Here is a 57,671-nt window from a genome sequence, read left to right on the forward strand (position 1 = left end):
TTCAGCGGCCTGCGACGTTCAGCCGAGATGAAGTCATCCAGGAACGATTTGTTGATCTGCTTGCTCAGACCTACCGGAGCAATGAGTGACAGAGAAGCGACCCGACCGGGTTGCCGAACAGCAAGAGATGAAGCGACAGCGCCGCCGAACGAGTGAGCAACGATATGCATCTTGCCAGGCGCGGCTGATTCGAGCGCACGCTCTACCGCATTGACCAGATCGTCGAAGACTTTGTCGCCCTGAATCGGGGTGGACGCGCCGTGACCTGGAAGATCCACTGCAACCACACGGTGCCCTTGAGCGAACGCTTCCTGGTTGAACAGCCAAGTGGAAAGGTCACCACCGAAACCGTGCACCAGGACAACAGTGTCATCGCCATCAGCACCCATGGTCAGCACATTCACAACTCGACCGTCACCGACATCCACGGCCTTAACGCTCGGTGCGTTCAAGTCTTCTTCTGCAGCGGCATCATTGGCATCAGCAAACGATGCAATGAATGCTTCGATTTCATCATCGCTCACCGATGCATCAGCGATCACGCCGACCAGAGCGCCAACCGGTGCAGTGACACCTACCTGAACGACGATTCGACGCAGAATGCCGCTGGCAGCTGACTCCACCGCATTGGTGGTTTTAGTCGACTCGACTTCAATGATTTCCTGACCCCGGGTAACCTCGTCGCCTTCGGCTACCAGCCATTCAGCGACAAGACCCTCAGTCATTGTCATGCCCCATTTGGGGATTGTGACTGCTTCAATCGACATACTGCTTACCTCTCAACAATCGACTTGACCGCTTTGATGACCGCATCGGCATTCGGTACATATGCGTCCTCAAGGTTGGGCGCATATGGAACCGGGGTGTGCGGGGCGGTAACCATCTTGATCGGTGCGCGAAGCGAGTCGAAACACTTGTCGGCCAGCATTGCCGAAATATCTGCAGCCATACCACAACGCGGGTTTGCTTCATCCACGATGACGACACGACCGATTTCGTCGGCGAAGTCCATCAGTGTTTCTTCATCGAGCGGCGAAGTGGTTCGCGGATCGATAATGCACGCAGAAATACCTTCAGACTGGAGCTTGCGCGCAGCCTCTTCTGCGATATGAACCATACGACCGATGGCCACGATCATCACGTCCTTACCGTCGCGCACCACACGGGCTTCACCAAATGGCACGGTGTAAGCGCCATCGGGGACTTCACCCATGGTGTCGTACAGCATTTTGTTCTCCAGGAAGATGACAGGGTCATCATCCCGAATGGCTTGAAGCAGCAGCCCCTTGGCGTCATAAGGGTTCGACGGGATGACCACCTTCAGACCAGGCACATGAGTGAAGATGGGATAAAACGCTTGGGTATGCTGGGCTGCAGAGCGGGTACCTGCACCATAGGTTGCTCGAATAACCAGAGGAGTTCGAGCATGACCACCAAACATGTAGCGGAATTTGGCGATCTGGTTGACGATCTGGTCGAGGCAAACCCCAGAGAAGTCGACGAACATCAGTTCAGCGATCGGTCGCATACCGGTCAGCGCAGCACCCGCTGCAGCACCAATGAACGCAGTTTCGCTGATCGGGGTATCGCGAACACGCTCCGGGCCAAACTCACCGAGCAGACCACGAGTGACGCCGAACGCGCCACCCCAAGCATCCTTGACACCGTTTGCACCAGCGCCACCAGTAAGGTCTTCGCCCATCATGATCACGCGCGGATCACGCTGCATCTCCAGGTGCAAAGCATCGTTCAGCGCCTGACGGAAAGAAATTTTAGCCATGATGCGCTCCTTACTGGTACTTCACGTAGACGTCGGTGGTGAGAGCAGAAACGGGAGGGAACTCAGAAGCGCGTGCGAATGCAACAGATTCGTTCACAGCAACCGTAACCTCTTCGTCAATCGCGTCCAGAGCAGCCACATCTGCGAGGGACTCTTCCGTGACTTTGCTGCGGAATTTGATCAGGCAGTCTTGTTCTTGACGCATGATCTTCTTCTCTTCCGGCGTACGATAGGTATCCGGATCACCACTGTAGTGACCGTAGTAACGCGGCACATGAATATGCAGAAGGGTTGGGCCACCACCTGAGCGGGCACGCGCAATCGCCTCACCAGCAATGGTGTAGACCTTGAAAACGTCGGTGCCATCAATTTCGGTGGCAGGGATGTCATAGCCCTCGGCACGACGTACGAAGCTGCCCGCAGAAACGAATTCGTTCGCGGTCGCTTCGCCGAAGCCGTTGTCTTCAATCACGAAGATCATTGGCAGCATCCAGATTTTGGCCAGGTTGAGACTCTCGGCCATTGCGCCTTCGTTCATGGCGCCATCGCCTGCAAAGGCAATCGCAACACGATCTGTATTCTGCAGTTTCGCACTCAGTGCGGCACCGCAGGTGATCGGAGCGCCGCCGGCCACGATGCCGTTAGCACCCAGCATACCTTTGCGCAGATCGGCAATGTGCTGGGATCCACCTTTACCACCACAAGTACCAGTGACTCGACCAAACAGCTCGGCCATCATCGCATTGATATCGCAGCCTTTAGCGATGCAGTGGCCATGGCCACGGTGCGTCGACGAAATGTAGTCCTCATCGGTGAGGTGCATGCATACGCCGACTGCGCTTGCCTCCTGGCCGGCATAGAGGTGGGTGCTCCCCGGGATATCACCGGTACCCATCTCGTTGATCACGCGCTCTTCGAAACAGCGAATCGTTTGCATGGTGCGATAGGCTTCCAGCAGCCGTTCGCGGGGCAAATGTGGCGAGAACATTCCACTTCTCCTCATTTGAGTATTGCAACTTGTTTTGTCGTTATTGTGCGTCACAGTCCAACGCTCTCTTTAACCGAAGGCACCCTAGTGGTCATCCGAATCCTGGGTGACAGTGATCGCCTCGTAGCCCAATCGTCTCGCGATAGCCTGATAACGTCCAATTGCGATTGCGGATTGTCAGAGATAACGTCTTCTTATCGGTACCGACCGAAACAGACCGCAAAAAAAGCCCTCACACATGAGCATTTCCCTCAATTTCTGCGGTACCGTATCAGCCGGCTCGACAGCGGCGAGCCTTCTAGCGCGAGCCCTACACCGCATTACACAAAAAAATAAAGAGGCGCAACATGATCGATCTACGAAGCCTTCAAACCTTCTATGCGGTTGCGCAACTGGGCGGTTTTCACAAAGCAGCAGACAAGCTTCACACTTCCCAGCCAGCCGTCTCTGCACGTATTGCGCAGCTTGAAAGGCAGCTGAATGGGCGGCTGTTCGAGAGAGATAAGCGCGGGTGTTTTCTGACCGCGCAAGGACGAGAGCTGCTGACTTATGCCGAGCGCATGATCGCGCTTGAGAGCGAGATGGTAGAGGCTGTTGCAGGCCGTAAGGGGCTGAGTGGAACCGTAAGCCTGGGCGCCTCCGACACCATCGTGCACACCTGGCTCTCTGACCTTTTGAAACAGCTAAGCCTGGAATATCCCGAGATCACATTGGATGTCGTGGTAGACAGCACCGCGAACATGACCACTGGACTCGCAGATTGCACCCTGGACGTAGCGTTGCTGATGGGCCCGGTCAACATCGGTAACGCGGAGAATCTTCCCCTGTGCAGCTACCCGATGAGCTGGATCAAATCGCCCAAGCTAGATCTGGGCGATAAGCCGCTCACGCTCGAGGAGATTGCAGCCCACCCAGTGATCACGTACGCGAGGAACACACGCCCGTACTGGCAGCTCAAAGACATGTTTGAACGCAAAGGGCTTCACAAGGTACGGCTTTTCTCGAACTCCTCGCTGTCCTCGATTGTACGCATGACGGTGGATGGGATTGGCATAGCAGCCATACCCGAGCATGCCGTATTCGATGAGTTGGCCAGCGGCAAGCTCCACACCGTCTCCTCCACGCACGAAATGCCAGTCATGTCGTTCACCGCCAGCTTCATCGAGCGCGCAGATATGCCCCTGAACAGGATGGTTGCGCAGCTTGCCCAAAAGGTAGCAGCCGAGTATTGGCGGGTATAAAAAAACGGAGCCGAGGCTCCGTTTTTTGTATTGTCAGGCTGCTGGGTTTCGCCCCAGTCGCTCATAGACTTCGGGGCGCATGGCCTTGAAGTATTGAGCCAGCCCCATACCGGCAATCAGCACACCGGTCAAGCAGAGCAGCATCCAGGTACGCTCACCAGGCTCACCACCTACCAGCAGGTCGAAGTGGTAGGCAACCAGGGTAACCAAGGCGACGAAGAAAACGCCCGAAATGATCGGAGCCAGGAAGGCTTTTGCAAAGCTGACCTCACCGTGACGCCCTTTGCGTACATACCAAGTCAGAGCAGAGAGGTTCACCACAGCCATCAGGATGATCACACCCGAAGTACCTACGCCGGAGAGCTGGCCGTACAGAAGCTCGGGCTTTGCACCAATGACGATAAACGGCATAAGCACACAGAGCACCATCGTGGACACACTCATCGAAGCAGCGAATGGGGATGAGTGCTTCACATGAATGCGGCTAAGGAATTTCGGCAGCGCGCGGTCAGTACCCAGGTTGAAGAGGTAACGCGAAAGGACGTTGTGAGTAGAGAGGGCCGATGCGAAGGCCGAAGTGAGCACAAGGATCGTAACGATCACTTGGAAGCGACCATCGATGTATTTGCTGAACGCAAGGGAGAACATGGTAGCAGGGGAATCAGTGGCAATCTGCTGCACATTCTCGCCGTAAGCGGTGACCAACGCATAAGCACATACGGTGTACATCGCGCCGATGAAGATAATCGACCCATACGTAGCGCGACGGATGGTCTTGTCAGGGTCTCGCACTTCGTCACGGTACAGCGCGGTAGCTTCGAAGCCCATGAAGAACGATACGGCGAACAGCATCGCGAAAGGAATATTCACACCCTCCTTGGAAAGCTCACCTGGCGAGAAGGGGGCGGACGCCGCCATACCCGTATCACCACCGATGCTCAACACCCCGAAGGCGAAGCCCAGGCACACCACGATCTCCGACAACATGACCCACAGCAGTACCTTTGCCGAGAGCTCAACGTGAAGGTAACCAAGAATACCCACGATGACCCAGCAAGTCAGAGAGTAGAAATACCAAGGGAAAGCTGAGCCTGTGAGGCCTCGGTGGAAATCAGAACACGCAACACCGAAGTAGGAAGTGATACCCGCAAGAAGAACGAAATAGGAAACTGCAGCTGTCAGCCCTGCTCCAAGACCCGCTGATTTCCCTAAGCCATAAGTAATGAACGAGTAGAAGTCGCCGGATCGACGAACCATGTTATTGAGCGTGATATAACCAATACCAAACAGCAGCATGACCGAGGCAACTACAACGAATAGGAGCGGCGTCGCCACGCCTCCGAACATTAAAGAGACCGGAATGTATCCTGCAACTGTAGTAAGCGGTGCAGAAAAGGCCAGCACCGTCATAGCCAAGCTCAGTGCACCCATATTACCCGACAATTTCTTCTGACTGACTGCGGCGTCTCCGACGCTTTCGGAAGCCTCAATACTCATAGCCATTTATTCCTTTCTCCTCGACTCGTAAGCGCAACTTTAGTAAACGGCAGTAGTCATTACTCAAGTGAAGCGCCACAATTTTTGTTATGATGGATACTCGGCTTAGTGCACACAGATGCTAATGATTCACTCGGAGTCAATCGAGCGTTCCATCCAACATTTCAACATCGTGTTGAGCGTGCTCATCGCGCTGTGGATCATCCTCGCGCCGCCCTTCGATAACGTCAAATTTTCATTACCTATTGTCTGTGATAATGGCCGGTTATCAGTGAGCGGTGCGCGCCCTATCACAACACGGCAAGACCTTAACACCTAAGCCATTAATTCAGACTCACCCGTGGTCACCCTCCTGCTCCAGGGCCACCTGTGAAACCAGTTCGGCCACTCCCAAGGTGGCCGAACCCGCATTGGTCAGATGCCACCTATGGATGACCATGGGAGGTGGAGCAGTCACTGGCAAGATCTCAAGCTCGCCACTGGCCAGATGTTCTTGTACCAGGACGGCAGGCAGAACACCGATACCAATGCCATTTCGAATCAGCGTGATCAGCGCCGATATCGAAGGTGAGCTGGACAGCTGAATGGTCGTGGGGTTGATGCCATATTTGAAGGCCAGCTTCTGCACCGTCCGAGCAGCATCATCGGACGGCGTGGTGTTGCTCATGGGCGTGAGTATTTGGTGCGAGAAAATGAAACCCCTAGCTGCTCTTCAAGGTTTTTCATTCTCATGGACAGCGCGGAAGGCGTGGCATGCAGACGCTCTGCCAGTTTCCTCAAGTGCGGTGTGTGGGCGAGTTCTACAAACGTCTCAAGACGCTTTGTATTCATCAGTCCCTCCAGACATCTGTTCAACTTTCCTTAACGAACATGGCCATTTTTATTTAATTTACAGCCTTTGAAACGCATCCATACACTCTCTTTCAGCGTGAGGGCGAGCGCTTTTTCCAAAAATTATGAAGGTGTTGATATGTCCAGCATTAAAAAGGGTGACCGACCGCTTCCTCCTACACTGAAGGACATCGAGGATGCCGCAGTCAGAATTCAAGGTTACGCGGCACGAACGCAGCTGCTGGAGAACCCAGAACTCAATGAGCTCCTAGGCGGTCGGTTGTTGTTCAAGCCTGAGGTACTGCAACGCACTGCTTCATTCAAATTCCGTGGAGCTGGGGCGCCACCGGAATCGTGGCTGCACTCTCGGCTCTGCTGGAGAAACCAGTGGTCTTCCATGAACCAGAAATCGAGACCCGGAGCACCGAGCTGTGCATCGCTCACGGCGGGTAGATGTCATGTTCATGGGGCCTGAATCTGCTCATGACGGCATCGCTATGCGCGAATACGAAGGCATGGTCAGAGCACTGCGAGGGAGCGTGATGCAGCATCTGACCTGATCGCCAAAGTGCTGGGTGTTGCGGGGCAACATGCGCGAATCGCAACAGGCGCATCCTCTCTGCCTTCAGGGATGGCTGTGGAAATCGAGGCAGCGTTTCTCCTGAAGCATTAACAGCCGTGGGGCGGTTCTACCCGCCTCACTTTTCACAACCAGTAGTCTGGCTGCTGGTAGATGTGCCTCAAGTAGTCGATGAAGTGACGCACCTTGGCAGGCAAAAAACGCTGCTGAGGATACACCGCCTGGATGTCGTAATCTGGCAGTGCGAACTCGTCCAGCACCGTCACCAATTCTCCACTCGCCAATTCACGATGGATCTCCCAAGTCGAACGCCAACCAATGCCTAACCCCTGCCTCATCCAGGAGAAGAGCAGCTCACCATCGTTGCAAGCCATACTTCCGCTCACCCTCATGGCCACCTGCTTGCCCTCTCGCTGGAATGTCCACCCGCGTGGCTGCCCCCCCTGCGATGTGAAGGCCAGACAGTTGTGATTGGCGAGTTGCTCCAGACTGGTTGGCTTGCCATGCTTCTCGAAGTATTCCGGCGTACCACAGACCACTCTGCGATTGGAGCAAAGCTTCACCGCCACGTAGTTCGGGTCGGTCACCCAGCCAATGCGAATGCTCAGGTCGTACCCCTCACTCACAAGGTCGACGAGGCTATCGGTCAGGTTGAAGGACAACTTCAAATTCGGAAATTTCTGATGGAACCCAAGCGCATGTGGCGCGACATGTAACCGGCCAAATGCAGCCGGGGCCGAGACCATCAGGTTCCCCGTCACCAGCTTGGCGCTGTTGCTGATGCTCGCTTCCATCTCATCAAATTCACGAACGAGATCCTTGGCGCGCTCCAGTAGCTGCTCACCCAACTCTGTCAGGTGCAAACCGCGGGTAGAACGGTGCATCAGCTTTACACCCAACCGCTTCTCCAACGAGTCCAGCCGCCTACCCAACATGGCTGGTGTGACGCCCTCACTCAAGGCGGCAGCCGCAAAGCTCCCTTTCTGTGCGATTTGGATGAAACTTTGCAGTTCAGTGAAACGTGCCATTCGATACCTTTTATATCGACAGAAACTCATTTTGGGATCTTCAAGCCGCTATCCCGCTCGTCCAGACTGAAGGCCACTACAAAAAGATATCGATTTCCTGGAGGAAAGAGTATGTCCAAAATGAGAGCAATCGATGCCGCCGTCCTGGTGATGCGTCGCGAAGGAGTCGATACGGCTTTCGGTATTCCGGGTGCCGCCATCAACCCACTTTACTCCGCCCTGCAGAAAGTCGGTGGTATCGATCACGTCCTCGCTCGTCACGTCGAAGGTGCGTCGCATATGGCCGAGGGCTACACGCGGGCTAACCCTGGTAACATCGGCGTATGCATTGGCACCTCCGGCCCTGCCGGGACTGACATGGTCACGGGCCTGTACAGCGCCTCCGCTGATTCTATTCCAATTCTTTGCATCACCGGCCAAGCTCCACGTGCCCGGCTGCACAAGGAAGACTTCCAGGCTATCGATATCACCAACATCGTCAAGCCTGTGACCAAGTGGGCCACCACAGTTCTGGAGCCGGGCCAGGTTCCTTACGCATTCCAGAAAGCCTTCTATGAGATGCGTACTGGACGCCCAGGCCCCGTCCTGATCGACCTGCCATTCGATGTGCAAATGGCCGAAATCGAATTCGACATTGACGCGTACGAGCCGCTGCCAGTACACAAGCCAAGCGCGACACGTATTCAGGCTGAAAAGGCACTTGCCCTGCTCAACGACGCCGAGCGCCCACTGATCGTCTCCGGTGGCGGCGTTATCAACGCCAATGCGAGCGACCTGCTTGTCGAGTTCGCTGAGCTTACCGGCGTACCGGTTATCCCTACGCTGATGGGCTGGGGCACCATCCCGGACGACCACGCACAAATGGTCGGCATGGTCGGCCTACAGACGTCGCACCGTTATGGTAATGCCACGCTGCTCGAATCTGACCTCGTATTCGGCATCGGTAACCGCTGGGCAAACCGCCACACCGGTTCGGTGGACGTTTACACCAAGGGTCGCAAGTTCGTTCACGTCGACATCGAACCTACGCAGATTGGCCGCGTTTTCACCCCGGACTTGGGCATCGTTTCCGACGCTGGAAAAGCACTGGAAGCGTTCCTTGAAGTCGCCCGCGAATGGAAAGCCGCTGGTAAATTGAAATGCCGACAAGCGTGGCTTGAGAGCTGCCAGCAACGCAAAGCCACTCTGCAGCGCAAGACCCACTTCGACAACGTACCTGTCAAGCCTCAGCGCGTTTATGAAGAAATGAACCAAGTGTTCGGTAAGGACACTTGCTACATCTCTACCATCGGCCTGTCACAGATTGCCGGCGCTCAGTTCTTGCACGTGTACAAACCACGTCACTGGATCAACTGTGGCCAGGCGGGCCCTCTGGGCTGGACGATCCCAGCTGCACTGGGTGTAGTCAAAGCTGACCCAAGCCGTCAGGTCGTTGCGTTGTCCGGCGACTACGATTTCCAGTTCATGATCGAAGAGCTGGCTGTCGGTGCTCAGTTCAACCTGCCCTACGTTCACGTCCTGGTAAACAACTCGTATCTGGGTCTTATTCGTCAGGCCCAGCGCGGTTTCGAGATGGACTATTGCGTCCAGCTGGCCTTCGAAAACATAAACGCCCCAGAGCTCAATGGTTACGGCGTGGATCACGTCGCGGTTGTCGAGGGTCTGGGCTGTAAAGCGATTCGCGTGTTCGAGCCATTTGAGATTGCCCCTGCTCTCAGGGAAGCCCAGCGAATGGCTCAACAGCACCAGGTACCAGTGGTCGTTGAGGTGATTTTGGAGCGAGTGACCAACATCTCCATGGGTACCGAAATCGACGCAATTAACGAGTTCGAAGAGCTGGCAGTATTCGCCAGCGATGCGCCGACCTCGATTGTGCCGTTGAGCAATTCTTGAGACTTGTGAGGACAGCCAGATGCCACGTTTAGCAGCCAACCTTTCGATGTTGTTCACCGAACACGATTTCCTCGCGCGCTTCAGTGCTGCCGCCAATGCCGGGTTCACAGGCGTCGAATACCTGTTCCCGTACGACTTCAGCGCTGCCGACATCAAGCAGCAGCTGGAAGCCAACGGCCTGACCCAGGTGCTGTTCAACCTGCCTGCCGGCGACTGGGCCAAGGGTGAGCGCGGTATCACCTGCCACCCCCACCGTATCGAAGAATTCCGTGCCGGTGTCGACAAGGCCATCGAGTACGCCAAGGTGCTGGGCAACACCCAGGTCAACGCCCTGGCAGGTATCCGCCCACAAGGCCCGGACTGCGCCACCGTGCGCAAGACCTTCGTCGAAAACCTGCGCTACGCCGCCGACAAGCTCAAGGCCGCCGGTATTCGCCTGGTCATGGAAATGATCAACACCCGCGACATCCCGGGTTTCTACCTGAACACCACCCAGCAGGCCCTGGAAATCCAGGCCGAAGTGGGCAGTGACAACCTGTTCCTGCAGTACGATATCTACCACATGCAGATCATGGAGGGTGACCTGGCTCGCACCATGGAAACCAACCTGCAGTTGATCAACCACATCCAGCTGGCCGACAACCCGGGCCGTAACGAGCCTGGTACTGGCGAGATCAACTACCGCTTCCTGTTTGAGCATTTGGATCGCATTGGCTATCAGGGCTGGGTCGGCGCGGAATACAAACCGCTGACAACCACTGAAGCAGGTTTGGGTTGGCTGAAGTCCCACAACGCAGTCTGAAACAGCCAGGCGCTAAGCGCCTGATGTGAACCAATACAAAGAGGCACATTGTCATGGCTAAAATCGGTTTCATCGGCACCGGCATCATGGGCAAGCCCATGGCGCAAAACCTGCAAAAAGCAGGTCACAGCATCTTCGTCTCCACCCATCACGACGCCGCTCCTGCCGATCTGATCGCCACTGGCGCAGTAGCTTTGGCCAACCCAAAAGAGGTTGCCCAGGAAGCTGAATTCATTATCGTCATGGTGCCTGACACCCCTCAGGTGGAAAGCGTACTGTTTGGTGAAAACGGCGTTGCCGAAGGCGTGGGCCCGAACAAGGTTGTGATCGACATGAGCTCGATCTCACCTACCGCGACTAAGGTTTTCGCCGAAAAAATCAAGGCAACCGGTGCGGCCTACCTGGATGCTCCGGTATCCGGCGGTGAAGTGGGAGCCAAGGCGGCGACCCTGAGCATCATGGTCGGTGGTTGCCCGAAAGCCTTCGAGCGAGCCCTGCCGCTGTTCGAAACCATGGGCAAGAACATCACCCGCGTAGGTGGCAATGGGGACGGCCAGACCGCTAAAGTTGCCAACCAGATCATCGTCGCCCTGAACATTCAGGCAGTCAGCGAAGCGCTACTGTTCGCCGCCAAAAACGGTGCCGATCCAGCCAAGGTGCGTGAAGCATTGATGGGTGGCTTCGCCTCGTCGAAAATCCTCGAAGTGCACGCCGAGCGCATGATCAAAGGCACCTTCGACCCAGGGTTCCGTATAAACCTGCACCAGAAAGACCTCAACCTGGCCCTGCAGGGAGCGAAAGAGCTTGGGCTGAATCTGCCCAACACCTCAAATACTCAGCAAGTCTTCAGCACCTGTGTGGCATTGGGTGGGGGCGACTGGGATCATTCAGCGTTGATCAAAGGCTTGGAGCATATGGCGAATTTCTCGATTCGCGATAAGCGCTAAGGGACAGCTAGGCTGGGTGGTAGTCCGCGCTACCACCTAGTCCAGCGACCTGAATGCGTTATGCGTTGACTCCGCGCGATCCCGCCTCCCGCCAATAGGCGAACTCACTCCGACAAGTCAGTGCCCCCCCTCCAATCGCATGGTGGAACGCACTAGCCTCTGCTCCTCCTCCTCGATTTCTCGCAGACTATCTCGAACGCTGTTGATATGGTCTCGCGCCGCACGCTGAGCCTGCTCCGGCAGTTGCTCCATCACCGCGTGATAGAGACGAGAGTGCTGCCTGTCAATCTGTCGTTTTTGGGGAGGGCGGCAATAGAGATTGTTGACCGACGCGAAGACCGTGCTCAACGTCAAATCACTCAGGTTTTGCAGCGTGTGAACAAGTACAGGATTGTGCGAAGCCTCGCTGATAGAACGATGAAAGGCGTGATCGAGCCTGGCCTGCTCCTTGGGATCATGCTGCTTAGGATCAGAATGCGCAGAGAGCATTTCCTCGTAGCGCTTACGGATTAGGAATCGATCCACATCCGTTGCTCTAAGGGCGGCTAGTCTCGCGGACTCACCTTCTAACAGTGCCCTAACCTCCAGGAGATCGTAGAGTGTCCTGCGTTGGGAACTGAACAGGTACATCATCGGCTGCGTAGCTTCAGTGTTGGATAGATCAGCAACAAATGAACCTCGACCATGCTCAGTTTCGATGATCCCTCGTCCGCGAAGAATCCTGAGCCCCTCTCGAAGCGCTGAGCGCGAACAACCCATTTTGGCCATCAATCGCCGCTCAGAGGGTAGCGCCTGACCTACCTTGATTACGCCATCAACAATCAAGCGCTCGATGCGCTCGGCAACCTGGTCAGCGACTTGGGTTTTTTCTTGTTTGCCCGAGTGCGAGTTTTCCATCAAGGCTCCTGGATAGCTGGTACGACCAGCCGGAAATTGCAGGATGACAGAAGTCAGTCTATCCCCGCAAAGACCCGATCCAAAGGGACTTCGATCGGTTGCCGGTAAAAACTGGTACTACCAGATCGCTTGATGATCGACATGCTGAAATCAGCCGCGCAGTGTGGGTTTACCTTCCGCTCCTGCCAGATAAAAACGTCCGAGCGGGAGGTAAATCACACAAGAATAAAAGCCAAACTCGAGAGCGCGATGAACATCCTCTATGACGAGCGTGTCGATGGTGCGTTGCCCAACGTCGACAAAAAGCAGGTGCTCGATCAGCTATCAAGCCTGATTCCTGATCTCGAAATTCTCTCCTCAGAAGAGGAGCTCAGACCTTACGAATGTGATGGCCTATCGGCCTACCGAGTCATGCCTCTCCTGGTCGTGATACCGACCAGAATTGATCAGGTTCAATCCATTCTCAGCACGTGCTTCGAGCTGCGTGTCCCCGTAGTAGCGCGAGGTGCGGGAACCGGACTCTCAGGCGGAGCACTGCCGCACGAGCGAGGCATTCTCCTCGTCATGGCCCGCTTCAACCAGATCATAGAGGTCAATCCACTAGGTCGATTTGCAACGGTTCAGCCCGGGGTTCGCAACCTGGCCATTTCCCAAGCAGCAGCACCACATGGCCTCTATTACGCACCTGATCCGTCATCACAGATCGCATGCTCGATTGGTGGAAACGTTGCCGAGAATGCGGGCGGCGTGCATTGCCTCAAATACGGGCTGACCGTGAACAACATCTTGAAGGTCGAAATCCTCACCATTGAGGGGGAGACACTCACACTGGGTAGCGACGCGCTCGACAGCCCTGGCTTTGATCTACTGGCGTTGTTCACTGGGTCAGAGGGTATGTTGGGAGTCATCACAGAAGTGACCGTGAAACTTCTTCCCAAGCCACAGGTGGCGCGCGTGCTGCTTGCCAGCTTCGACTCAGTCAAAAAGGCGGGCGCGGCAGTAGCCGACATCATCGCTGACGGCATCATCCCAGGTGGCTTGGAAATGATGGACAACCTCTCCATCCGTGCCAGCGAAGACTTTATACACGCCGGTTATCCGGTCGACGCCGCCGCCATGTTGCTCTGCGAACTCGATGGCGTTGAAGCGGATGTGCAGGAAGATTGTGAGCGGGTAAAAACCATCCTCGAATTGGCCGGCGCGACTGAGGTCAGGCTTGCGCAAGATGAAGCAGAGCGGGTGCGATTTTGGGCGGGCAGGAAGAACGCGTTCCCCGCTGTTGGGCGTATATCTCCCGACTACTACTGCATGGACGGCACGATCCCCCGCCGTCAGCTGCCCCGGGTACTGAACGGGATCGAAGAGCTGTCCAACGAGTACGGCTTGCGGGTAGCGAACGTATTCCACGCAGGTGACGGGAATATGCACCCACTGATTCTCTTTGATGCCAATAAAGCGGGTGAGCTGGAGCGCGCTGAAGCGCTTGGAGGCAAAATCCTCGAGCTGTGTGTTGAGGTCGGTGGGAGCATCACGGGAGAGCATGGCGTTGGACGGGAAAAGATAAACCAAATGTGCGCGCAGTTCAGTGGTGACGAAATCACCCTCATGCACGCGGTCAAGCATGCCTTCGACAAGCACGGTTTGCTCAACCCTGGAAAAAACATTCCAACACTGAATCGGTGTGCTGAATTCGGCTCCATGCACATTCATCACGGCAACCTGCCCTTTCCTGAGTTGGAGCGCTTCTGATGCAGCACGATTACGACAACAGCGCTGACTTGCTTGAGCAAGTGAATTACGCCCTCAACGAGGACATCCCCCTTCGTATTCAGGGGAGCAACAGCAAGCACATGCTCGGCAATCACATGGCTGGCGAAGTCCTCGATACCAGGATCCATCGCGGCATCGTGAATTATGATCCAACTGAGCTTGTCATCACCGCCCGCGCAGGCACATCGTTGTGGGAAATCGAAGCTGCGTTGGATCACGCGGGCCAGATGCTTCCGTTCGAGCCGCCGCACTTCGGCCCTGATGCGACCGTAGGCGGGATGGTTGCAGCCGGCCTATCTGGGCCACGTCGCCCTTGGGCAGGAGCGGTAAGGGACTATGTCCTTGGAGTCCAGGTAATCATCGGCAACGGCAAGCTGATGCGGTTTGGTGGCGAGGTCATGAAGAACGTTGCAGGCTACGACCTCTCCCGCCTGATGGCAGGAAGCTTCGGTTGTCTCGGTGTCATCACCGAGGTATCGCTGAAGGTTCTTCCCAAACCTAGAGCCTCCGCAAGTCTTTCTCTAGACATGACTCCAGCGCAGGCTATGGCGAACCTGGCGCGCTGGGGTCAGCAACCTATTCCGATTACCGCTGCGTGCCACGATGGCGCGCTCCTCCACTTGCGCATTGAAGGCGGCGAAGGTTCTGTAAGGTCAGCATTAAGCATACTGGGAGGTCAGCCCCTCGAAAATGATTACTGGAAACGCCTTCGCGAGCACGAGAGTGATTTTTTCAAAAAGCCAGAAGCTCTTTGGCGCCTTTCTTTGCCTGCTAACGTCTCGCCCTACATTTCATCAGGTGATCAAATGCTGGATTGGGGAGGCGCTCAACGCTGGCTCAAGACCAATGAAGATCCTCAAGCGATTCGTAGTGCGGTGGAACATGTTGGCGGTCATGCCATTCGTTACGCCGCGGGGGAATCCTCACTACAGCCGTTGTCGAAAACACTGATGAAATACCAGAAAAATCTGAAGAACCAATTCGATCCTCAGAACATATTCAATCCTGGCCGCTTAAGTGCAGAGGTTTAAGGACAGCTCATGCAAACTCTACTCAGCCAGAAGGCGAAGGAATTACCCCGAGCAGAAGAAGCGGAAAAAATCCTGCGCTCATGCGTGCACTGTGGATTCTGCACCGCAACATGCCCAACCTATCAATTATTGGGCGATGAACTTGATGGGCCACGCGGTCGAATTTACCTGATCAAACAAGTTTTAGAAGGTAACGAGGTTACCGCAAAAACCCAGCAGCATCTAGATCGCTGCCTATCATGCCGAAACTGCGAAACAACCTGCCCTTCTGGTGTTCAGTACCACAACCTTCTAGATATCGGGCGCGAAGTAGTTGAAAAAGAAGTTCCCCGTTCCCTCTATGAGCGTCTCCTACGCACCGGTATTCGGACAGTGATACCGCGCCCAGTTTTGTTCAAAATATTGTGCACAGCTGGCATGATTGTCCGGCCGTTACTGCCTGGAGCCTTCAAACGTAAGATACCGCCACTTCCCGATTCACCTAGGGAGCGCCCACGCAGGCATCACAAACGTAAGGTTCTGATGCTGGAAGGATGTGTGCAACCAACACTGGCGCCCAGCACCAATGCTGCTGCTACCAGAGTACTCGATAGGCTTGGTATTTCTGTCTTGAGTGCTCCACAAGCCGGTTGTTGTGGGGCCGTAGACTACCATCTGAATGCTCAGGAACGTGGCTTGGAGCGAGCCCGCCGGAACATCGACAGCTGGTGGCCAGCAGTGCGGCATGGTGCCGAAGCGATCGTGCAAACCGCAAGCGGTTGCGGGGCGTTTGTCCGTGACTACGGGCACCTCCTGAAGGACGATAAGCAGTATGCAGAGAAAGCTCGCGTCATAAGCTCACTGGCAAAAGACTTGGCTGAGGTGATCAGAGCCGAGCCCCTTGAAACTTTAAGCCCCAGTGCTAGCCAGCGCATCGCATTCCACTGCCCTTGTACACTTCAGCACGCTCAAAAACTCGGCGGTGCCGTCGAAGAAATCCTCACGCGATTCGGTTTCTCGCTCACCTCAGTGCCCGACAGCCACCTCTGTTGTGGATCTGCAGGCACCTATTCGATCACTCAACCAGAGCTCTCCATCCGCCTTCGTGATCAGAAGCTAGCAGCGTTGGAGAGTGGTAACCCGGATGAAATTGTTACTGCCAATATTGGCTGCCAAACGCACTTAAGCGGAGCTAGAAAAAAACCAGTGAAACACTGGATTGAAATAGTCGAGGAAAGTTTGAACCCACCGACCAAACCAGTTGAGCTTAAGCCAGCGGAAATGATCTCCCCGTTCGTATAGAAAACTGTATTTGAGTCAAAAAAGCCAAGGCTTCGAGCACTACTACAAATCAAGCCTTGGCATTCCGACGCAACACTCCACTTCACTGTGATAACAACGCATTATCACCTCTGAAAAATAATGCCGCTCAGACATATATCGAATCTATCTTCTGCACATCCCCGAGGGTGTGATAACGTACCATCGCGAGCCCACGTTACAGGCACAAAACACACAAAGCCTAAAACACGCTTAACTCCTTTAGCAAGCTTTGGGTACTGGACGCGACTAGCGTTTAACACTTTACCAAACTCGTTGAAATTCAATATCAGCGGTACCGCTTTGGTCGTTACCTTATGAGGTGTGTGCTTTGTCAATATTTAAAAGCCAGAAGGCCCTTGTAGAGATTGCGCTAATTCTTGGTGTTTTCTCATTGTGCACCGGTGAATTCGCCGTCATGGGATTGCTTTCCAATTTGTCCACAGCTTTCGACAAGCCTGAAACCACTGTGGCTCACCTAATCAGCGCCTACGCTCTCGGCGTAGTTGTCGGTGCACCTATTATGGTGCTTGTCGGTGTTTACCTCAAAAAGCGAAATCTGATCTTGTTTTTGCTGGGGATCTATACCGTCTCCAATGCGCTAAGCCTTCTGGCGCCTAATTACGAAACCCTGCTGCTTTCGCGTTTGATTGCCGGCTTCCCTCACGCCGCATATTTCGGAGTTGCCGCAACCATTGCTGCTTCAATGGCACCGTTTAACAAACGGGGTAAAGCCGTGAGTCGAATCCTGTTGGGCATCACCGCCGCCATTTTGATCGGAGCACCGGGTGCCACATACCTGGGGCAAGCAATGGGATGGCGTTGGGTGTTCGGAGGCATAACCGTCCTCAGTGTTCTGAGTGTGGTGTTGCTCTACCGCTATGCTCCAGATGTCGAGAATGAAGCCCGGATGGACTTTCGAGCTGAAATTGCATCCTTCAAAAACACTCAGATTTGGTTAGCTCTCGCCATCGGTGCTATCGGATTCTCCGGAATGTTTGGTGTCTACAGCTACCTCGCTCCCACCGTCCTTCATGTCACCCATCTGAGCGAAAACTGGATCGCACCGATGCTAGCGGTGTTCGGCGTCGGCACCATGATTGGCAACCTGGCTGGCGGCTGGCTCTATGACAAGTACAAATTCTTGGCCGTAAATCAGGTCATGATCTTCAGCGTCGTTGTTCTACTCGCTTTCCCGTTGCTCTCCGAGTCAGTGACCGGAATCACCGCCGGTGCGCTTATGCTGGGCTGCATGGTTGCCCTGACACCCGCCCTGCAGATGAGGCTCATGGACGTGAGCAGGCATGGCCAGTCCCTGGTTGCAGCGTCCAACCATGCCGCACTGAACTTTGCCAATGCGCTGGGGCCGTGGATCTGTGGTTTGGCAATCAATGCCGGTTGGGGTTGGACTTCAACCGGGTACGTCGGTGCGGCTATGGCATTAGTTGGATGCCTGATCTACTTGCTCGCCCGAGCATTAGAGAAGCGATCGGAGATCACCGCTGATTGATCAGCACTACTCGTGAGCCTGGGTACTCATCTGACTATTCCGGCTCACCTTGACTCTCAAAAACCTTAATTTCCATGAGTTTATTGGAAATATCTATTACATAAGAAGCCGCATCACTGAGCCCCTGCTCGCTGCCATCCCAACGCCACCAAGATCCAATAGTGTCAACGAGCTTCCGCAATGCCCTAGCATTTCTTTCACCTTCCGAAACGCCCATGTCTTGCGAGATAGCAAAATACATGTGGTCACAGAAGTCTTCCCAATCATCCACTTCCGAGCGAAGAGTTCCTGGCAAGACCTTGACGATCCGATCAGTCGCTATCAGCGCATCCCACATATCATTCTCGGGTCGCTGTAATTGCTGAGAAACATGAAATGCGATGAGCTTACGCCAATATTCATCCGGAGAGATGCATCCTTCGAGAGCTTTGTATAACGCATGAGCAAAATTGTTGTAGTGCCAGCGTAAAGCAGCAGACAGGATTTGCTCGCGCCCCTCCGGAAAGTGGAAGTAGATGGTCGGAGGTTTCACGCCAGCCGCACGTGCCAAACTTCGCATAGAAACATTGGAAATCCCTTCGCGCGTAGCAACCCGAAGAAAGGACTCGAGGATGACCTGTTTGCTTTTCGTTAATTCATTCCAGTCGAACGTATTAAGGTATCCCTTTAAACGCTCAAGCATAACCAATGTATTTTCACTGCTGCGCATAATCCCCTACCAACCTTGTCACCCCTCATCAACACGCTTGACCTTACCACATAACCAGGGTTCAGCTGCTACAAAAGACCTTCTCACGCCTGAGTGATGCTAGTCACCCAGGCGCAAAGGTAAGCTCACCCGTGATGGGCTCGACCAAGCCTCGCAAACGTTTCAGGCTTGGTTTTGCGATAAAAACCAGCCAGTATCATACCCACTACTTGAACAACCAGTATTGCGTAGAGCATCCATACCCGTTCACCTGGCTCCCCCCCGACCAATAACTCAAAGTGTTTAGCGACCAAAACCATCAAGCTAACAAAAAATATTGTTGAAACAGTGGGCGCCAAAAACGACTTGAGGAAGCTAGCTTTGTTGGCCCTTCCTTTTGCGAAATACCAAACCAATGCAGAGACATTGACCATGGTGAGCAGGCAAATAACACCCGCTGTTCCCACGCCAGAAAGTTGACCATAAAGCAGGTCAGGCTTCACCTTAAGCGTGATGAAGGGCATAAGCACTAGGAGCACTAGCACAGAAACCGACACAGAAGCCTTATAAGGCGATCCATGCTTTTCATGGACAGATGCTAAAAATGCGGGAAGCGCACCGTCTGTACCTAAGTTATACAGATACCGTGACAGAACATTGTGGATCGAAAGAATGCAGGCGAACGATGAGGTCAGGATCAGGACAGAAATCATCAAGTGAACAGGGCCCTCGGAGAAACTCGAGAGGGCGCCTGAAAACATGGACGCCGGTGAATTTGAAGCCACTGCCTGAACACTGCCCCCATACGCCATAACCATGGCAAAAGCACACAAAGTATAAATACAGCCGATGAATATTACTGCACCGTAGGTAGCCCTTGGAATCGTAGTGTCTGGGAATTTCACTTCATCGCGAAACAACGCGGTCGCTTCAAAACCCATGAAGAACGACACCACAAACAGCATGGCGAATGGCAAGTTGACACCGGGCTTACTCAACTCGCCAGGTGTAAATGCATCAACGGAAGCAATCCCTGACTCCCCGCCTCCCTGCAGTACTCCAAATGCAAAAAGCAAGCACACGATCACTTCAGCAACCATCACCCAAGTCAGAACTTTGGCAGATAGCTCCACATTCAAATATCCCAGCATCCCAACAGCGAGCCAGCAAAACAGCGCATACCAATACCAGGAAAAGGCGTGCCCAGTGATTTCCCGGTGGAAATCCGCTGCCGAAACACCGAAATACGAAGCCACACCAGTCAAAATCAGGAAATAGGCAACTGCAGCCATCAAACCGGAGCCTAGACCTGCCTCCTTACCCAAGCCATAGCTAATGAAGGAGTAAAAATCGCCAGGACGCTTTACGGTTGTATTAAGCGTCACATAGCCGACGCTAAAAATAAGTATCATCACAGTGACGATTAGAAATACGAGCGGGCTGGCCACTCCTCCAAACATTAAAGCAACAGGTATATACCCTGAAACGGTTGTGAGTGGAGCGGAGAAAGCCAGCACCGTCAGCGCCAAACTAAAAGCACCCATTTTACCCGTTAGCCTGGCACGCCCCGCTTCAGAAGCTCCAAATGCTCCCCCTGCCTCTGCAGTCATCGTCATAAACCGATCCTCGATAAATAGTTAATTCAACGTCAGCTCGGCAGATAAGGAGATGCTTCATCATTATATTTATTCAACGCAGGTTCGCGTAGACTTCCAGGATCAAGATATCAACCACCATTAACACATACCGTTTAATAGCGCTTGACATTGATACAACCTCAAACTCATTATCCATTGACACACCACCCTCTGCGAGCCAAAAAGCCCAGACCTACCAGACTATTCCCACTCGCCCACATGCTAGTCATCAAGCTAGTTCTTGAATATCAGAGGGAGCGTAATATAGTTACGAATTCGATCATCATTCAATGTCACAGGCTCTTCTGCAAGCTCGACACGAGAGTACTTGCTAGCAATGACATTAAGTGTTGCTTCAATTTCCGCCCTGCTGATTACTTGACCTGCGCAAGCGTGCACACCAACCCCAAAGGAAACGTGCTGACTGGCCTCTTGGGGCCTAGTATGATCGAACATATTAGGTCGTTTGAAAACAGTTTCATCTCTGTTAACCGCCGCGGTCATAAATCGGATACATGAGCCGGCAGGAATGGTAATACCGCGGATTTCAATATCTTCGGTGGGATAGCGAGTAAAGGATTGCTCAGGGGGATTAAGTCGTATGAATTCGTTGATCATGGCAGCCCTGGCATCAGGCTGCGCGCGATACAAATCGTAGAGATCAGGATCCCTAGCAAAATGTTCTAAAATCGCAGCTGTTACGTATGCTGGATTGGGAGCTCCAGAGAAATAGAGCAGCACCAGTGTCTGGATGACCTCCCGAGAAGTCATTTCCCCAGCCTGCTCAAGCTTGAGCATCGCGTCCAGCAATCCCTCCCCGGGGTTTGTTCTTTTTTCCTCAATCATTGCCTGACATTTAGCAAAAAGCCACTCAAAGCCTTCTTTTGCGCGATCCTTATCTGCTTGAGTTGCCGCAGGTGTTTGCATCCCAACGATTTTCAACGAGTTCAGTGTCGCAAGATCAATATCATCCTCAGCGACCCCAAGCACTCGACACATCGTCACGTGTGTCGGCACCACGCAAATATGGTGGTGCGCCTCGATATACCCATCTTCATCGATCAGATCTAGCGCGGCCTCGGCAACATCGACAGTGTGCTGCACCCACTCCTTAACCAACTTTGGCGTGAACCACTTATTCGTATGACGGCGAAGACTGGTGTGCTGCGGCGGATCATAAAACAGAATCGTATCTAGGAACACATGCCAATTATGGGGCTTGACCCAATCCGGCTCAACCATGCTCATAGCGGGATGCTTCACATACTTAATGTAATCTTCGTAGCGAGAGATTACAAAAGTACGCTCACTCTCTTGATAAACTGGGTAGTCCCGCTGCAAACGTGCATACCAAGGGTAAGGGTTTCTTCGAAAATCCGGATGCGCCCAAGGCAGTACTTCATGTGTAATATTCATCAATTAACTCCAGGCTCGAATCACGGGTAGACTGCGTCGATCCAGTCCGATGCCACTACCGTGAGCGACTTGCCGCTCGCAGCGTCGTGACAACCAACCTCGCCAATCATGGTTGCGCCTAACTCGACCAACTTATCGGAAATAGTTCTAATTGCATTATTGAAATTGGTATAGGTGCTATCGCCCAAGCCAAATGCGTAAAATCCAAGCCGACTGAGATCTGGTCGTTCATTGTTTAGCACATCGAAAAAAGGAATCGTCGTTTCAGGTAAGTCACCTTCACCATACGTCGACGTCACAACAATAACGGTTGAGCACGTAAGTAACGTTGATGCGGTAATATCTTCCATTGACTTGACCGAAACCTCGACCCCCCTTGCACTGAGATTTGCAACGATATCATCCGCTGCCATTTCAGCGTTACCACTCTCAGTACCAAAAGCCACTAAGATATCGCTCATACATTCACCTTATTTACGAATTTAATCAAACAATATCAGCACTCGCCGTAGTAGCATCCTGCCCGCGCGCCACTCTAATCATTGCCACCAAGTCCCGGAGTTTATTTCTACACCGGTCTTTAACAGCGCTACTCTGCTCATACCGGTCAATACGGCGCCAGCCATCATAATCGACAACATTAGTTGATAGCTCATGCAGCACTGATGCACGCCCAACCTTCCCAGGCCTATTTAATCCATCTTCAAAATCCTGGCATATTTTATCTGCAACGGACTTTGCATCCTTCCTGTTCTCTGCAACAGTTCCTTTCGGGCCACGCCTCAACCACCCAACTCGATATACTGCATCACCATCGCAGTCGTTGCCAGGAATCAAATTATTCTCAGACACGCCATTAGTGAAGCCGATAGCAGTTACGACGGTATCAAATCCATCAACTTTTAAAGCACCAGCGCCCTTGCTCAGGCTTGAAATAACAGTACGCCCACCAACAAAATCCAGCTCATTGATAGTCACATCAAAAACAAGCTCGATCTCGATTTTTTCACCCTCTCGGGCCTTCATATTTTCTTTTTGCATACGAAGGATATCCGGGACGCGCCCCTGCTCCTCAGGAGCATCTTCAAAACTGACACGTATGCCTGGAAGCTTCAGTAATTCCTCAAGCATTGAACCATCGCACTTCACCATGGATGCGGGAGAGCGACTGAATAGCTTTATCTTCTTCAACCCTGAAGACTTTAATTGCGCAAGGACGTCATCTACTACATCAGAACCAAGAAACTCATCACTTGATTTACAAATCATCCGTACAAAATCGACTGCGACATTGCCGCTTCCAATGACCGCAATATCACTACCCAGTGATCGGATCTGACCGCCAACATCTTTTGGTAGGCGATGTAAAGGGTATCCATTCAATGCCTTCAGAATCTGCCCCGCTCCAATGACATGAGCTCCGGGATGAGTGGGCACATCTAAAACGGCGTCATGATTCAGGCCTGTGGCCAGCACCAAAACATCGAACGACTCAGCAAGCTTTTGAAAGGTTATGTCCCTGCCTACGCTCACATTTCCAAAGAATTTGACGTTACCCTTTTCGAACATTTTTTCGAACTGCTGGATAACCCCTTTACTCCCTTGGTGGTCTGCCGCGATTCCATAGCGCACGAGTCCATAGGGCACAGGCAACGCCTCAAAAATTGAAATCTCAGCTTCCGGCCATTTCTTTTCAAGGAACTGCGCCACGAAACAACCAGATGGGCCTGCTCCAACAATGGCTATGGTCGGCAAGGTAGGCATTGAGATCTCCCAAGGCAAAGTGTGATGAGGCAAGAAAAATCGAAACCGCTCTAACGTTCGTTCGGTTATTGCTTGTTAGCAAAGTACATGCCAGCTCCGGCAAGACCGTTGTAGGGCGGTTCACAGGGGCTCTACGCGTAGGAAAGGACGTAAACGGTGCGTCTTGGGTCGGAAGTGAGCACTAGTAGTGCACTGCTACGGGCCCACACACCGTTGTGGAAAAGTGGCGGCCAATGGGGAGTGAAGCCACCTCAAGGCTACCCCGTTCCCACCATCTCCCCCAGAGAACCAACCGTGGAGATGTTAAAAACAAGCAAGCACTGGTAGATGCACTCAAGCGCGGAAAACTGGCGGACGCAGGTGCTGACGTGCTCGCCCCCGACAATATCGACATGATCATGTCGTTTGAGCATGCCACGCCAGACATCGCAAACACGCTCGACCTAATCGTCACTGACTTTGTCGCCGGCCAGACCGATGAGTCGATGCTGGGCGTCGGCTATTCGCCACACCGCTGGCAAACCTACGTTCTTCGTCACCTTCTTGCTGCTGACCATCGCGAGGGTGACCACCTCGCCATCCTTCGCAGCAAACAGACCGCGAGTGACCCCGTTACGCTGGCTAAGTCGGGGAGCAGCACCTCAGCCTTGCTGCGACGGAAGCCCTCTCTAAAAACCCGCTCCACGCCCTCTTTCGCCTCCTTTTCGAGCAAGCTGCCCTATCACTCCCTTTGATGTAGGAAGGGCGACTGAAAACAGCCGCCCTATGGTCTACTTGATTACTGCCTTGCGGCCCAAGAGTTGAAGCGCTGCTCCAGCTGATCCCCATGATCTGCCCAGAAAGAAGCGCTGATGGCCACTTGGTGCTCGAGGTTCGCTTCATCCGTCGGCATAGTGCTTCGACGATTTGCGTCTACCATCGAAACAGCTGCACGGTTCACTGGGCCATAGGCGATTTGCTGGGCATAGGCCTTCTGGGCCTCGGGTTGAAGAACCGACTGGATAAAGCGCAAACCCTCTTCGCGGTTCTTGGCACCCTTAGGAATTGTAAACGCGTCCATGTCGTAAATTCCGCCATTCCACACCATGCGAAGATTGCTTTCATTCTGCACCGCTGCGATGCGGCCATTGTAGGCAGAGCTCATCACTACATCACCAGAGGCGAGATATTGAGGTGGTTGGGCGCCCGCCTCCCACCACTGAATGTACGGTTTCAGTTTATCCAGCTTAGCGAACGCTCGATCTTGCCCCGCCTTACTCTCCAGAACCATGTACACGTCCTTGGGCTCTACGCCATCGGCCATCAAAGCGAATTCCAAGGTGTACTTCGCCCCCTTCCGTAGGCCACGCTTCCCTGGGATCTTTTCAACGTCCCAGAAGTCGGCCCACCCTTGCGGTGCAGTTTTAAGCTTCTCCGCGTTGTAGGCCAGCACAGTCGACCAAACAAAGAAACCAACACCGCATGGCTGTACCGCCCCATCGAGTAGTTCAGGTGTCAGCTTGGAAATAACAGGATCTTCGCCAATTTCCTCCAGCATTCCCTCATCGCAAGCCCGGATCAGCTCAGGCATCTCCATTTCCACAACGTCCCACGCGACGTTCTTGGTATCGACCTGTACCTTAACCTTCGCCATTTCACCATTGAACTCGTCGGCGATGATTTTCGTGCCAGTCATTGCGCTATAGGGCTCGTAGAAAGCTTTGACTTGAGCAGCCTTATTGGCGCCGCCATGTGAAACCACAGTCAAATCAGCGTGCGCCTGTACTGCAATAGCGGAGCTGAAGACGAGAGTGAGACCGGTACTGAGGAGTTTTGACATTATTATTGCCTCGGCTGGACGATATTTTAGACGATGGGGAACCCCAGGCCTCCGGTAGCGGGATCCGTGGGCACCTATAAAAGGTTTTAGAGTTTTGTCTAATTCACCACAATCATTCATTCGAATGAAACGGGCGCAGCGCTTCATACAGAAACACAAGAGCCGTTTTTGAATACGAACGATGAAAGAACTCGCTATCGAGGGCGCCGGATGTGTAGATGATCGATACGGAAACTCCGTGATACTGTGCCGCCGGGTGAACATCACCGGGCCCGCGTTGATGGCCATCCCATGCCCACCGCTGTGTTTATCGCCACATCACCTAGCTGAGTGATCCGGCGTCATGCCCACCCGCTGCAATTTCCATAGAACGTAAAGCGATCCACAGAGCCACAACACCCTCTGTGTCATCTAATGAACGACCGGTGATTTCCTCAATACGACGGATGCGGTAGACCAAGGTCTGCTTATGCACGTTTAGAGCTTGCGCCGACTTCTGCCATGAGCGGTTGTGCTCAAGGAAAATCGTAAGTGTGTGAATCAGGTGACTGCCGTTCTGAGCATCGTAATCTGCAAGCGTACCGATCACCCGACGATACATCCTGTTTGCCTGCTCGAGATCGCTCGGCAACCAGAACGCTTCATCCAGTGCGTTGGCGTAGTCGACAATCATCCGAGCTTCTGTCGAATGGGCCAAGGCCAGACGAGCCTCTCTAAGCGCCTCTGGTACTCTGAGGCCAGAGCCAAGCACAGCGCTTATCCCTAACGAACAGCCTAAAACAGCTTGGAGCGATTTATAAGCTGCCTGGTCAGTCATCAAAATAACAAGCTCGTCCCCCGCCTGTCTCGCTAGCATCTTTACGTTTTGACGACCGAGTTCCAGCTGCCAGGTGCCCGGATCTGCATGAACAAGCCGGGCAAGCACAAGGTGTGTCGCTTCTGGAGGGCAGCCTAACTGCTCCAGCCGCTCCGATGCAGCACGCTGGGCAAGCCTCATGTTTAGAAGATCATCTACCAGTTCGGAGCCGAGCCGCAGCATACGCTCGTGCTCACTTTGAACACGCTCAAGCTCAATGGCTAACACCGAGCCGATATGGTGCAAAATGCCGTAGTCCAAGAGCTGGCCACCTGTGGCTAGAATCGCGCACTCAGGTAACGCAGGGAGTGCCATTACTAAGGCCTCATTCTCCCCGTCATGGCAGCGCGTTAGATCATAGGTGAATCGTGCCCGCGAACCGATCACTTCTCGCCATCGTTCAGGTAGGGGCGCGAGCCCCTCCTGCCAAGGGCACAGACTGCGCGTGTCAAAAAGGTAGAGCTCTGCGCAGACATCTGCAGAAAGCCTGAGCAACAATCCGTTTAGGCCGAGGTGCCGCAAGCCAATCCTGGCGCTCTCGTAGAGCCGCACTACGGCACGTCGTCGCTGATCTTCTGCCTGCTGCCTAGCATCGACAATGGCCCTCGTTACTGCGGAGAAAGGCACCGAGTAATGAGTGATCAAGATTGGAAAACCTAGCAGCAACGCCTGCTCACTTAACCCAGTGAGATCGTCTGGAGCCTGCATGTTCTCCCCAATCATCATACCGGCTACTTGCGCCTCGAAAAGACGGGTGACATACGCCCGCTGCTGATCGGCCTCGCGGGGAATTCCCATGCCCGTGGTCATCAGCAGGTCACCGTCCCCTAACCACTCACTGGGATCGGCTAATTCGCATACGTGCGCCCAGCGCAACACTCGCTGGGTACCCTGCGCACCGGTCAATAACCGGGTACGCAGAGATACGTTGTCGATAATGTCCTGGATGCTAAAAGACATGGTATTTGACTGCCACAATGGAGATGCTCAACCGTCCCGCGGCGTTGGTGACACATCGTCACCAACGCCGCCAGATTCCGCTTCCACCCTAGCAGCGACGCCTACAAGCCGTCGAGCCAGAACGGTGGCATGTAGATCAATTAGTGGCCAAGCCCAGCGAAGCAGACTGCTGTAAAGACTTACCTTTGGTTTCCGGAGCCCACGCCAGGCAGACAAAGAACGCCAAGAGCGTAATACCTGCACCGATCAAAAGCGTCGCTTGTAGACCGATGGATTCGATACCAATTGGCATCAGGTAGGTACCCGTTGCAGCACCGATACGGCTGATACCAACGGCCACGCCAACAGCAGTCGCACGCACGGACGTCGGGAACAACTCGTTCGGATAGATCCATTCCAGAATACTCGGCCCGCCAGAAACAAAGGCGTAGAAGGCAAAAGCACCGATGATGAACCAGGCAGGGGCATCGGCCCACAGCCCGAGCGCGAACAGCGGTAAAGCCATGAGCGCGAACGGTACCAATACCATCGGACGTCGCCCCCAAGTTTCCACCAGCCTCAATGCAGGTATCACGCCAATGGCAAACAGGATTGCAATCAGCAGTTCGCCCAGTGTCGATGCGTTGACGCCTTCAATGCCGGCAGTGATCAAAATCATCCCACCGAAGGTGTAGAGCACGTACTGAGGTGTGATCTGGGCAAAATAGAGCACGCCACACATAATCGTGCGTTTGAGGTAGCCACCAGACGATATCAACTTGAGGTCAGACATGATGGAGCGTGGACGCCCCCCATCATGGAGCTGGTTGATATCCGCTTGGGTGATCTTTACCGACTTGCCGTAGACCTTGAGGATGACCTCCTCTGCTTCCTTGATACGGCCTTTGCTGGCCAGCCAGCGTGGCGACTCAGGGATGCCACGACGCATGATCACGACAATAAGACCAACCACAGCACCGCTGAACAGCATCCAACGCCACAGGGAGTGGTCACCGCTGAATTTCACTACCAGATAACCAACGACAAAGGCAGTCATGGCTCCAACCGACCAAGCCAGCCCAGACAGGCCGATCATGAAGCCGCGTCGCTTGGATGGTGTGAACTCGGTGAGAAGGGAGGTGGCAATCGGATAGTCCGCGCCGACCGCGAGGCCGATGACGAAGCGCAGCAAGATCAATTGCCAGGCATCGGTCACAAAGGCACTCAGACCGCATGCGACGATGAGTACGGTCAGATCCAGTGCATACATCGTTTCGCGCCCGATCCGGTCAGTGACCGCACCGAACACTGTCGCGCCGAAGAAAATGCCCAGCAACGAAGCGGCACCGATAAGGCCAGTCTCAACTGGTGATGCCGGAATGTCGTGGGCAAAACCGATGAGAGCAATACCGATCAAACTGAGGATATAGCCGTCCAAGAATGGGCCACCGCAGCACGCAAGCAGTAACTTGCGGTGAAACTTGGACACAGGCGAGTTTTCGATGATATCGAAGACGCTCATAATACAACCTTTATTATTGAAGTTGTGAAAGGCGAAAAGTTAGTCAACCGACAATGAAGTAGTGCTTAGTTAGCGTTTCCTCAATGATCCAAATACCCGTGGTATTGGGAGCGAAGTAGGCAGCATCGCCCGCTTGAAAGTGAATGATGTCACCTACATCTGGATTGAAAGAACCCTTACCGCTGATGAAATAGCTGTACTCAGCCTGGAGAACTTGGCGACGCCAGCTACCTGGCGTGCATTCCCATACACCTAACGAGAAGCGCGGATCTTCTACTACTTCATCTAGGGCTAGACAAGTCTGAGAAACCGCATCCCCCAGAGGCTGTGCGACTGGCGCCAATGCTGAGAACTCAGTATCCGCAGCAAGGCGTTTAATGATTGGGGTCATGTTATGGCTCCTCTTATGTCAGGCTTTGTCTTCAAGTCCGGCGGGGGCAAGCCCGGCCAGCATTCGGTCAATTGCAGATGGTCGAACGCCACTCATTTCGGCCCGCTCCTTGCGAATGACGGCATTTCGAACGAGAGTGCCCCCCACGTAGCGGAATGGCTCAGGTGGGAAGGTTTTGCAGTCACGGCCAACCAATGGGCAGGTGCTCCATTCATCCCGGCTGCAAAGGGCAAGGCTGGCTAGAATTCGGCCACCGAGGCGGCTTGGGCCCACGCCGTTTCCGCTCCAGCCTATGCCGTAGTGAATGTTCGTGCTTCCCGACAACGTGCCGAAAACTGGTAGGCTGTCATAGGTACGATCAATCGGGCCAGACCAGGCATTGGTAAGCCGTGTCGAGGCCAGCTCAGGGTACGTACGACGGAAGTCAGCCTCGGTCAGCTCGATGCTCTCCGCGTGCTCACTGAAGGTGCTGTTGATTTGTGAGTTGTAGGCCAGAGCACCGGTACCTTTCCCAAACGCAATACGACCGTCCCGGGTAGTCCGGTAGTAGTCCACCATCAACTGCGAATCGGTGATTGACTCCTGCCCAGTCCAGCCCATTCTTTTAAGCTTTTCAGGGATCGGTTCAGTTACAACAATGGAACTGTTCACAGGGACGATAAGCTTGGACAGCTCCGGAATCGAAGCAGCCCAGGCATTGCTGGCAAGCACTACTGAAGTGGCGTTCACATGCCCCTTGTCTGAGGTCAGGCGCACCGATGCTCCCGGCTCAATGCTGGTTATCGGCGTTTGCTCGAAAATCCGAATACCTGCCTTCTTTGCCACCTCTCGCATGCCTCGAATCAGAGCGCCCGGCTGCACCGTCGCATTGCTACGCTCATACACCCCCGCAAGATGAACACCCGAACCGGTAGCTTTTGCCACCTCCTCCCCCGAGACACGGGTGAAGGGTTCGACGCCGAGACGTGCACACATGTCCAGCGTACTATTCCAGCTATCAATGTGGGCCGGAGTTGTCGCCGTCCAGAGCCAGCCCTTACGGACGTAGTGCGCATCGATCTGATGCTGGTCGCAGAACTCGCCCAGTTCACCGATAGCACGCTCAGCGGCGTGCGCCAGGAACAATGCTTGCTCATGGGTACAGAAGCTCAACAGGGAGCCGATCTTCGGCCACCAGGACATGACGAAACCACCGTTGCGTCCCGAGGCCCCACCTCCGCAAATATCCTGCTCCAACACAACGATGTTGATGTGGGGATCACGCTCCTTGAGCGTGAGCGCAGTCCACAGGCCAACAAAACCACCACCGACGATTGCAACGTCAGCGTTGTACTCACCCTCCAGGGACGGTGTGGGCTGAAGGTTTTCCTCCAGACTCTGCAGCCAGTAGCTACGCGTCAAAGGTTGAGAAGGGGACAGGCGCATGGGGTTGGTTCCACTGTTTTGTTTTCCACAGTTTCCCGCGCCTTGAGCTTCGCAACTATTGGGCAATCTTAGGAATATGACCTGAACCGTTCATATGATCGAATGAGACCAGATCGGGGCATACGTGACGTATGGTGGATGTGGGTGACCGAAGCGTTTGTGGCTAGCTTCTCAAGAGCTGCGGCGAGCAACTCCGGCCCGACGGATATAGAATCCCCGGCAACAGCGCTTTTCTGCTGAATGCTAAAGCTCGGGATTCGAGAGCAAATGCCTCGCTGCGCACCCGATGAAATTCTGATGTAGTCTCACTACGCCGAGTACCACAAGGGTTTTGCATCGAGTACAAAATTGATGAGTCCTCCCCGCTGAAGACTATGGCCAAACCGGTGCAGTACACCGATGTCTACCGGTCACTGTCCGTGAAAAACCTGCCTGCCGGCGCCACGGAAAGCTTTTTGGATGCCTGCCTGTTCACCAAGGCCAAGCAATGGCGCTACGAGAAGGAATGACGCTCGATCATGGATTTTGGCGGGAAACTTTATCAAGCTTCAGCGCTCCACCTAGGCTCTGTCTGAAAAAAGCCGTCGCATACACCGCATGACACAAGCCAGCGAGACCATCGCGGCGTAACTTTTTGCGAGCTTGTCGAAGCGCGTGACGATCCGGCGGTTCTCTTTCAGCCAGCCAAACATGCGTTCGATGATGTTGCGCTGTCGGTATTTGGGCCGGTCGAACAGTCTGGGTAAGCCAGGCTTGGGCTTGCGCTTCATCGAGCGCAGCGGGATGACGGGTTGCATTCGATATTGATCGCAGTAGCGGCGTAGCGCTTCGGCGTCGTAGCCCTTGTCGGCAAGTAGCCATTTACAGCGCTTGCGCGGGCGGCCACGTTGGCTCGATGGAATGCTGACCTCGTCCAGCAGTGGTTGTGCGTAGCTGATGTCACTGGCTTGACCGCCAGAGAGGAGAAAGCGCAACGGTATCCCGTTGGCGTCGCAGAGCATGTGGATTTTGGTTGTCAGGCCGCCACGACTTCGGCCTAGAGCGTGATCGGCAGGCTCGTCAGGCCCCCTTTTTTCCGCGCTCCAGATGAAGCACGGGTTGCTCTAACAGCGGTCGAATCGATCATCCAGGTGTGGGGATCGATCAAGCCTTTGTCATTGAGTCTGAGGTGCAATCGTCTGAGCATCTGATCGAACGTTCCGCGGTTTCGCCAGACTCGGAAGCGGTGATAGACAGTCGCCCAAGACCCGAAACGCTCGGGCATATCTCGCCAGGCTGCTCCTGAGCAGAGCACCCAGAGAACACCATCGAGCATCAAGCGATCACTGCTGCGGGGCCTGCCCCTGACGTGGACTGCCGTAAAGAGGTCGGCGACCACCGCCCACGCTTCATCCGAGAGCTCATAACGCTTTGCCATCACAGAATTCCTTTCCGTAGATGGTCGGCGACTGTACCGAACCTGGGCTGTTCCGGGGCCACATTTCAGTTTCTTGGGATTTCAGACAGAGCCTAACACCTCGAGAGCGTGAGATTTCGGTAGATATCGTGAACGGGCTAACGTGCAAGGAGATTGGCCGCAAGCTGAACATCTCTCATCGCACCGTAGAGGTTCACCGTGCGCGCCTGATGAAAAAGCTGAAGGCCAAAAACAGCGCGGAACTTGTCTCCAAAATCATCGTGCTGGATTAATGCTGTCGACGCATTATCCAGCCTGAGCCAAGGCGTGAATCACCCCTAGCTTACTAGACACTCTCCAAGTTCAGAAGATAGCGCTTCTCAAAATCTACTGGGGACAGTTGCATAGCACAGCCTTTACTTGAGTCACCATAAAAACTGGCAGATCCTAATGAACGCATGCAGTTCATCCTAAGGTCAGATCATTTCTCTAAGTGCCTCGAGCCCCAACTTAATGTAATTCCGTACAGACTCGTCCATAAGACGTCCATTAGATAGCTTGCCGTGCACAGAGCCGATCACTATCTGAGGATACCGAGCCAGCTCGGCAGAAACAGCCCATAGTGTCTCGTTCAACTGTTGCTGAGCTCTCACCCCGCCAGTAAATGCGGGAGAAGCAGTGAACGTGAGTATCGGCTTTGCTTTGAGCACTGATTTTCCATGAGGCCTAGATAGCCAATCGAGCGCATTTTTCAACACTCCTGACATGCCGTGATTGTATTCCGGGCACCCAATGACAATGCCGTTCGCAGCCAAGACAGCCTGCCTTAACTCAAGCACAGCGTATGGAGCGGATGGCCCATCCAGATCCTCGTTATAAGACGGTAGGTTGTGAAGCCTGTAAAGTGTTAAGCTTGAATCCGAGGGCAATAGTTCCTCAGCGATAGTGTTCAGGATCTGCTCATGCGCGGAATGTTTTCTAAGGCTCCCGCAAAGCCCAATTAACTGGCAACGCTTCATGCCCTCTCCCTGATTTCGACTTGCCTTTTAAGCGACTTGGGATACACACCACATCATTCACGATATTGGGTTTAATCCCAGCATGAAGAACAGTGCTTTGGCTGGCCTTGATGAGCGATTTCGCCATGCGTGACGTGTACTTTGTTGGATGATTACGTCACCCACCTGCAGGAGCCTCTGCTCACCGTTATCTAATTCAAGCCACAACTCTCCCTCTAGCAAAACGCCGTAATCAAGTGTCGGCGTGCAGTGCATAGCTGGATCTTCTTTCTCGAACGACTCTATAAGTCCTGGAAGAAACTCAAGCATTTCAGCAAGCGCCCGCTCGGGCTGTATAGGTGCCGCCATCACCGTGTCTGGTGGCAAACTGACCATCAAGAGCGACGTGCCACCCGGCCCAGGTATCAGCGAAGTGTTTGCCGCAGTGAGATCCGAATCAGACCCACCGTCCTTTGTCGTAGCCCATAATTGAGCTATGCCGTAGCCTGGCATGTCCTGAAAGTTTTTAGAGCGCGGTGCCACATCATCAATCATAAACACTGCGTGGCCATGCGCATCGTGCCCAGTTACAACTCTTCGTATTTGCATTCAAACTCTCCAACATCCAGTGCAGAAAAGTCTGGATGGTGCTATGCCACACACCATCCAGCAGGATGGTTCAAGGACAGATGACGTAGTTACCAAACCCACCGTTGCGGTTTTCGATTCCGCTGATGGCATCATTCACCTGGTCAAGTGCGAACACGCTGTGCTCGAAGAAGGACAAGTCAAGTGCACCAGACTCCACCATATCCGCCATGGCCTGGCCCTGCCCCGTGGTAAACCAGGCAGACCCGCTGACCTGAATGTCGTTGTCCATGATCCAGTGCAAGTCCAACGGAACAGGGCCTGCTACCGCACCGATGTTGACTAGGTGACCACCGCGATGAAGACCGTTGAGTGCGTCGATAAGGCTCTCTGCAGGAGCACCAGGGCCAAGGGCATCAATCACCACATCCAGTCCTTCCCCGTGAGTCACCTCATTAACCCACTGCGCAGTGCTGCCTTCACCCAACGTATGAATCTGGATACGCCCTGGGGCAGCGAGGTCTTTCACGCGCTGGAATAGAGACTCGTTCCGCGCCGTACCCAAAATACGCCGAACCCCCATGGCTAGCGCCAACGCTACTGCGCCGAGGCCAAGTGTGCCGCTGATTCCATTGATCAGAATGGTACTGCTCGGCCCCACATTGGCTTTGAGCAAGGCCCGATAGGCTGTCCCCAGATATCCAAGTCGAGCCGCAGTTTCGAATGCCATGTTGTCGGGAATTTTGACCAGGCTGTATTGCGGTGCGGGCATGAACTCACACAACCCGCCATAGGGATAGTCCTCGAACATCCTGGGACTACGCGCAGTGAAACCAAAGTAACCGTTGAAGGTGTACGCGGTGCACCCCGTGGAGTTGCCCGAGCGGCATGCACGGCACGATCCACAGTAGCGAGCTGGGTTCACATAGACACGATCACCAGGTTTGAAGTCGTAGACCTGCTCACCCACCGTTTCAACGATACCTGTCGGATCCAGACCAAAAATCGCCGGCAACTGTGGCAGGGGCAGATGGGGAAACCACGTTTTCCAGTTGGTCAGGATGTTATGCAGGTTTGGCACGATGCCGCAGGCCTTGACTCGCACCAGTACCTCAGTCGGACGGATGGTGGGAACCGGAACCTGCTCGATCTGCATCGGTTTGCCGCCCTCATACATACGTGCGGCGCGCATCATTCTTGTCGTCATCTTGTACTCCAGCTCTTGTTATTGTTTTTGCAGCTAGCCCGCACCGGTATGCGGACGAAGAATACTTGCGATCAGCGAAGTCCGTCTTCGCCTCTTACATCAGCAGCCGCCAATCCGCCCAGACGGGCATGAATGCGCCCTCCCGTGGACATTGCCAAGCTGAACGCGATTTCATTGCGACGCGGGCCATCCCAGAGGGTGACCTCAGCAACACCGAAATGGCTACGCACATAAGCAGCATGAATGTGACCTAGAGGCATCATGAGCCTGCAACCCGGGCCCCCAATGGTTTTTGCAGCAGGAACGATGGCCTTGGGCTCACCCAGCAATGCACGCATGGCCCAGCCCCCTGCCTCATGCCAGACCGCGCCGTGCTCAAGCTCACCATCCTCTCCCACGATGGCGGCTTTGCCATACGCTTGAACCTTGTCTGCGCCGCCCAGTGCATCGACCAGGCGTTGCGAGAGTTCGGTACCCAACCCACGCAGTTCCGCCATGAAAGGCAACAGATCCTCCTCATAGCGCCCAGCGTAAGGGTTTTCGATGACCGCAGTGGCCACTGCGACTCTCAAAGGGTCAACCGCCACAGGGCCTCGCTCATGAAGGACATCTTCGATATCCAGCTTGATCTTGCGGACTTTCACCAATGCCATTGCTCGCTCTCCTACTGGACGCCGGAAATAATTTTTGTTGGCGTGTTTGCATTATGCACCTTGCGCTTTATTGTGCAAGAAATTATGTTTTATGCACAAAACAACAGAGAGGTCACACCATGAAGCTCGTTTCCTTCCACCTGAACAACCGGCCCGGGTACGGCGCTGTCGTTGGCGATCGAGTCGTAGACCTGAGCAGTTTCTTAGCCGATGTCCCGGATTTGGCGAGCCTAATTGCTTCCCCTGGCAAGCTTGCGCAGGCCAAAAAGCTGGCCGCAGCTTCAGAAGGTGAGCTTGTGCTTGCAGATCTGACACTGAGTCCAGTCATCCCTGCTCCAGGCAAGATCATCTGCGTGGGCATCAACTACGTGGCTCATGCAGAAGAAGCAGGACGTAAGGTCGGTCAGCACCCAGTGATCTTCCAGCGCTTCGCCGAGACCCTGCAGGCACATGACGCACCTCTTGTGCGTCCAAAGGTGTCGGAGGAGTTCGACTTCGAAGCAGAACTGGCGGTGGTCATTGGCAAGGGTGGATCTCACATCGCACCGGAAAACGCGATGGAGCATGTCGCGGGATACACCTGCTTCAACGACGCAAGCGTGCGTGATTGGCAGTTCCACACCCACCAATACGGCATGGGCAAGACTTTCCGCTTCACCGGCGCACTCGGGCCATGGCTGGTAACCGCAGATGAAATTGCCGATTACCGGGACTTGCAGATTCGCGGCATTCTCAACGGGGAGCAGATGCAAGAAGGCAACCTGTCCGAGCTGGCTTTTGACATTCCACATCTCATTTCCTACGTCTCCCAGGCCCTGGACTGGAACCCTGGCGACATTTTGGCTACAGGGACACCGAGCGGTATTGGCTTCAAGCGAAACCCGCCGATTTTCCTCAAGCCGGGGGATATCTTTGAAGTGACGATCAGCCAGATCGGTACCCTGCGGAATCCAGTGATTGACGAAGCCTGAGCCACCCATCCTCGAACAAGCACAACATTAGGAAAAACGCCCATGGCCACCCTGCCCCGCATCAACTTCACCCACACTGGTACGTTCTGCAGCGACCTGGACAAAATGGTTGAGTTCTATTGCAGCAAACTGGGATTCGTCGTCAGTGACAAAGGTGTGGCCTCCACTGGCCACCGTTTGTTTTTCATGACCCAGAATCCAGAGGTGCATCACCAGTTGGTGCTCTTCGATGGCAAGCCAACCAACCTGCCGTTCAACCCGATCAACCAGCTGTCCTTCCTTCTGGATACGCTGGATGACCTCAAGGCGTTCTACGTTTTTGCCAAAGAGAATGATCTGGGCCCGATCGACCAGGTCGACCATGGCAACGCCTGGTCGATGTATTTCAAAGATCCGGAAGGTAATCCCATCGAGATGTATGTGGACGCTCCGTTCTACACGAATCAGCCCTGCCGCGAGCCGCTGGATCTGCAGCAAAGTACCGAGCAAATTCTTGCCACGACTGAGGCCATGTGCAGAAGGCGTCCGGGTTTCCAGACCCGTGAGGAATGGATGGAGTCAACCCGCCAACGTATCGCTCAGCAACGCGTGAGTTGGTAAGCCACCATCGTGCGACCCGAAACGGTCGCACGCCCTTTTTGGCTAGATGCACATTCAAAAACATCACGTTGATGGACTCTGATGCGGGATCCAGTCAGCAGCTGGAAAACCTGGCCCTTCTGTACTGGCAGACAGGGTGGTATTTCATCCGTAAGGAAATACGCAGGTCTGAAGCCACAGCTTGGTCACACAACAAGAAAGATGGAGAACATCTATGGAATATGACCTGATTATCGTCGGATTAGGCCCGGTAGGCGTCACTGCTGCCAACCTTGCTGGTCAATGGGGGCTACGGACACTGGTTCTCGACAAAAGTGACGCCGTGTATCAAAACCCTCGCGCCATGGGGTTGGATCACGAAGCCATGCGCACCTTCGACAACATTGGTCTTGCCGAGTCGATAGCTGCGCATGTAATGCCTTACCGCGCCTCTCATTACCTGAACGCCGACACAAAACTGATCAAGCACATCAACGCCTCCCAGCCTCCGTTCTTACTAGGGTGGGCGCCCAACTACGTGTTTTCACAACCGCCGCTGGAACACGCGCTGCGTAGAAATCTCCACTCACAGAGCCACGTCGATGTTCTTCTTGGCCGAGAAGTGTTCAACGTCGATTCTGCAGAGGCAGGTGTCACTGTTAGCTACCGTGACTCTGCAGGGGCAGTAAGTCGTGCAACCGCCAGTTACCTCCTGGCCTGCGATGGGGGCACCAGTCCTATTCGCACGAATCTCCAACTGAACATGGAGGATCTGGCATTCGACGAACCTTGGCTGGTTGTGGACGTAATCCTGAATGAAGGCGCAGGTAACTCCCTTCCCGAAACTAACGTTCAATACTGCGAGACTGAACGCCCCAGCACCTTCGTGGTAGGCCCAGGACGGCATCGGCGCTGGGAGTTCATGATCAACGAAGATGAGTCACCTGCCGAGATCATAAGCCCGGAGTCCATCCAGCGCCTGATTTCACGCTGGCTACCTGCTGAGGATTATCAGATCTGGCGAGCCTCCACCTACCGGTTCCATGCACTAATCCTTGAGCGGTGGAGAGTTGGCAACATCTTTTTCCTCGGCGACGCTGCCCACATGACTCCCCCCTTCCTTGCTCAGGGCATGTGCCAAGGTTTACGCGATGCCATGAACCTGATCTGGAAATTGGCATTCGTAAAGCGTGGAATCGCATCGACCAAACTGCTGGACACGTACCAGAGTGAACGCGCTCCACACGTAAAACGTACAACCGAAGTCGCCAAGGAGTTCGGACAGACAATCTGCGAGCGCGACCCGGCCAGAGCCGCTGAACGAGATGCCCGATTACTTGCTGCGGTTCAAGATTCCCCAGGGGGCACTATCCGCCAGTCTCTGATTCCAGGGCTTGAAAGTGGCTTCATTGGCTCACATAAGCCCGCTGGGGGGCTTTTCCCTCAACCAAGAGTTACAACCTTCGATCAACAGGAAGACCTGCTGGATCGCTTTACCGGACAAAGTATACGGTTGGTGATTGCTGAAGGATTCAAGGCAACAGAGGCACTGCTTGCGGCGTTTGATGATGCGGTACGCGGGGTACAACTACCCACGAGCATCGTGCAGTTGAGCACTGCCCCGACGGCACACTATCAATATCGAGAGCATGATGGCGTGCTTGCGGCCTGGCTGCAGCGAAACGGATGCGACGTTGTTTTAGTACGTCCCGATCACTACGTATACGGTGGTGCTTCAACGCTCGAGGAAGCCGTACACCTCATCCAGGACTGCTTCGGCAAACTGCGTAGTTGAGGGGATCAGGTGGTCGGCGCGCTGACCACCTCGCAGGCTTGAAAAGGTAGGACTAAATATGGGGCTCCCCACCATTACGAGGTAGGGAGCCCTTGGTACTACTGGAGCGTCGAATGCTGCTGACGCAGCACGTCAGTCACATGCTTGAGTGTTCCGCCAATGTGATTACCGAGTAGCTCAACAGAAGCGTTGATATCGCGAGACAGAACAGCATCAATCAGTTGCTGATGCTCATCGCCCTTGTGGCGCTCCACACTACGATGCAAGGCTGAGAAACGACGGTAACGTTCGGCCTGGTCGAACAACGAGTCGATCAACCGCAGCATCATGTCCGAAGGACAAGCCGAAAAAAGAGCAAAGTGAAATGCCTTGTGACGCTCAGACCAATCATCATCAAGGGCCACTGAAACGCTTCCAAGACGCTTTTCGACGACCTTCAGCCGATGGAAAGCTCCGAGAACATCAGCTTCCCAAGCATCATCACCATGGCGAATAGCCTCGGCAAGCGCCTCACACTCCAGCAAACGACGCAGCTGGGTAATTTGCTGAAAATCGTCAACAGACAAACGCGCAACGCGAAATCCTTTGTTCTCGCTTGCCTCGACGATGCCTTCCTGAGCCAGACGATTCAGCGCCTCTCGAATCGGGGAACTGCTCAGTCCATAGCTCACGGACAGCTCTGCTACCTTGAGCTTTTCACCAGGAGCCAACTCACAGCAGATGATCGACTTTTTCATCTGCTGCAGGGCGACCTCAATAAGGGATCCGCCTTGTTGATTTTGCATTTCACGGTTTCCATGGATGTTGCATGCTTTTATATTTTATGCACAAAGTATGATTTGTGCAATTTATCGCGCCTATTTCAGAGTGAAGAATGACAGACCTTCACGCAATTGCCTGGCCAGGTTTTCTAATTCCCGAGAGGCACCGCGTAGGCGATGCGTGCGGTTTTGACTCGCCAGTGCCGATGCCCGAACCTCCAGCATACACAGCCCCACCTCACTAACCATTTCACTCTGAGCCTGCGTAGCACCTGCAATATCGAGGTTCATCTGATGGATGGTCGATACCTCAGTCGTCACGCCTCGCAGTGCCAATCCCGCTCTGAATGAAAAATCGCGAACACGCGCAGACTCTTCGCCAACTCGCTCCACCCGAGAGAGCAAGCTCTTGCTGTCACATTGCAAAGTCTTGATCATTCCGGCGATTTCCGCGGCTGCACTCTGGGTACGTGCAGCCAGGCATCGCACCTCCTCCGCCACGACAGAGAAACCACGCCCCATCTCTCCCGCCCTGGCGGCCTCGATTGCAGCGTTCAAGGCAAGCAAATTGGTCTGCTCCGCAAGCGACTGCACGACCTCGAGCACTCGTCCAATACTCACAGCACGAGCGTCCAACGATCGCATTTCCTGCCCAGTTGCGTGAACGAGTTTGTCTAGCTGGTCGATCTGACCAACTGCTGCCTCGACCTCCTCCCTACCAACCTCGCTGCCTTTGCTGGCCAACCCCGCAGCAGATGACGCATCCCCCGTCAGTCCGACAACACGGGTCAGGCTAACGCCCATCGTTTCCATCGCATTGAATGCACGATTTGTGTCTTGCACCTGATGCTCGGCACTACTAGCAACTTCACGTGTCATCTGATCCAGTTCAGCGCAAACCCTTCCAAGTCCACTAGCGCCCTCCTCAATCCGACTGACGACACCATTCAGGCTTTCGCCCATCTGCCGTATGGCGTGTAAAACGACGGCAAGCTCATCACCGCAATCATCATGGATGGAAGCGTCCAATCTACCGGCGGCAAAATGCTCAACCTGCTCAGCAGTAGCGCGTAGGGAGAGGATGATTCGCCTGCGTATACCCCAGGCTGTTGCAATGCCGAGCACCAACACTAACGCAGCCATCTGAATGAGCTTGGTGTAGGCATTTTGCTTGAGTGCCTGCTGACGGTCGGAAACCTGGCGTCGCATTTCTTCAGACACAGCCAGCATCTGCTCAGCAATACGATCCATCTCCAGTTCAGACTCGAGGTGAGCGAGGTAGCTGGTGTGATACGCCTCAAAAGCAACACGATATCGCTCCAAGGAGCCAAGCGCTAAATCCAATGCGGCTCGCTGTTGTGTAGCTGCTCCACCAGCCAGGGCCTGGGCAGCAGATCGAAGATCACTGAGCAACAGTACCCATTGCTCATAGTCCGCCTCTGTCAATGACTGGCTGTAAGACCATTCAGCGATGCGCAGAGATAGCAGCTTACGCATGAGCGCCGTGGCATTCTCCGCGAGCACCAACGCTGCCAACATCTCGCCACTTTCCTGCATCAAAGCCTCGGTCAAATCCTGCTCGACGGTTTCAAACGCTATGCGCACCTCACCGGCCTCAACCCCCATGGCTTTCTGCGCTTGTTCCAACCGACCACGCGCCGCGACCAAGCGCTCGAACTGCGTCAGATATTGCTTGCTCGCCACTACAAGTGGCTGCTCAAGCTGTTCCAACGTCGCCACCTGCTGAGGAATCTCGCTGATCAAGCGATGCACCTTGTCGACGGCACCTCCAGTGGACTCTAACCGATAGCTCTTCTCCAGGATTCGAATGTCCAAAATCCCTGCATGCACTCTAGCGATGCTCTCCAGCTGATCCTCCCCTTTGAAAACAGCCTGCAGGCTTGAAAATGCAAAGCACGCCAGCAGCACGCTCAAGCCACACAACAGGCCAAAACCCAGTGCTAACAGGGCTCCTATCGAGAATCGCCGGGGTGAGAGAGACACAGATTTCATCTTGTTTTTCTTCCTATGCCGTTCGAGGGATTTGCCATTGAAGAGGAGCTGTCGTTTTTTCCTTGACTTCCTCCCGGTCAGCAACCTATTTTTGTGCATAAAGCATCACATAAAGCAAAATAACAAAAATAATGCACAAAGATAGAGGCTAAAAATGCATAGCCGAAAAATCCTCGATCCCGACGAAATCAGCACGTTGCTCGATGCAGCCATTGCTGAAGCGGCCCGACATGACTGGAAGGTATCTGTTGCGGTTGTCGATGACGGCGGACACTTGTTGGCCTTCCGCAGGTTGGCCGGCGCGAGCGTCTCGTCAGCTCAAATCGCCATTGATAAAACCCGCAGTGCTGCGATTACCCAGCGCCCTACCCGTTTCTTCGCCGAGATGTTGAGCCGCGGGGTGTACGGCACTGCCTCACTGGCCGGAGTTATCCCAATGATTGGCGGACTACCGCTTTTGCAGGGCGATCAATGCCTTGGAGGGATAGCTGCCAGCGGCGTTAAGGCCCAGTTCGATGAACAGATCGCAGTTGCCGGCAGTGAGGCAATTGGCTGTTCAGCGCCCCCAGCACCAGATCTAAGGAGAGCCAATAGCGCTGCCAAGCACAGCATCCGTCTCTACGGATGGAGCCCCCTGTAATAACAACAAGAATGCAGAAGAGGTATCCATGAACACAAAGCAACGCCGCCCTACTACACAGCTTCTTGCCCGCCATGGCGCCAAGGCCAGCACACTCAGCATCGCCCTGGCATTGTGTTCGGCAGAGGTCATGGCTTTCCAGTTCGACACCGGAGTCGAGGGACTTAAAACCAGCTGGGACAACACCATCAAGTACAGCAATGCTTGGCGCCTGAACGAGCGCGCCGACAACGTGATGGCGTCCTCACCGAACCCGAACAAGGATGACGGTGACCGCAACTTCAGCACCGGGCTGATATCCAACCGCTTCGACTTACTCTCCGAGTTGGACATCAAGTACGGCGATGTCGGCGCCCGCCTCAGCGGCGCAGCCTGGTACGACACTGTCTACAACGAGAAGAACGACAACAACTCGCCCGCCACTGCCAACCCGGTGAGCGTTGACTACAACGAATTCACGGACAAGACCCGCGACCTTCATGGCCGGGATGCCGAGATCCTCGATGCCTTCGTATATGGCGCACGGGACATCGGCTCGACTCGCCTCTCGGCACGCCTGGGGCAGTTCAACCAGATTTATGGTGAAAGCCTCTTCTTCGGCGCCAACGGTATCGCCAACGCGCAGAGCACTGTTGACCTCGTTAAGTTGCAATCGGTGCCAGGCTCGCAGTTCAAGGAAATTCTCCTTCCCACCGAGCAGTTCTCCTTCAACTGGCAGCTCACCGACACCGTTAGCGTGGGGGCTTACTATCAGTTCGAATGGAACAAAACGCGTCTTCCTGGTTCAGGGAGCTACTTCAGCGCAGGCGATTTCGTAGGTGAAGGTGCCGAGCGTGTCTTCTTTGCAGGAGGGCCCCTGCTACACGGCCATGACATCGATGCCAAGGACTCTGGCCAGTTCGGTGCCCAGATCCGCTTTGCCCTCGACGATTGGGAGTTCGGCCTTTATGCGGCGCGCTATCACGACAAAACGCCTATCTGGTATTTCCGTCCCACATTCCTGGGCGGTGACGGCACCTTCGTGAATGTCTATCCCGAAGACATCAAGGTGTATGGCGCAAGCTTCAGTACCCTCGTGGGGGAAGCCAACGTCGCGGGTGAAATCTCCATGCGTGTGGACACCCCTCTTGCCCCGAATGGCGGAGTGGTAGTCACCGGTGACATGACCGCAGATAACAACAGCAATCCGCTCTATCCGATCGGCGACTCACTGCATGCTCAACTGTCGATGGTCAACGTATATGGAGGCTCGGCACTATGGGACGGCGCTTCTCTGGTAGGCGAGGTTGCCTTCAATCGTCGCCTCAAGGTGAAGAAGAACGCTCAGAACCTCGATCCGAATACCACTCGCGACGCCTACTCTCTGCGTTTCACCTTTGAGCCTCAGTACTTCCAGGTGATGCCTGGCGTCGATGTACAGCTGCCTATCACCGTTGGCTACACGCCGTACGGTCGCTCCTCGGTCACCCCCCAAGCGTTCTCTCCGGAACACGGCGGAGACATCACGCTCGCCCTTAAAGCCGACTACCAGAAGCAATGGTATGCATCCCTCAGCTACACCAATTTCTTCGGCGATGGCGGCCCCATCATCGGCCCGGACAACAACTACACCTTCGAACAAACCCTGAAGGACAGGGACTTCATTGCTTTCTCGATCCAGCGCACCTTCTGATTTCCGGAGAACAATAAAATGAAAAAACAGGTTCTGTTGATGACCGCTCTTGCGGCAAGCCTTGCGGTCAGCCACGTAATCGCTGCTGTCTCGCCTCAAGAGGCGGAAACGCTGAAAAGCTCGCTTACTCCACTGGGGGCAGAACGAGCGGGCAATGCCGATGGAAGCATCCCTGCCTGGGGCGGCGGCCTCACCAAGGAGATATCAGGCGCGAAATTCGGTGATGTACCAGCCGACCCGTTCCCAGGTGAAAAGCCTGTGCTGCGCATCACTGCAGCCAATTCAGGGCAGTACGCCAACAAACTCAGTGAAGGCACCCAAGCTTTGCTGAAGAAGTATCCGAATAGCTTCTTCCTAGATGTCTACCCGACGCACCGCACTGCCGCAGCCCCACAGTGGGTCTATGACAACACCCAGGCCAACGCCACGCGTTGCCAGCTGACAGAGAACGGCCTTTCGGTGAAAGGCTGCTACGGAGGCATCCCGTTCCCGATTCCGAAATCCGGCAGCGAGCTGATCTGGAACTTCCTCCTGCGTGTCGAGGCCGAGTCCATCGAGATGGGCTACCGCAACACCATCGGCAACGCAGACGGTTCTCGCACGATGGCCAGTCGAGGGGTGGAGAATTGGCAATACCCCTACTACTACAAGGATGGGAATGCTGATAAATGGTCAGGGCAATATGTGCTGCTGCGCTTCCTTACCAATGAACCACCCTTTAAAGCCGGTGAATCACTGGTCACTCATGACAGCATCAACGCCGCAAGCCCACGGGACGCCTGGCAGTATCTGGTCGGCCAGCGCCGCGTTCGGCGTGCACCGACGGTAGGTTACGACACGCCAGACTTCGTGGCATCCGGTGCCAACTATTTTGACGAAGTGCATGGTTTCATCGGTCATCCAGATCGCTACGAGTGGAAGTTGATCGGCAAGAAAGAAATGTACATCCCGTACAACCTCAACAGTTTCCACTCGCTCAAGCCTGAAGAGGTCAACACCAAGGATGTCCTCAACCCAGAGAAAATGCGCTGGGAACTGCACCGCGTATGGGAAGTTGAAGCAACCGTTGCGCCCGGTAAGCGCCATGCTGTACCGAAGCGTCGCTTCTATATCGATGAGGACAGCTGGACGATTGCCTTGGCTGATGGCTATGACGCTCAAGGTAAGCTCTGGCGCGTCAATCAGGCACTGCCTTTCGTGGTGCCATCGATCCCCGCCGTCGTGGTCAAACCGGTCGTGATTTACAACCTGCAAGCGGGCACGTACAGCGTGGTGCAAGGGCTCAATGGGGAGCGTTACTCGGTTGTGCCGCGCAAGGCGGAAAACTTCTTCACCGGTAACGCGGTTGCCTCTGACTCCGCACGCTGAACCAGGCCTTCAGGGCGGGTGTGTCATACCCGCCCTCCTTCGAGGTATCCAACGATGCAACGAATACTAATTGGCAGGCTCGCACTCGCCCTTAGCTTGGGCGTGACGGGTGCCAGCGTGGCAGATGAGGCCGTGCCGACTGAGCCGCTACAACAATCTGCACTGCACAGCGGTTTGGCCCAACACTCGCTGATGCTCGATGTATCACGAGCGGGAAATGCACTGGTAGCTGTCGGCGAGCGTGGCTTTATCCTTCGCTCTGAAGATGACGGCCAGTCCTGGAACCAGGTCGACACACCGGTAAGCGTCACGCTCACTCGTGTTGTTTTCCCGACACCCGATCAAGGTTGGGCCGTTGGTCATGCCGGCGTTGTGCTTCATAGCAGTGACGGTGGTCGGAATTGGAAGCTGCAATTGGATGGTCGCCAAGCGGCCCAGACGGTACTTGAGGCTGCCCAGAAGCGGTTTGAGCAAGAGCCAAATGCACTAAATGAAAAGCGCGTCTCTAGCGCGCGCAGCCTGCTCGAAGATGGCCCAGACAAACCGTTCCTTGGCGTACATTTCCTTGATGCGACACACGGTATTGTGGTGGGCGCCTACGGCTTGGCGTTTTCCACCGATGATGGAGGGAATACCTGGTACACCATCGAAGAACGCTTGGATAACCCTGCCGCCATGCACCTGTATGGCATCCAGCAGATTGATGACAAACTGTTCATTTTTGGCGAACAGGGTCTTCTACTCCGCTCGAATGATCGAGGCACCACGTTTGAGACACTCACCTCTCCAGCCACTGGAACCCTCTTTGGATTAGTCCCAACGAGCCAGCACGGCATGCTTGCTTTTGGCCTACGTGGCAAGAGCTATTTCTCCAATGACGCGGGGGATAGCTGGCAATCTGTGGCTAACCCAAGTCCGATAACCATCACCGCCGGGACGCTACTCAGCGATGGCCGCACGTTACTGCTCGACGAGTCTGGCCGACTGCTGACGAGCAAAGCGCCGCAGCACGGGTTCACCGCATTCACGCTTGAAGAACCTAGCTACCTCACAGGTTTGATTGAAGTAGGTACCGGCAAACTCGTGCTGAGTAGTGCTCGTGGCGTAAAGCGCGTGAACCTAGATGAGCTGAATCGGAGCACCACTCGTGAACAGTAAAGTAACAGCCCAACAGCCCGGTGCGGGAAGCGCGATTGCCCTTTTCGATTCCTGCTCAGGAAGCTTGCCCGAGCGCTTGCTGTTCCGGTACCGCCGGCTCATCATCTTGCTCTGCCTGCTGGTCAGCGCCACTCTTGCCTGGCAAGCGCAACATCTGCGCTTGAGCGCCGCATTCGAGAGCATGATCCCGATCGATCATCCCTATATTCAAAACTACTTCCAGTTCCGGGGGCAGCTCGGCGAAGGCGGCAATACACTACGAGTTGCTGTGAAGAGCAACGATGGCTCTATCTATAACGCCGCTTACCTGGAAACACTGAAACAGCTCAACGACGAGCTATTCCTGCTGACGGGGGTGGATCGTCCCTACATGAAATCCCTGTGGACACCAGCCACTCGATGGATTGGGGTCACTGAAGAGGGGTTCGACGGCGGCCCCGTCATTCCGGAAGACTATGACGGCTCGGCGACAAGTATCGAGCAGGTGCGACAAAACGTTGAGCGCTCTGGTGAAATCGGGAGGCTGGTTGCACCAAACTTGCAATCGAGCGTCATAATCCTCCCACTGCAGGATGCCGCTACTGCAGGTTCCGACAGCACCTTGGACTACCGAGCCCTCTCGAGGCAACTCGACGAGCTACGCGAAAGATACAGCAATGAGCACACCAGCATCGCCATTACCGGCTTTGCCAAAGTGGTGGGCGACCTGATGGATGGTTTGGCACTGATGCAGTTGTTCTTCGCCGGCACACTGATCATTTGTGCCTTGGTGCTCTATTGGTACACCCGCTGCCTGCGCAGCACCTTGCTGGTGCTGCTATGCTCTGTAATCGCCGTCGTATGGTTGCTCGGGCTATTGGCATCACTAGGCTATAACCTTGACCCCTACTCGATTCTGGTGCCATTCCTGATTTTTGCCATTGGCCTGTCCCACGGCGCTCAAAAAATGAACGGAATCATGCAGGACATAGGTCGTGGCGCAGACAAACTCACTGCCGCGCGCCTGACCTTCCGCAGACTGTTCCTGACCGGAGCAATGGCTTTGTTTGCTGATGCGGTGGGTTTTGCCGTGTTGATGATCATCAACATCCCGGTCATTCAGGATCTGGCGGTTACCGCCACCATTGGCGTACTTGTGCTGGTTCTGACAAACCTTGTGCTGCTACCCGTGCTGCTCTCCTACACAGGTGTCAGCAAAACTGCTGCACGCCGCGAAGCTGAGTCGGAACAAAAGGCACACGACCAACAGGAGGTTCGGCATTCACTATGGAGATTTTTGGATCGCTTCACCCGTCGAGGCCGTTGGAGTAATGGCGCACTGATCATCGCAGGTGCGCTGGCGGCATTGGGCTTTGCTGTTAGCCTGCACCTCAAAGTCGGTGATCTTGATCCAGGCGCGCCGGAGCTACGAGCGGAGTCACGCTACAACCAGGACAATGCGTTTATGGTCAGCAACTATGCGGCGAGCAGCGATAAGTACGTCGTCATGGTCAAGACTCCACAGTACTACTGCGCCAACTACGAAACCTTGGTCAAGGTCGATGCGCTTGAGGCCCGACTACAGCAGCTTCCCGGAGTCGTCTCGACATCTTCCCTCGCGGCCCTGAGTAAGCAGGCGGCAGCCGGGATGAACGAAGGCAGTCTTACCTGGTACGACATCCCCCGCAATCAGGGCCTGCTTAACGCAATTATCACGCGTGCCCCACGAGAGCTGTTCAATCAAAACTGTGATCTTCTGACCATCAACGTGTTTCTTGCCGACCACAAAGCCGATACGCTCACCCGCGTCGTTGACACTGTGGAACCATTCGCAGCAGCGAATAACTCCGAGAGCCTACAGTTCATGTCGGCAGCGGGCAACGCGGGGATTGAAGCCGCAACCAACATCGTCGTGAAGAAAGCCAACCTGCAAATGCTAGTAATGGTGTACTTAGCAGTAATCGTCCTCTGCTTCATTACCTTCCGCTCATGGCGTGCGGTAGTTTGCACGGTTCTTCCTCTCATGCTCACGTCTATCCTGTGTGAAGCACTGATGGTTGGTCTGGGGATCGGCCTGAAGGTCGCCACTCTTCCTGTGATCGCATTGGGCGTGGGGATTGGAGTCGACTATTCGCTCTACATTCTCAGTGTGACGCTGGCCAACCTACGGGCGGGTCAGTCCTTGTCCCGAGCCTATTACCTTGCTTTGTTATCCACGGGAAAAGTGGTGATCCTGACAGGTGTCACGCTCGGAATCGCCGTAGCGACCTGGGCATTCTCGCCCATCAAGTTCCAGGCTGATATGGGGATTCTCCTTGCGTTCATGTTCATTTGGAACATGTTGGGGGCTCTTATCCTCACTCCAGCCCTGGCAAGGCTTTTCCTACCAAACCACCACCTCTGTGCTCAGTCAAAGACGGGGCAGACACCGCTTTGATCACCGCCGACCCGTGTCACAGCGGGTCGGCAATCTCAATCCCCCACAACGTATCGCTGACTTGCTCGACGACCGGTACCACCCGCCAAATCAGCCGGCCGCGATTGAGAATGGAATTACGTTATTTACCGTTTGCTTCTGACTGAGATATCGGGTGCAGCTTACCCGCAGGAAGGATGCAAAATTCACTACCTCTCCGCGATAATCCATGACTTCCTCGTACAGCTTTGCGATGAGCTGGTTGGTGCTGACACCATCCGTTTCAGCAATCTCAGTCAGGATGTCCCAGAACTGGTTTTCCAGACGCAAGGTGGTGACTACGCCCCGAATACGCAAGGAGCGCGAGCGCGATTCGTAAAGAATCGGGTCTGCCTTCACATACAGCTCACACATAACGCCTCCGCTGGATCTACCTGGTTAAGTCGCATCGAGGATATAGGCCCAGGCCTGAAGGTACCTCCCCGAAGCAGCACGCGGGTAATAAACCGCTATTACAAGCGCCCATTTTGCTGCCGGGGGGTACGTAATAGCCACTTATTACCCGCCAGATTTTCATGCTGCCATCCTGAGTGCATAACAACACCACAGGAAAGCCTGATCATGCCGAAATTCCTCCATACCATGATCCGCGTAGGTGACCTGGATGCCTCCATGCGTTTCTACGGACAAGCATTCGACCTGCAGGAATCCCATCGCCTCGAGTTCGACGACTTTTCCCTCGTCTACCTGCGCGATCAGCAAAGCGGCACAGAAATAGAACTGACCTGGAACAAGGGCCAGGACGGCTACACCCACGGTAGCGGATATGGCCATGTGGCCTTCGCAGTAGATGACCTCGATCAGCATCACACTCGGTTGAACGAAATGGGACTTTCCCCTGCCCCTATCAAGGAATTCAAGCGCGGTGAAGAGATGCTCGCTCGCTTCTTTTTCATTCAAGACCCTGATGGCTACAAGATCGAAGTGTTGCAGCGCGCCGGCCACTATCAATAGCGCAATCTCAAGCATCTGACGTTCAGATGTAGTCGATCTATACCGTCTGGAAAACGCGCCCCCCTCTCACGCAACACCCGTGATGTCAGGCTCCTAATAAAAACAAAAAGGAGAACCGCATGAACGATCTACAAGCCAGCCGCCGTGGCTTCCTCAAAGGCAGCGGCGGAATTCTTTTGGGCACACTGCTTTTCACATCCGGCCCCATAGCTCTCCTTGCTCCCAGTACAACCTGGGCGCTCGAAATGAAAATGCTAAACAACACTGTGGCCGCGCGACTAATCGTTATGGTACGCCGCATCTATCCTCACGATCAGATGGAAGATGCTGTGTACGCTTTCGCGATCAAGGCGCTGGACGACCGCGCCGTGACTGACCCCTCCATTCTTCCCCTGCTTGAGCAAGGCCTGAGCGAGCTAGACAAATCAGCAGGTGGCGCCTGGCTGAATCTGGATGAGGAACGCCAATTGGCCGCGCTTGAGTCCATCCAGAGCACCCCTTTTTTCACTTTGGTCAGATCAGTGTCGGTCAATGCTCTTTACAGCAACGAACTCGCCTACCAGCACTTTGGCTACGAGGGAGCCTCGTTCCCCAAAGGTGGCTACTTGATGCGCGGCTTCAACGATCTGAAATGGCTGCCTGCAGCCCCTACCGAAGCCAGCCCCCCCGCCTTTTCCTGAGGATCCGCACATGACTACATTCAACTTTGACGACGACTCGGTAGTGGTGATCATCGGTTCTGGCGCGGGTGGCGGGACTCTGGCCAATGAGTTGTGTCAGAAGGGAATCCCGGTCGTTTTACTAGAAGCCGGCCAGCGGCAATCCTCAGCCACCTTCATCAATGACGAATGGCCTTCGTTCGAGCAATTGTCCTGGAGCGATACACGGACGACTTCGGGTTCATGGCAAATCGCCAAGGACTTTCCAAACCTTCCAGCTTGGATCTGCAAGACCGTGGGCGGAACGACTACCCACTGGGCAGGTGCCAGCCTGCGATTCCAAGAACACGAATTTCGAGCGCGCCAAACCTATGGTGACATCAAAGACGCGAACCTGCTCGACTGGCCATTGACGCTCGCAGAGCTAGAACCCTTCTATGCAAGGGCAGAAGACAAGATGGGCGTGACGCGCACCAACGAGATTCCAGGCCTGCCGGGGAACAACAATTTTCAGGTGATGTATAACGGTGCTCGCAAGCTTGGCTACAAGAAATGCAGTACCGGCCACATGGCGATCAACAGCCGCGCCCGCGCAGGACGTGCTCAATGCATGCAACTCGGCTTCTGCTTCCAAGGCTGCAAAATGGGGGCAAAATGGTCAACACTCTACACCGAAATTCCGGCGGCCGAGGCCACTGGCAAGTTTGAGCTTCGCACACAGGCTCACGCGGTGAAAATCGAACATGATGCCAAGGGTCGCGCGACTGGTGTGGTCTACGCAGATGCGCAAGGGCGACTGCAACGCCAAAAAGCGCGCCTTGTTGCAGTAGCAGGTAACGCCATCGAAACTCCTCGCTTGCTGCTCAATTCGAGCAGCACATTGTTCCCTCATGGCCTTGGCAACGGTTCCGGAATGGTCGGCAAACATTACATGCGCCACACCACCGGTTCAGTATTCGCGGAATTCAAAGATCCGGTGCATTTCTACCGGGGCACCATCATGGCCGGGCTTATAGGTGACGAGGTGCACTTCAATCCCGACAGAGGTTTTGTCGGTGGCTACGAAATGGAAACCATCTCGCTTGGCCCCTCCTTCATGGCAGCGTTCTTCAACCCTGGTGCCTGGGGGCGCGACTTCACCCGAGTTATGGACAACTACACGCATCTGGCTGGCATGTGGCTGGTCGGTGAGGACATGCCCCGGGAAAGCAATCGCATCACCCTAAGCGATACCGTCAAAGACCGTTTCGGCATTCCAGTAGCAAACGTGCACTACGACGACCACCCCAACGATATCGCAATGCGAGAGCACGCCTATCGGCAAGGTAGCGCCGTATATGAAGCTGTCGGCGCACTGAAGACTCACCGCGTCCCCCCCTACCCCTCGACTCATAACATGGGCACTTGTCGCATGAGCCACAAGGAAGCCGATGGCGTCTGCAACAAATACGGGCAAAGCCATGAAGTCCCGAATCTGTTCATTTCGGATGGCAGTCAGTTCACCACCAGCGCAGCCGAGAACCCTACTCTGACAATCGTTAGCCTTGCGATTCGTCAGGCTGAGTATATTGCCGATGCTTTGAGGACGCATGTGGCATGACTACTTCCGCCAAGCGCCTCGAGATTTACGCTCTTCCGGCATTTACCGACAACTACATCTGGCTTCTGGCCGATCACTCAAGCCAGGCGTGTGCAGTTGTAGATCCAGGCGATGCCGGGCCCGTTCAAGCTTGGCTGGAAGAACATCCCGGTTGGGCGCTCACCGATGTACTGATCACTCACCATCACAGCGACCATGTGGGTGGTGTGAAGAAACTGAAGTCTGCATTCGATCTTCGCGTCCATGGCCCCGAGAACGAGCCGATCCCTTACAGGAATCGGCCACTCAAGGACAGCGATCTGATCCAGGTATTAGGACGAACCATCAATGTGATCGCAGTGCCTGGCCATACTTCAGGGCACGTGGCCTATCACCTGGTTGATGAGAAAGCGCTGTTCAGCGGCGACACGCTGTTTAGCGCCGGCTGTGGCCGCCTGTTCGAGGGTACGCCTATGCAGATGCTGACGTCGCTCGAATGCCTCGCAGCGCTACCGGAGGAGACGCAGGTATATTGCGCACACGAGTACACCCTCTCCAACCTGCGTTTTGCTTTGGCTGTAGACCCAGACAATCACCAAATCGCCGAGCTCCTGGCTGAAGTCAGCGAAATCCGAGGCCGTGGGCAGTGCACCTTACCTACCCGAATTGGCGTTGAGCGCGTATCTAACCCGTTCTTGCGTGTGCGGGAAGCGGAAATCGTTGAGGCCGTCCAACGCTACGCGGGACTGAAGATCACATCTGCCGAGGAATGCTTTGCAGCCTTGCGCAAGTGGAAAGACAATTTCTGAACAACAAGAAGAAGATCACCTATGAAAAAAACACTGCTGATTACCCTGACAGCCTTCCTTATTGCTACTGCCCAAGCGGCTCAAGAGCCTGAGGTCGTATTCGCAAAATCCTGCGCCATGTGCCACAACGGACAACTCCCAAACGCGCCCAAAAAAGGTGATACCACTGCATGGAAACCCCGCCTTGCTCAAGGGCAAGACGTACTGCTCAAAAATGTGGTGAAAGGATTGAGTGTCATGCCACCACGTGGACTCTGCAGTGACTGCAGCGACGAAGACCTCATGGCAACGATAGGCTGGATGTCTCGCTGAGGACTGAAAGGAGCTGTGCTTTAGAAAGAGTCATTTCTGTAGGCAACTCTGAAGTAGAGCACCCAAAGCATCTACCGAGCATCACTTGGGCAAAGGGTGCCTTCCCCCGCAATGGCCAGCGTTGGTGTTCCGGTGACTTATCGTCCCAAAAGCCTCTACGGGACGAACGCCTCGCCGCTTGAGAAATAACTGATATGCAGCTTCTCCTTGATGGCGTTCTCCATGAAGCGCCTGCACCTCGCTTTTCACGAACCGCTGGATCAATTCCACAGGAGGGAACGAAGCCTTCGACTGGGGATGATGTGGAAAGGGCCGACTAGCAGGTTCGGCCCGTTACACCACTTTAGAAGTTAAAGGTATAACGCATGATCAATCGATTTTCATTAGCGCTATCCGCATAGGTCGATCGGTTCGTAGCGTTACGCCATTGGAACGAAACGCCCTTTGCAGGCCCACTCTGGATGACATAAGAGATGTCAGTGACCCGCTCCCATTCTTTGCCATCCTCCCCGTTTAGACGCAGAGAAGCGGCTTGGCGGCTTGTCAGCAGAGTAGGATCAACATCATCACCTTTCATGTACCTGGTGGTAAACAGCAAGCCAGGCACACCCAAAGCAGCGAAGTCAAAGTCATACCTCGCGAACCAGACGCGCTCGTTGGGGGCAGTGAATGTGCTGACCAGCGATTCGCCGAATAGGTAGCTATCTGTGCCGTTTACAAACGCAAATGGCGTGTCGCCCCAAGCCTTTTGGTAACCGCCGCCGATGGTGTGCCCTTTAATGCTATAGGCGAAATAACTACTCAGCGTTCGGTTGTCCACCTCACCTAATTTTTTGGAGCCGGTTTCGCTAGCATCGAACAGGCGAACATCCGCGATCACATTGCCTTCCGAAACCGGCTGGATAACTTTAATCCCAGCGAAGTAGGATTTGTAGAGGTCTTCAAGCTCGGCGGCGTGCAAGCTGAATGTCATGTCCTTTGCTGGCTTGAAGTCCAATGCCATGTAGTTATAGTGATCAGCCTCAACCGGAGCATAGCCAGTAGCTGTGAGGGATTCGAAATCGGTGGAATTACGCTGCTTCACGGCGTTTACCCTGATAGCCGTTACCGTCAATTTATCGATATCGTTGACGGTCAAAGACCCCCCGCGAAAAACCTGAGGCAGTAGGCGACTATTATTGCTCCAGAGGAGAGGCATTAGAGGATTCACCCCTCCTACCCTCAACTCAGTCTTGCCTACCCTCGCTTTAGCGGTAGCCACAAATTTTCCGTACTCGTCCTCCACATTCCTGCCGGAATCGTAGGCAAGCAGTCCAGACCCCGTTCTGTCAGGGCTAGAGTCAAGCTTAACCCCCAACAAGCCCATGGCATCGATACCGAAACCCACTGGCCCTTCTGTGAAGCCAGACTGCAGGTTCAGAATAAAGCCTTGTGCCCACTCATCGCGCTTGGACTGCGCAGCTCCATCATTGCGAAAATCACGATTGTAATAGAAATTCCGAAGCTCGACATTGCCTTTGAAGTCGTCCACGAACGCGGCAGAAGCATAAGGCGCGACCAACAGTGCAGCAGAACACGCTAACGACTTTTGTAAAAAAATAGACATCACAGGCACCTTGTTTTTGTTGTGTGCTTGAGCATGAGCCGCCCACCAGCGCCTCATGTAGATTCTGCCCTTGGATAGGATCAAACCGCTGCTGACGAATTAACCATTAACCACCAATCCAGTGATTGCATCCCCACTTCCGGCCAACTCTCGAAGCATGAATTTCTGAACCTTGCCAGTTGCAGTTTTTAGAAGCGCTTGGACAATCACTCGACCAGGACACTTAAACCGCGCGAATCGCTCCTGACAGAACTCAATGACTGCACGCTCCGAGGGTTGGACATGGCCCGGCTTTAATTGAACGAGAAACGATAATTCCGCCCATGCAGCTCATGCAATCCTTTGCTTATCGCTTCGACTGCTCCCCAACAGGCTGTAGAGCCGTCTCGTCCGAACCTACCGATGATTGGCACAAGCGATGAGTAAGCATTTTGAACCTGTCTCTCAGATTTACGGTTAGGTCAGATCGTGTGAAGCAGTGGCCTTCTTCCTCACCACAGCGGAGTCCGCGCGAGATTGGTTGATCATGGTCACAGCAACAGCACCTATCAGCCCGGCGAGACCGATTGCCATGAAGTTCTGCTCCAGAGGCAAGGCCATCGATACGAGTGCACCAATCAAAACAGGTGCGACAATCGCCCCGATGCGACCGACGCCCGACGCAAAGCCGACCCCAGTGGAGCGGATGGTGGAGGGATAGAAATCTCCGGCGTATGCATAGGCTAGAAGCTGGGTACCGAGCGTCGAGGCACCCACGATGAACACTACGACGAAGAGCAGTTCAGTAGAGCGCGTATAACCCAGTAGCGTGAGTGCAACCGCGCCCACTACGTAGAACACCACCAAGACGTGCTTGATGCTGAATTTATCGCTGAGCCAGCCACCGAAAATTGCACCGAAGATCGAACCGAGATTGAACACGATAACAAAATTCAGGGCGGAGCCGAGGCTGAAGCCCGCCATGGCCATCAGCTTGGTGAGCCATGAATTGAGCGCGTACACCATGAAAAGCCCGGTCATGAATGCCATCCAAATCATGACGGTGCTGTATCCACGCCCTTCCTGGAAAAGGCTTCGTACAGGCTTCTCTTGGGCAGAGACAATTTGAGGGTTGCCGACGAGTTGAGTATCATCCTTGATCATAAGGTCAGGACGGAGGCGACGGGCAATGACTTTCAACTCGTCATCCCGACCTTGTTTCAACATGAAGCCGATAGAGTCGGGCATGGTCTTCAGTATGAAGGGAATCAAAACTACTGGTAGGGCTGCCACGTAGAACACATATTGCCAGCCGTAGCTTTCGATCAGTTGCTTACCCGTGAGCGCTACCAAAATGCCTCCCACCGAATAGCCCGCGAAAACGATGGTCACCAGGCGGGTGCGAACTTTCAAGGGCGAGAACTCTCCCATCTGCGCCGTGCAGATAGGCAGCACGCCGCCGATCCCCAGGCCGGCGATGAAGCGCATGATACTGAAGGTCAGCGGGTTGTCAGTGAAACCTGCTGCAGCGGTGAATATGCTGAAGAGAGCTACACAGATTGCGATCATCTTTGGCCGACCAATACGGTCTGCCAGAGTGCCCAGGAAAATTGCCCCCAGCATTGTGCCAAACAGTGCTGAGCCAGCCATCACGCCGGCACTGGTTGCGTCAATTTGCATGTCAGCCATGATGGCTGGCAGCGCTGCGCCAACCACCGCCAAGTCGTAACCATCAATTATAAGAATCAACACGCACCAAAAAAGAATCAGCCCATGAAAGCGATTGAACTTTGATTCTCCGGCCAGCGTGTACATATTCAAAGAACTCATACCGTGTCTCCTTCAGTCTTGTTTTTGTCTTTTGAAGTCCACATACGTACTGCGATCGCAGAGCAATCGGATCTGTCCGACCACCTGGATGGAATTCCCAGCGCTGCCTATCGGGACTCTCACAGCTCGCGCAGTAGAGGCTCTCGACATCAGCGGAATTTCGCGAGGCAAAGAACTTAGCAACGTAGGCCCGGCTGCGTTTGCTAGCACGTACTCTTGCAAGTCGAACCAGCAGCAGTCTTGACGAGCGACGCTTGAGCTTTAGCAATCTCTTGGTTACGCAGGATAAAGCGTTGGAGCTTCCCACTCGGTGTTCTCGGCAGGTCGCTAACAAACTCTATTTCTCGTGGATAGGAATGAGCTGCCAAGCGCCTACGAACGTACAGGGAGAGTTCTTCGGTCAGCTCAGGCGAAGCCGTGAATCTCTGATTGAGCACAACGAACGCCTTAACCAGCTCTGTACGCTCCGCATCAGGCTTACCAACAACGGCTGCATCAACCACTGCGGGGTGTTCAATCAAGGCGCTTTCAACGTCAAATGGGCCTACACGATAGCCCGACGTGGTAATCACGTCGTCCGTGCGCCCTACAAAGCTAATACTCCCATCCGCGTTGAGCTCAACACTGTCGCCGCTCAAATAATATTGCCCGATGAAAGAATTAGTCGGCGCCCCGTGATAGCCAGAGAACCAGAACATCGGTGATTGCTTCCGATCAATCGCCAGAATTCCCGGTTGACCAGGTGGTAGCTCATTACCCACGTCATTCACCACCACGATCCGGTAGCCCAGGGAGGCAAACCCGGCTGCGCCTGGATTTACAGGGTGATCTAGTCCGTGATGGTTGCAGAGCACCATGCCCAGTTCGGTCTGACCGTAGTGATCGTGGATGGTCACTCCCAATGTATCGGCGAACCAACGGATCACCTCCGGATTCAATGGCTCGCCGGCGCTGCTCACAATTCGCAATTTCCCCCTAATGGCGCTTGTGAACTCCTCGCCGGCAGCAATTAGCAGTCGAAAGGCGGTAGGTGATCCTGCAAGATTTGTAATGCCGTACTTCCGTATTACCTGGCAGGTGCTCTGCACCGTAAACGGTCCATCGTACAAGGTGATTGAATGGCCAATCGCCAAAGGGC

52 protein-coding genes and 1 pseudogene (2 of these 53 cut by a window edge) are annotated in these 57,671 nt (G+C 54.4%); 24 read left to right on the forward strand and 29 right to left on the reverse strand.

Annotated elements, in window-relative coordinates:
- The 3 genes in view from HU770_RS19060 to HU770_RS19070 are tightly spaced (at most 7 nt apart) and all read right to left on the reverse strand, a layout consistent with a single transcriptional unit that may run on beyond the window.
- Positions 1-767, reverse strand: the 5' portion of a protein-coding gene (locus tag HU770_RS19060) for an acetoin dehydrogenase dihydrolipoyllysine-residue acetyltransferase subunit (RefSeq protein WP_186664899.1). 358 nt of this gene lie to the left of the window's left edge; the window shows 767 of its 1,125 coding nt (coding positions 1-767); it begins with the start codon at positions 765-767; its stop codon lies beyond the left edge, outside the window.
- A 5-nt stretch (positions 768-772) separates the two neighbouring features.
- Positions 773-1,783, reverse strand: coding sequence for an alpha-ketoacid dehydrogenase subunit beta (locus tag HU770_RS19065; protein ID WP_274080638.1), 1,011 nt, complete (start codon positions 1,781-1,783; stop codon positions 773-775).
- A 7-nt stretch (positions 1,784-1,790) separates the two neighbouring features.
- Positions 1,791-2,768, reverse strand: coding sequence for a thiamine pyrophosphate-dependent dehydrogenase E1 component subunit alpha (locus tag HU770_RS19070; RefSeq protein ID WP_186664904.1), 978 nt, complete (start codon positions 2,766-2,768; stop codon positions 1,791-1,793).
- Positions 2,769-3,115: 347 nt separating this feature from the next.
- On the opposite strand from HU770_RS19070, the gene HU770_RS19075 reads away from it, so the two are divergent.
- Positions 3,116-4,009: a LysR family transcriptional regulator gene (locus HU770_RS19075; RefSeq protein WP_186664906.1), complete on the forward strand. Its 894-nt coding sequence runs from the start codon at positions 3,116-3,118 to the stop codon at positions 4,007-4,009.
- Positions 4,010-4,042: 33 nt separating this feature from the next.
- Here the strand turns inward: HU770_RS19075 and HU770_RS19080 are convergent, their stop codons facing one another.
- The 4 genes from HU770_RS19080 to HU770_RS19095 form a co-directional block, all read right to left on the reverse strand.
- Positions 4,043-5,506, reverse strand: a complete 1,464-nt coding sequence (locus HU770_RS19080; protein ID WP_186664908.1) for an APC family permease — start codon at positions 5,504-5,506, stop codon at positions 4,043-4,045.
- A gap of 334 nt (positions 5,507-5,840) precedes the next feature.
- Positions 5,841-6,173 (reverse strand): LysR substrate-binding domain-containing protein, encoded by a 333-nt coding sequence (locus HU770_RS19085; RefSeq protein ID WP_186664910.1) that lies wholly within the window; start codon positions 6,171-6,173, stop codon positions 5,841-5,843.
- Positions 6,170-6,337 carry a LysR family transcriptional regulator gene (locus HU770_RS19090; RefSeq protein WP_186664934.1) on the reverse strand — a complete coding sequence of 56 codons (168 nt, stop codon included), beginning with the start codon at positions 6,335-6,337 and terminating at the stop codon, positions 6,170-6,172. The genes HU770_RS19085 and HU770_RS19090 overlap by 4 nt, the downstream gene beginning before the upstream one ends.
- 705 nt (positions 6,338-7,042) lie before the next feature.
- Positions 7,043-7,945 (reverse strand): LysR family transcriptional regulator, encoded by a 903-nt coding sequence (locus tag HU770_RS19095; protein ID WP_186664936.1) that lies wholly within the window; start codon positions 7,943-7,945, stop codon positions 7,043-7,045.
- Positions 7,946-8,056: 111 nt separating this feature from the next.
- Here HU770_RS19095 and gcl point away from each other — a divergent pair, with 111 nt between their 5' ends.
- The 3 genes from gcl to HU770_RS19110 are packed head-to-tail and all read left to right on the forward strand — an operon-like array spanning position 8,057 to position 11,587.
- Positions 8,057-9,838: a glyoxylate carboligase gene (gene gcl, locus HU770_RS19100; protein ID WP_186664938.1), complete on the forward strand. Its 1,782-nt coding sequence runs from the start codon at positions 8,057-8,059 to the stop codon at positions 9,836-9,838.
- A gap of 19 nt (positions 9,839-9,857) precedes the next feature.
- Positions 9,858-10,640 (forward strand): hydroxypyruvate isomerase, encoded by a 783-nt coding sequence (hyi, locus tag HU770_RS19105; RefSeq protein ID WP_186664946.1) that lies wholly within the window; start codon positions 9,858-9,860, stop codon positions 10,638-10,640.
- A 53-nt stretch (positions 10,641-10,693) separates the two neighbouring features.
- The gene (locus HU770_RS19110) at positions 10,694-11,587 is read left to right on the forward strand and encodes a 2-hydroxy-3-oxopropionate reductase (RefSeq protein ID WP_186664956.1); all 894 of its coding nucleotides are present in this window, start codon (positions 10,694-10,696) and stop codon (positions 11,585-11,587) included.
- A 117-nt stretch (positions 11,588-11,704) separates the two neighbouring features.
- On the opposite strand, the gene glcC is transcribed toward HU770_RS19110, so the two are convergent.
- Positions 11,705-12,484 (reverse strand): transcriptional regulator GlcC, encoded by a 780-nt coding sequence (gene glcC / locus HU770_RS19115; RefSeq protein WP_186664958.1) that lies wholly within the window; start codon positions 12,482-12,484, stop codon positions 11,705-11,707.
- Between the two features lie 249 nt (positions 12,485-12,733).
- Between glcC and glcD the strand changes: the two genes are divergently transcribed.
- From glcD to HU770_RS19135, 4 genes are all read left to right on the forward strand, one after another.
- A complete protein-coding gene (glcD, locus tag HU770_RS19120) occupies positions 12,734-14,233 on the forward strand; it encodes a glycolate oxidase subunit GlcD (protein ID WP_186665028.1) in 1,500 nt (499 codons plus the stop codon).
- On the forward strand, positions 14,233-15,285 hold the full coding sequence (glcE, locus tag HU770_RS19125) for a glycolate oxidase subunit GlcE (protein ID WP_186664960.1): 1,053 nt from the start codon (positions 14,233-14,235) through the stop codon (positions 15,283-15,285). The genes glcD and glcE overlap by 1 nt, the downstream gene beginning before the upstream one ends.
- Before the next feature lie 9 nt (positions 15,286-15,294).
- Complete coding sequence (gene glcF, locus HU770_RS19130) at positions 15,295-16,566, forward strand: glycolate oxidase subunit GlcF (protein WP_186664962.1); 1,272 nt, start codon at positions 15,295-15,297, stop codon at positions 16,564-16,566.
- Positions 16,567-16,915: 349 nt separating this feature from the next.
- Complete coding sequence (locus HU770_RS19135) at positions 16,916-18,094, forward strand: MFS transporter (RefSeq protein ID WP_227697179.1); 1,179 nt, start codon at positions 16,916-16,918, stop codon at positions 18,092-18,094.
- A gap of 34 nt (positions 18,095-18,128) precedes the next feature.
- Here HU770_RS19135 and HU770_RS19140 read toward each other — a convergent pair whose 3' ends face one another.
- From HU770_RS19140 to HU770_RS19160, 5 genes are all read right to left on the reverse strand, one after another.
- Positions 18,129-18,803 carry a TetR/AcrR family transcriptional regulator gene (locus HU770_RS19140; RefSeq protein ID WP_186664964.1) on the reverse strand — a complete coding sequence of 225 codons (675 nt, stop codon included), beginning with the start codon at positions 18,801-18,803 and terminating at the stop codon, positions 18,129-18,131.
- 125 nt (positions 18,804-18,928) lie between these two features.
- Entirely contained in the window at positions 18,929-20,398 is a 1,470-nt protein-coding gene (locus HU770_RS19145) for an APC family permease (protein ID WP_186664966.1), read from the reverse strand.
- A 255-nt stretch (positions 20,399-20,653) separates the two neighbouring features.
- Positions 20,654-21,835: a cytochrome P450 gene (locus HU770_RS19150; RefSeq protein WP_186664968.1), complete on the reverse strand. Its 1,182-nt coding sequence runs from the start codon at positions 21,833-21,835 to the stop codon at positions 20,654-20,656.
- Positions 21,836-21,855: 20 nt separating this feature from the next.
- A complete protein-coding gene (locus HU770_RS19155; RefSeq protein WP_186664970.1) occupies positions 21,856-22,296 on the reverse strand; it encodes a flavodoxin domain-containing protein in 441 nt (146 codons plus the stop codon).
- 25 nt (positions 22,297-22,321) lie between these two features.
- Positions 22,322-23,599, reverse strand: a complete 1,278-nt coding sequence (locus HU770_RS19160; RefSeq protein ID WP_186664972.1) for an FAD-dependent oxidoreductase — start codon at positions 23,597-23,599, stop codon at positions 22,322-22,324.
- A gap of 368 nt (positions 23,600-23,967) precedes the next feature.
- Between HU770_RS19160 and HU770_RS19165 the strand changes: the two genes are divergently transcribed.
- The gene (locus HU770_RS19165; RefSeq protein ID WP_186664974.1) at positions 23,968-24,333 is read left to right on the forward strand and encodes a hypothetical protein; all 366 of its coding nucleotides are present in this window, start codon (positions 23,968-23,970) and stop codon (positions 24,331-24,333) included.
- Between the two features lie 44 nt (positions 24,334-24,377).
- Here HU770_RS19165 and HU770_RS19170 read toward each other — a convergent pair whose 3' ends face one another.
- The 5 genes from HU770_RS19170 to HU770_RS19190 all read right to left on the reverse strand — a co-directional run bounded on the left by HU770_RS19170 (position 24,378) and on the right by HU770_RS19190 (position 30,551).
- The gene (locus HU770_RS19170; RefSeq protein WP_186664976.1) at positions 24,378-25,418 is read right to left on the reverse strand and encodes an ABC transporter substrate-binding protein; all 1,041 of its coding nucleotides are present in this window, start codon (positions 25,416-25,418) and stop codon (positions 24,378-24,380) included.
- A 322-nt stretch (positions 25,419-25,740) separates the two neighbouring features.
- On the reverse strand, positions 25,741-27,234 hold the full coding sequence (locus HU770_RS19175; protein WP_186664978.1) for a PucR family transcriptional regulator: 1,494 nt from the start codon (positions 27,232-27,234) through the stop codon (positions 25,741-25,743).
- A gap of 136 nt (positions 27,235-27,370) precedes the next feature.
- On the reverse strand, positions 27,371-28,735 hold the full coding sequence (locus HU770_RS19180; protein ID WP_186664980.1) for an MFS transporter: 1,365 nt from the start codon (positions 28,733-28,735) through the stop codon (positions 27,371-27,373).
- 43 nt (positions 28,736-28,778) lie between these two features.
- A complete protein-coding gene (locus HU770_RS19185; protein ID WP_186664982.1) occupies positions 28,779-29,126 on the reverse strand; it encodes a cupin domain-containing protein in 348 nt (115 codons plus the stop codon).
- Between the two features lie 18 nt (positions 29,127-29,144).
- Positions 29,145-30,551: an FAD-binding oxidoreductase gene (locus HU770_RS19190; RefSeq protein ID WP_186664984.1), complete on the reverse strand. Its 1,407-nt coding sequence runs from the start codon at positions 30,549-30,551 to the stop codon at positions 29,145-29,147.
- A gap of 374 nt (positions 30,552-30,925) precedes the next feature.
- On the opposite strand from HU770_RS19190, the gene HU770_RS27295 reads away from it, so the two are divergent.
- Positions 30,926-31,060 (forward strand): hypothetical protein, encoded by a 135-nt coding sequence (locus HU770_RS27295; RefSeq protein WP_261871920.1) that lies wholly within the window; start codon positions 30,926-30,928, stop codon positions 31,058-31,060.
- A 51-nt stretch (positions 31,061-31,111) separates the two neighbouring features.
- Here HU770_RS27295 and HU770_RS19200 read toward each other — a convergent pair.
- Positions 31,112-31,968 (reverse strand): IS5 family transposase gene (locus tag HU770_RS19200; RefSeq protein ID WP_152604589.1). Its coding sequence is split into 2 segments (ribosomal slippage): positions 31,112-31,620 and positions 31,620-31,968, totalling 858 coding nucleotides; the frame shifts between segments, so codons are not numbered across the junction.
- A gap of 92 nt (positions 31,969-32,060) precedes the next feature.
- Between HU770_RS19200 and HU770_RS19205 the strand changes: the two are divergent.
- A pseudogene (locus HU770_RS19205) lies at positions 32,061-32,240 on the forward strand (LuxR C-terminal-related transcriptional regulator); the annotation flags it as partial.
- 183 nt (positions 32,241-32,423) lie between these two features.
- Here the strand turns inward: HU770_RS19205 and HU770_RS19210 are convergent.
- The 4 genes from HU770_RS19210 to HU770_RS19225 form a co-directional block, all read right to left on the reverse strand.
- Entirely contained in the window at positions 32,424-32,966 is a 543-nt protein-coding gene (locus HU770_RS19210; RefSeq protein WP_186664986.1) for an NAD(P)H-dependent oxidoreductase, read from the reverse strand.
- Positions 32,967-33,023: 57 nt separating this feature from the next.
- Entirely contained in the window at positions 33,024-33,554 is a 531-nt protein-coding gene (locus tag HU770_RS19215; protein WP_186664988.1) for a cupin domain-containing protein, read from the reverse strand.
- Between the two features lie 70 nt (positions 33,555-33,624).
- Complete coding sequence (locus tag HU770_RS19220; protein WP_186664989.1) at positions 33,625-34,740, reverse strand: alcohol dehydrogenase catalytic domain-containing protein; 1,116 nt, start codon at positions 34,738-34,740, stop codon at positions 33,625-33,627.
- Positions 34,741-34,811: 71 nt separating this feature from the next.
- The gene (locus HU770_RS19225; protein ID WP_186664990.1) at positions 34,812-35,393 is read right to left on the reverse strand and encodes an amino acid synthesis family protein; all 582 of its coding nucleotides are present in this window, start codon (positions 35,391-35,393) and stop codon (positions 34,812-34,814) included.
- A gap of 119 nt (positions 35,394-35,512) precedes the next feature.
- Here HU770_RS19225 and HU770_RS19230 point away from each other — a divergent pair, with 119 nt between their 5' ends.
- The 3 genes from HU770_RS19230 (at position 35,513) to HU770_RS19240 (ending at position 38,738) form a co-directional block, all read left to right on the forward strand.
- Positions 35,513-36,364, forward strand: a complete 852-nt coding sequence (locus tag HU770_RS19230; RefSeq protein WP_186664991.1) for a fumarylacetoacetate hydrolase family protein — start codon at positions 35,513-35,515, stop codon at positions 36,362-36,364.
- A 42-nt stretch (positions 36,365-36,406) separates the two neighbouring features.
- Positions 36,407-36,964 carry a VOC family protein gene (locus tag HU770_RS19235; protein WP_186664992.1) on the forward strand — a complete coding sequence of 186 codons (558 nt, stop codon included), beginning with the start codon at positions 36,407-36,409 and terminating at the stop codon, positions 36,962-36,964.
- Positions 36,965-37,178: 214 nt separating this feature from the next.
- Positions 37,179-38,738 (forward strand): bifunctional 3-(3-hydroxy-phenyl)propionate/3-hydroxycinnamic acid hydroxylase, encoded by a 1,560-nt coding sequence (locus HU770_RS19240; protein ID WP_186664993.1) that lies wholly within the window; start codon positions 37,179-37,181, stop codon positions 38,736-38,738.
- A 98-nt stretch (positions 38,739-38,836) separates the two neighbouring features.
- Here HU770_RS19240 and HU770_RS19245 read toward each other — a convergent pair whose 3' ends face one another.
- On the reverse strand, positions 38,837-39,523 hold the full coding sequence (locus HU770_RS19245) for a GntR family transcriptional regulator (RefSeq protein ID WP_186664995.1): 687 nt from the start codon (positions 39,521-39,523) through the stop codon (positions 38,837-38,839).
- A gap of 72 nt (positions 39,524-39,595) precedes the next feature.
- Complete coding sequence (locus tag HU770_RS19250) at positions 39,596-41,611, reverse strand: methyl-accepting chemotaxis protein (protein WP_238347512.1); 2,016 nt, start codon at positions 41,609-41,611, stop codon at positions 39,596-39,598.
- 55 nt (positions 41,612-41,666) lie between these two features.
- On the opposite strand from HU770_RS19250, the gene HU770_RS19255 reads away from it, so the two are divergent.
- The 5 genes from HU770_RS19255 to HU770_RS19275 are packed head-to-tail and all read left to right on the forward strand — an operon-like array spanning position 41,667 to position 48,766.
- Complete coding sequence (locus tag HU770_RS19255; protein ID WP_186664997.1) at positions 41,667-42,152, forward strand: heme-binding protein; 486 nt, start codon at positions 41,667-41,669, stop codon at positions 42,150-42,152.
- 28 nt (positions 42,153-42,180) lie between these two features.
- A complete protein-coding gene (locus HU770_RS19260; protein ID WP_186664999.1) occupies positions 42,181-43,824 on the forward strand; it encodes a DUF1302 domain-containing protein in 1,644 nt (547 codons plus the stop codon).
- A gap of 18 nt (positions 43,825-43,842) precedes the next feature.
- Positions 43,843-45,192 (forward strand): DUF1329 domain-containing protein, encoded by a 1,350-nt coding sequence (locus HU770_RS19265; protein ID WP_186665001.1) that lies wholly within the window; start codon positions 43,843-43,845, stop codon positions 45,190-45,192.
- Between the two features lie 54 nt (positions 45,193-45,246).
- Positions 45,247-46,350: a YCF48-related protein gene (locus HU770_RS19270; protein ID WP_238347513.1), complete on the forward strand. Its 1,104-nt coding sequence runs from the start codon at positions 45,247-45,249 to the stop codon at positions 46,348-46,350.
- Positions 46,340-48,766 carry an MMPL family transporter gene (locus tag HU770_RS19275; RefSeq protein WP_186665003.1) on the forward strand — a complete coding sequence of 809 codons (2,427 nt, stop codon included), beginning with the start codon at positions 46,340-46,342 and terminating at the stop codon, positions 48,764-48,766. The genes HU770_RS19270 and HU770_RS19275 overlap by 11 nt, the downstream gene beginning before the upstream one ends.
- A gap of 90 nt (positions 48,767-48,856) precedes the next feature.
- Here HU770_RS19275 and HU770_RS19280 read toward each other — a convergent pair whose 3' ends face one another.
- Positions 48,857-49,159: a ribbon-helix-helix domain-containing protein gene (locus HU770_RS19280; RefSeq protein ID WP_186665005.1), complete on the reverse strand. Its 303-nt coding sequence runs from the start codon at positions 49,157-49,159 to the stop codon at positions 48,857-48,859.
- A 207-nt stretch (positions 49,160-49,366) separates the two neighbouring features.
- On the opposite strand from HU770_RS19280, the gene HU770_RS19285 reads away from it, so the two are divergent.
- The 5 genes from HU770_RS19285 (at position 49,367) to HU770_RS19305 (ending at position 53,118) form a co-directional block, all read left to right on the forward strand.
- Positions 49,367-49,759 (forward strand): VOC family protein, encoded by a 393-nt coding sequence (locus HU770_RS19285; protein WP_174141473.1) that lies wholly within the window; start codon positions 49,367-49,369, stop codon positions 49,757-49,759.
- Positions 49,760-49,878: 119 nt separating this feature from the next.
- Entirely contained in the window at positions 49,879-50,439 is a 561-nt protein-coding gene (locus tag HU770_RS19290; protein WP_186665007.1) for a tat (twin-arginine translocation) pathway signal sequence, read from the forward strand.
- 10 nt (positions 50,440-50,449) lie between these two features.
- Positions 50,450-52,018 (forward strand): GMC family oxidoreductase, encoded by a 1,569-nt coding sequence (locus HU770_RS19295; protein ID WP_186665009.1) that lies wholly within the window; start codon positions 50,450-50,452, stop codon positions 52,016-52,018.
- Positions 52,015-52,806, forward strand: coding sequence for a hydroxyacylglutathione hydrolase (gene gloB, locus HU770_RS19300; RefSeq protein ID WP_186665012.1), 792 nt, complete (start codon positions 52,015-52,017; stop codon positions 52,804-52,806). The genes HU770_RS19295 and gloB overlap by 4 nt, the downstream gene beginning before the upstream one ends.
- Positions 52,807-52,827: 21 nt before the next feature.
- Positions 52,828-53,118 (forward strand): c-type cytochrome, encoded by a 291-nt coding sequence (locus HU770_RS19305; protein ID WP_186665014.1) that lies wholly within the window; start codon positions 52,828-52,830, stop codon positions 53,116-53,118.
- A 343-nt stretch (positions 53,119-53,461) separates the two neighbouring features.
- Here HU770_RS19305 and HU770_RS19310 read toward each other — a convergent pair whose 3' ends face one another.
- The 3 genes from HU770_RS19310 to HU770_RS19320 form a co-directional block, all read right to left on the reverse strand.
- The gene (locus HU770_RS19310) at positions 53,462-54,781 is read right to left on the reverse strand and encodes an OprD family porin (RefSeq protein WP_186665016.1); all 1,320 of its coding nucleotides are present in this window, start codon (positions 54,779-54,781) and stop codon (positions 53,462-53,464) included.
- 399 nt (positions 54,782-55,180) lie between these two features.
- Complete coding sequence (locus tag HU770_RS19315; RefSeq protein ID WP_186665018.1) at positions 55,181-56,533, reverse strand: MFS transporter; 1,353 nt, start codon at positions 56,531-56,533, stop codon at positions 55,181-55,183.
- Positions 56,534-56,736: 203 nt separating this feature from the next.
- Positions 56,737-57,671 carry the 3' portion of an AMP-binding protein gene (locus HU770_RS19320; RefSeq protein ID WP_186665020.1) on the reverse strand. The gene runs 733 nt beyond the window's last position, so the window shows 935 of its 1,668 coding nt (coding positions 734-1,668); the start codon falls outside the window, past its right edge; it ends in the stop codon at positions 56,737-56,739.

It is taken from the genome of Pseudomonas sp. SWRI68 (assembly GCF_014269165.1).
GTDB lineage: Bacteria > Pseudomonadota > Gammaproteobacteria > Pseudomonadales > Pseudomonadaceae > Aquipseudomonas > Aquipseudomonas capeferrum.

Bases quoted from the DNA above. Each gene is read 5' to 3' on its own strand.
- HU770_RS19310 (WP_186665016.1), bottom strand. From the start codon at position 54,781: ATGAGGCGCTGGTGGGCGGCTCATGCTCAAGCACACAACAAAAACAAG.
- HU770_RS19210 (WP_186664986.1), bottom strand. From the start codon at position 32,966: ATGAAGCGTTGCCAGTTAATTGGGCTTTGCGGGAGCCTTAGAAAACAT.
- glcE (WP_186664960.1), top strand. From the start codon at position 14,233: ATGCAGCACGATTACGACAACAGCGCTGACTTGCTTGAGCAAGTGAAT.
- HU770_RS19305 (WP_186665014.1), top strand. From the start codon at position 52,828: ATGAAAAAAACACTGCTGATTACCCTGACAGCCTTCCTTATTGCTACT.
- HU770_RS27295 (WP_261871920.1), top strand. From the start codon at position 30,926: ATGGCCAAACCGGTGCAGTACACCGATGTCTACCGGTCACTGTCCGTG.
- HU770_RS19155 (WP_186664970.1), bottom strand. From the start codon at position 22,296: ATGAGCGATATCTTAGTGGCTTTTGGTACTGAGAGTGGTAACGCTGAA.
- HU770_RS19290 (WP_186665007.1), top strand. From the start codon at position 49,879: ATGAACGATCTACAAGCCAGCCGCCGTGGCTTCCTCAAAGGCAGCGGC.
- HU770_RS19240 (WP_186664993.1), top strand. From the start codon at position 37,179: ATGGAATATGACCTGATTATCGTCGGATTAGGCCCGGTAGGCGTCACT.
- HU770_RS19245 (WP_186664995.1), bottom strand. From the start codon at position 39,523: ATGCAAAATCAACAAGGCGGATCCCTTATTGAGGTCGCCCTGCAGCAG.
- HU770_RS19270 (WP_238347513.1), top strand. From the start codon at position 45,247: ATGCAACGAATACTAATTGGCAGGCTCGCACTCGCCCTTAGCTTGGGC.
- HU770_RS19250 (WP_238347512.1), bottom strand. From the start codon at position 41,611: ATGCACAAAAATAGGTTGCTGACCGGGAGGAAGTCAAGGAAAAAACGA.
- gloB (WP_186665012.1), top strand. From the start codon at position 52,015: ATGACTACTTCCGCCAAGCGCCTCGAGATTTACGCTCTTCCGGCATTT.
- HU770_RS19185 (WP_186664982.1), bottom strand. From the start codon at position 29,126: ATGACCCCAATCATTAAACGCCTTGCTGCGGATACTGAGTTCTCAGCA.
- glcD (WP_186665028.1), top strand. From the start codon at position 12,734: ATGAACATCCTCTATGACGAGCGTGTCGATGGTGCGTTGCCCAACGTC.
- HU770_RS19085 (WP_186664910.1), bottom strand. From the start codon at position 6,173: ATGAGCAACACCACGCCGTCCGATGATGCTGCTCGGACGGTGCAGAAG.
- HU770_RS19220 (WP_186664989.1), bottom strand. From the start codon at position 34,740: ATGACGACAAGAATGATGCGCGCCGCACGTATGTATGAGGGCGGCAAA.
- HU770_RS19215 (WP_186664988.1), bottom strand. From the start codon at position 33,554: ATGCAAATACGAAGAGTTGTAACTGGGCACGATGCGCATGGCCACGCA.
- glcF (WP_186664962.1), top strand. From the start codon at position 15,295: ATGCAAACTCTACTCAGCCAGAAGGCGAAGGAATTACCCCGAGCAGAA.
- HU770_RS19075 (WP_186664906.1), top strand. From the start codon at position 3,116: ATGATCGATCTACGAAGCCTTCAAACCTTCTATGCGGTTGCGCAACTG.
- HU770_RS19280 (WP_186665005.1), bottom strand. From the start codon at position 49,159: ATGTGTGAGCTGTATGTGAAGGCAGACCCGATTCTTTACGAATCGCGC.
- HU770_RS19140 (WP_186664964.1), bottom strand. From the start codon at position 18,803: ATGCGCAGCAGTGAAAATACATTGGTTATGCTTGAGCGTTTAAAGGGA.
- HU770_RS19110 (WP_186664956.1), top strand. From the start codon at position 10,694: ATGGCTAAAATCGGTTTCATCGGCACCGGCATCATGGGCAAGCCCATG.
- HU770_RS19160 (WP_186664972.1), bottom strand. From the start codon at position 23,599: ATGCCTACCTTGCCGACCATAGCCATTGTTGGAGCAGGCCCATCTGGT.
- HU770_RS19170 (WP_186664976.1), bottom strand. From the start codon at position 25,418: ATGTCAAAACTCCTCAGTACCGGTCTCACTCTCGTCTTCAGCTCCGCT.
- hyi (WP_186664946.1), top strand. From the start codon at position 9,858: ATGCCACGTTTAGCAGCCAACCTTTCGATGTTGTTCACCGAACACGAT.
- HU770_RS19285 (WP_174141473.1), top strand. From the start codon at position 49,367: ATGCCGAAATTCCTCCATACCATGATCCGCGTAGGTGACCTGGATGCC.
- HU770_RS19260 (WP_186664999.1), top strand. From the start codon at position 42,181: ATGAACACAAAGCAACGCCGCCCTACTACACAGCTTCTTGCCCGCCAT.
- HU770_RS19175 (WP_186664978.1), bottom strand. From the start codon at position 27,234: ATGTCTTTTAGCATCCAGGACATTATCGACAACGTATCTCTGCGTACC.
- HU770_RS19225 (WP_186664990.1), bottom strand. From the start codon at position 35,393: ATGGCATTGGTGAAAGTCCGCAAGATCAAGCTGGATATCGAAGATGTC.
- HU770_RS19255 (WP_186664997.1), top strand. From the start codon at position 41,667: ATGCATAGCCGAAAAATCCTCGATCCCGACGAAATCAGCACGTTGCTC.
- HU770_RS19095 (WP_186664936.1), bottom strand. From the start codon at position 7,945: ATGGCACGTTTCACTGAACTGCAAAGTTTCATCCAAATCGCACAGAAA.
- HU770_RS19145 (WP_186664966.1), bottom strand. From the start codon at position 20,398: ATGACGATGACTGCAGAGGCAGGGGGAGCATTTGGAGCTTCTGAAGCG.
- HU770_RS19295 (WP_186665009.1), top strand. From the start codon at position 50,450: ATGACTACATTCAACTTTGACGACGACTCGGTAGTGGTGATCATCGGT.
- HU770_RS19180 (WP_186664980.1), bottom strand. From the start codon at position 28,735: ATGAGCGTCTTCGATATCATCGAAAACTCGCCTGTGTCCAAGTTTCAC.
- HU770_RS19190 (WP_186664984.1), bottom strand. From the start codon at position 30,551: ATGCGCCTGTCCCCTTCTCAACCTTTGACGCGTAGCTACTGGCTGCAG.
- HU770_RS19230 (WP_186664991.1), top strand. From the start codon at position 35,513: ATGAAGCTCGTTTCCTTCCACCTGAACAACCGGCCCGGGTACGGCGCT.
- HU770_RS19315 (WP_186665018.1), bottom strand. From the start codon at position 56,533: ATGAGTTCTTTGAATATGTACACGCTGGCCGGAGAATCAAAGTTCAAT.
- HU770_RS19080 (WP_186664908.1), bottom strand. From the start codon at position 5,506: ATGAGTATTGAGGCTTCCGAAAGCGTCGGAGACGCCGCAGTCAGTCAG.
- HU770_RS19150 (WP_186664968.1), bottom strand. From the start codon at position 21,835: ATGAATATTACACATGAAGTACTGCCTTGGGCGCATCCGGATTTTCGA.
- glcC (WP_186664958.1), bottom strand. From the start codon at position 12,484: ATGGAAAACTCGCACTCGGGCAAACAAGAAAAAACCCAAGTCGCTGAC.
- HU770_RS19265 (WP_186665001.1), top strand. From the start codon at position 43,843: ATGAAAAAACAGGTTCTGTTGATGACCGCTCTTGCGGCAAGCCTTGCG.
- gcl (WP_186664938.1), top strand. From the start codon at position 8,057: ATGTCCAAAATGAGAGCAATCGATGCCGCCGTCCTGGTGATGCGTCGC.
- HU770_RS19070 (WP_186664904.1), bottom strand. From the start codon at position 2,768: ATGTTCTCGCCACATTTGCCCCGCGAACGGCTGCTGGAAGCCTATCGC.
- HU770_RS19090 (WP_186664934.1), bottom strand. From the start codon at position 6,337: ATGAATACAAAGCGTCTTGAGACGTTTGTAGAACTCGCCCACACACCG.
- HU770_RS19235 (WP_186664992.1), top strand. From the start codon at position 36,407: ATGGCCACCCTGCCCCGCATCAACTTCACCCACACTGGTACGTTCTGC.